The sequence below is a fragment of the Candidatus Tectomicrobia bacterium genome (genome assembly GCA_016192135.1).
Lineage (GTDB): Bacteria > UBA8248 > UBA8248 > UBA8248 > UBA8248 > 2-12-FULL-69-37.
Map to the genome: position 1 here is coordinate 1 of JACPUR010000034.1, position 53,830 is coordinate 53,830.

General features: G+C 69.2%; 59 protein-coding genes, 1 tRNA gene and 1 riboswitch (1 of these 61 cut by a window edge). Of the genes, 31 read left to right on the plus strand and 29 right to left on the minus strand.

All coding sequences use genetic code 11. The features are described 5' to 3' along the window. Positions 1 to 60 precede the first annotated feature (60 nt). From HYZ11_13460 to cofC, 3 genes are all read right to left on the minus strand, one after another. Entirely contained in the window at positions 61 to 816 is a 756-nt protein-coding gene (locus HYZ11_13460; GenBank protein ID MBI3128606.1) for a hypothetical protein, read from the minus strand. A gap of 168 nt (positions 817 to 984) precedes the next feature. Beyond that, on the minus strand, positions 985 to 1,770 hold the full coding sequence (cofE, locus tag HYZ11_13465; GenBank protein ID MBI3128607.1) for a coenzyme F420-0:L-glutamate ligase: 786 nt from the start codon (positions 1,768 to 1,770) through the stop codon (positions 985 to 987). Continuing rightward, positions 1,767 to 2,477, minus strand: coding sequence for a 2-phospho-L-lactate guanylyltransferase (cofC, locus tag HYZ11_13470; GenBank protein MBI3128608.1), 711 nt, complete (start codon positions 2,475 to 2,477; stop codon positions 1,767 to 1,769). The genes cofE and cofC overlap by 4 nt, the downstream gene beginning before the upstream one ends. Before the next feature lie 339 nt (positions 2,478 to 2,816). Between cofC and HYZ11_13475 the strand changes: the two genes are divergently transcribed. Further along, positions 2,817 to 4,085: a GNAT family N-acetyltransferase gene (locus HYZ11_13475; GenBank protein MBI3128609.1), complete on the plus strand. Its 1,269-nt coding sequence runs from the start codon at positions 2,817 to 2,819 to the stop codon at positions 4,083 to 4,085. Between the two features lie 144 nt (positions 4,086 to 4,229). Next, positions 4,230 to 5,912 (plus strand): amidase, encoded by a 1,683-nt coding sequence (locus HYZ11_13480; GenBank protein MBI3128610.1) that lies wholly within the window; start codon positions 4,230 to 4,232, stop codon positions 5,910 to 5,912. 5 nt (positions 5,913 to 5,917) lie between these two features. Here the strand turns inward: HYZ11_13480 and HYZ11_13485 are convergent, their stop codons facing one another. The 3 genes from HYZ11_13485 to HYZ11_13495 are packed head-to-tail and all read right to left on the minus strand — an operon-like array spanning position 5,918 to position 7,451. After that, a complete protein-coding gene (locus tag HYZ11_13485; GenBank protein MBI3128611.1) occupies positions 5,918 to 6,097 on the minus strand; it encodes a hypothetical protein in 180 nt (59 codons plus the stop codon). A gap of 29 nt (positions 6,098 to 6,126) precedes the next feature. Beyond that, positions 6,127 to 6,306: a hypothetical protein gene (locus tag HYZ11_13490; GenBank protein ID MBI3128612.1), complete on the minus strand. Its 180-nt coding sequence runs from the start codon at positions 6,304 to 6,306 to the stop codon at positions 6,127 to 6,129. Between the two features lie 23 nt (positions 6,307 to 6,329). Then, positions 6,330 to 7,451 (minus strand): zinc-binding dehydrogenase, encoded by a 1,122-nt coding sequence (locus HYZ11_13495; GenBank protein MBI3128613.1) that lies wholly within the window; start codon positions 7,449 to 7,451, stop codon positions 6,330 to 6,332. A 132-nt stretch (positions 7,452 to 7,583) separates the two neighbouring features. Here HYZ11_13495 and aroE point away from each other — a divergent pair, with 132 nt between their 5' ends. From aroE to HYZ11_13535, 8 genes are all read left to right on the plus strand, one after another. After that, a complete protein-coding gene (gene aroE / locus HYZ11_13500; GenBank protein ID MBI3128614.1) occupies positions 7,584 to 8,447 on the plus strand; it encodes a shikimate dehydrogenase in 864 nt (287 codons plus the stop codon). A gap of 95 nt (positions 8,448 to 8,542) precedes the next feature. After that, positions 8,543 to 9,733 (plus strand): CoA transferase, encoded by a 1,191-nt coding sequence (locus tag HYZ11_13505; protein ID MBI3128615.1) that lies wholly within the window; start codon positions 8,543 to 8,545, stop codon positions 9,731 to 9,733. 161 nt (positions 9,734 to 9,894) lie between these two features. Next, complete coding sequence (cofG, locus tag HYZ11_13510) at positions 9,895 to 10,986, plus strand: 7,8-didemethyl-8-hydroxy-5-deazariboflavin synthase subunit CofG (protein ID MBI3128616.1); 1,092 nt, start codon at positions 9,895 to 9,897, stop codon at positions 10,984 to 10,986. Beyond that, the gene (cofH, locus tag HYZ11_13515) at positions 10,983 to 12,218 is read left to right on the plus strand and encodes a 5-amino-6-(D-ribitylamino)uracil--L-tyrosine 4-hydroxyphenyl transferase CofH (GenBank protein MBI3128617.1); all 1,236 of its coding nucleotides are present in this window, start codon (positions 10,983 to 10,985) and stop codon (positions 12,216 to 12,218) included. Before cofG ends, cofH begins: the two co-directional genes overlap by 4 nt. A gap of 105 nt (positions 12,219 to 12,323) precedes the next feature. Beyond that, positions 12,324 to 13,781: a Coenzyme F420 hydrogenase/dehydrogenase, beta subunit C-terminal domain gene (locus HYZ11_13520; protein ID MBI3128618.1), complete on the plus strand. Its 1,458-nt coding sequence runs from the start codon at positions 12,324 to 12,326 to the stop codon at positions 13,779 to 13,781. After that, positions 13,778 to 14,407: a nitroreductase family protein gene (locus HYZ11_13525; protein MBI3128619.1), complete on the plus strand. Its 630-nt coding sequence runs from the start codon at positions 13,778 to 13,780 to the stop codon at positions 14,405 to 14,407. Before HYZ11_13520 ends, HYZ11_13525 begins: the two co-directional genes overlap by 4 nt. Then, positions 14,379 to 15,368 carry a 2-phospho-L-lactate transferase gene (locus tag HYZ11_13530; protein MBI3128620.1) on the plus strand — a complete coding sequence of 330 codons (990 nt, stop codon included), beginning with the start codon at positions 14,379 to 14,381 and terminating at the stop codon, positions 15,366 to 15,368. Before HYZ11_13525 ends, HYZ11_13530 begins: the two co-directional genes overlap by 29 nt. A gap of 188 nt (positions 15,369 to 15,556) precedes the next feature. Continuing rightward, on the plus strand, positions 15,557 to 16,006 hold the full coding sequence (locus tag HYZ11_13535; GenBank protein ID MBI3128621.1) for a c-type cytochrome: 450 nt from the start codon (positions 15,557 to 15,559) through the stop codon (positions 16,004 to 16,006). A 154-nt stretch (positions 16,007 to 16,160) separates the two neighbouring features. Here HYZ11_13535 and HYZ11_13540 read toward each other — a convergent pair whose 3' ends face one another. Beyond that, positions 16,161 to 17,045 (minus strand): cupredoxin domain-containing protein, encoded by an 885-nt coding sequence (locus HYZ11_13540; GenBank protein MBI3128622.1) that lies wholly within the window; start codon positions 17,043 to 17,045, stop codon positions 16,161 to 16,163. Between the two features lie 465 nt (positions 17,046 to 17,510). Further along, the gene (locus HYZ11_13545) at positions 17,511 to 19,586 is read right to left on the minus strand and encodes an APC family permease (GenBank protein MBI3128623.1); all 2,076 of its coding nucleotides are present in this window, start codon (positions 19,584 to 19,586) and stop codon (positions 17,511 to 17,513) included. 410 nt (positions 19,587 to 19,996) lie between these two features. Here HYZ11_13545 and HYZ11_13550 point away from each other — a divergent pair, with 410 nt between their 5' ends. Together HYZ11_13550 and HYZ11_13555 are read left to right on the plus strand one after the other, a co-directional pair. Next, positions 19,997 to 20,461 (plus strand): cupredoxin domain-containing protein, encoded by a 465-nt coding sequence (locus HYZ11_13550; GenBank protein ID MBI3128624.1) that lies wholly within the window; start codon positions 19,997 to 19,999, stop codon positions 20,459 to 20,461. A 434-nt stretch (positions 20,462 to 20,895) separates the two neighbouring features. Further along, complete coding sequence (locus HYZ11_13555; GenBank protein MBI3128625.1) at positions 20,896 to 21,375, plus strand: universal stress protein; 480 nt, start codon at positions 20,896 to 20,898, stop codon at positions 21,373 to 21,375. 106 nt (positions 21,376 to 21,481) lie between these two features. On the opposite strand, the gene HYZ11_13560 is transcribed toward HYZ11_13555, so the two are convergent. The 3 genes from HYZ11_13560 to HYZ11_13570 all read right to left on the minus strand — a co-directional run bounded on the left by HYZ11_13560 (position 21,482) and on the right by HYZ11_13570 (position 22,875). After that, entirely contained in the window at positions 21,482 to 21,709 is a 228-nt protein-coding gene (locus HYZ11_13560) for a hypothetical protein (GenBank protein ID MBI3128626.1), read from the minus strand. A gap of 244 nt (positions 21,710 to 21,953) precedes the next feature. Then, entirely contained in the window at positions 21,954 to 22,739 is a 786-nt protein-coding gene (locus HYZ11_13565) for a VacJ family lipoprotein (GenBank protein MBI3128627.1), read from the minus strand. Positions 22,740 to 22,801: 62 nt separating this feature from the next. Beyond that, a tRNA-Cys gene (locus tag HYZ11_13570) sits at positions 22,802 to 22,875 on the minus strand. A 167-nt stretch (positions 22,876 to 23,042) separates the two neighbouring features. Between HYZ11_13570 and hemE the strand changes: the two genes are divergently transcribed. From hemE to hemG, 3 genes are read left to right on the plus strand one after another with little or no spacing between them, the layout of a single operon-like run. Then, positions 23,043 to 24,104 carry a uroporphyrinogen decarboxylase gene (gene hemE, locus HYZ11_13575; GenBank protein MBI3128628.1) on the plus strand — a complete coding sequence of 354 codons (1,062 nt, stop codon included), beginning with the start codon at positions 23,043 to 23,045 and terminating at the stop codon, positions 24,102 to 24,104. After that, positions 24,101 to 25,069: a ferrochelatase gene (hemH, locus tag HYZ11_13580; GenBank protein MBI3128629.1), complete on the plus strand. Its 969-nt coding sequence runs from the start codon at positions 24,101 to 24,103 to the stop codon at positions 25,067 to 25,069. Before hemE ends, hemH begins: the two co-directional genes overlap by 4 nt. 23 nt (positions 25,070 to 25,092) lie before the next feature. After that, the gene (hemG, locus tag HYZ11_13585) at positions 25,093 to 26,508 is read left to right on the plus strand and encodes a protoporphyrinogen oxidase (protein ID MBI3128630.1); all 1,416 of its coding nucleotides are present in this window, start codon (positions 25,093 to 25,095) and stop codon (positions 26,506 to 26,508) included. Positions 26,509 to 26,512: 4 nt separating this feature from the next. Here hemG and HYZ11_13590 read toward each other — a convergent pair whose 3' ends face one another. Further along, positions 26,513 to 26,695 (minus strand): hypothetical protein, encoded by a 183-nt coding sequence (locus HYZ11_13590; protein MBI3128631.1) that lies wholly within the window; start codon positions 26,693 to 26,695, stop codon positions 26,513 to 26,515. A gap of 283 nt (positions 26,696 to 26,978) precedes the next feature. Between HYZ11_13590 and HYZ11_13595 the strand changes: the two genes are divergently transcribed. From HYZ11_13595 to HYZ11_13615, 5 genes are all read left to right on the plus strand, one after another. After that, positions 26,979 to 27,479: a hypothetical protein gene (locus tag HYZ11_13595; protein MBI3128632.1), complete on the plus strand. Its 501-nt coding sequence runs from the start codon at positions 26,979 to 26,981 to the stop codon at positions 27,477 to 27,479. 116 nt (positions 27,480 to 27,595) lie between these two features. After that, on the plus strand, positions 27,596 to 27,796 hold the full coding sequence (locus HYZ11_13600; protein ID MBI3128633.1) for a hypothetical protein: 201 nt from the start codon (positions 27,596 to 27,598) through the stop codon (positions 27,794 to 27,796). A 165-nt stretch (positions 27,797 to 27,961) separates the two neighbouring features. Then, positions 27,962 to 28,399 (plus strand): pilus assembly protein, encoded by a 438-nt coding sequence (locus tag HYZ11_13605; protein ID MBI3128634.1) that lies wholly within the window; start codon positions 27,962 to 27,964, stop codon positions 28,397 to 28,399. A 23-nt stretch (positions 28,400 to 28,422) separates the two neighbouring features. Further along, positions 28,423 to 29,436 carry a hypothetical protein gene (locus HYZ11_13610; protein ID MBI3128635.1) on the plus strand — a complete coding sequence of 338 codons (1,014 nt, stop codon included), beginning with the start codon at positions 28,423 to 28,425 and terminating at the stop codon, positions 29,434 to 29,436. 82 nt (positions 29,437 to 29,518) lie between these two features. Next, on the plus strand, positions 29,519 to 30,523 hold the full coding sequence (locus HYZ11_13615; protein ID MBI3128636.1) for a hypothetical protein: 1,005 nt from the start codon (positions 29,519 to 29,521) through the stop codon (positions 30,521 to 30,523). Positions 30,524 to 30,654: 131 nt separating this feature from the next. On the opposite strand, the gene HYZ11_13620 is transcribed toward HYZ11_13615, so the two are convergent. The 4 genes from HYZ11_13620 to HYZ11_13635 form a co-directional block, all read right to left on the minus strand. Then, on the minus strand, positions 30,655 to 31,026 hold the full coding sequence (locus HYZ11_13620) for a DUF393 domain-containing protein (GenBank protein MBI3128637.1): 372 nt from the start codon (positions 31,024 to 31,026) through the stop codon (positions 30,655 to 30,657). Beyond that, complete coding sequence (locus tag HYZ11_13625) at positions 31,026 to 31,637, minus strand: 4Fe-4S dicluster domain-containing protein (protein MBI3128638.1); 612 nt, start codon at positions 31,635 to 31,637, stop codon at positions 31,026 to 31,028. Before HYZ11_13625 ends, HYZ11_13620 begins: the two co-directional genes overlap by 1 nt. Positions 31,638 to 31,711: 74 nt before the next feature. Beyond that, the gene (locus tag HYZ11_13630) at positions 31,712 to 32,560 is read right to left on the minus strand and encodes a fumarylacetoacetate hydrolase family protein (GenBank protein MBI3128639.1); all 849 of its coding nucleotides are present in this window, start codon (positions 32,558 to 32,560) and stop codon (positions 31,712 to 31,714) included. Positions 32,561 to 32,681: 121 nt separating this feature from the next. Further along, positions 32,682 to 33,395 (minus strand): aldolase, encoded by a 714-nt coding sequence (locus HYZ11_13635; GenBank protein MBI3128640.1) that lies wholly within the window; start codon positions 33,393 to 33,395, stop codon positions 32,682 to 32,684. Between the two features lie 268 nt (positions 33,396 to 33,663). On the opposite strand from HYZ11_13635, the gene HYZ11_13640 reads away from it, so the two are divergent. The 3 genes from HYZ11_13640 (at position 33,664) to HYZ11_13650 (ending at position 36,442) form a co-directional block, all read left to right on the plus strand. Further along, positions 33,664 to 34,200 (plus strand): metal-dependent hydrolase, encoded by a 537-nt coding sequence (locus HYZ11_13640; protein MBI3128641.1) that lies wholly within the window; start codon positions 33,664 to 33,666, stop codon positions 34,198 to 34,200. Then, positions 34,181 to 35,164 (plus strand): NADPH:quinone reductase, encoded by a 984-nt coding sequence (locus HYZ11_13645; protein MBI3128642.1) that lies wholly within the window; start codon positions 34,181 to 34,183, stop codon positions 35,162 to 35,164. Before HYZ11_13640 ends, HYZ11_13645 begins: the two co-directional genes overlap by 20 nt. 78 nt (positions 35,165 to 35,242) lie before the next feature. Next, positions 35,243 to 36,442 (plus strand): hypothetical protein, encoded by a 1,200-nt coding sequence (locus HYZ11_13650; protein ID MBI3128643.1) that lies wholly within the window; start codon positions 35,243 to 35,245, stop codon positions 36,440 to 36,442. Here the strand turns inward: HYZ11_13650 and HYZ11_13655 are convergent. The 7 genes from HYZ11_13655 to HYZ11_13685 all read right to left on the minus strand — a co-directional run bounded on the left by HYZ11_13655 (position 36,400) and on the right by HYZ11_13685 (position 39,777). Further along, positions 36,400 to 36,636, minus strand: coding sequence for a hypothetical protein (locus HYZ11_13655; protein MBI3128644.1), 237 nt, complete (start codon positions 36,634 to 36,636; stop codon positions 36,400 to 36,402). The two genes, HYZ11_13650 and HYZ11_13655, sit on opposite strands and share 43 nt — an antisense overlap. 148 nt (positions 36,637 to 36,784) lie before the next feature. Continuing rightward, positions 36,785 to 38,113: a DEAD/DEAH box helicase gene (locus HYZ11_13660; GenBank protein MBI3128645.1), complete on the minus strand. Its 1,329-nt coding sequence runs from the start codon at positions 38,111 to 38,113 to the stop codon at positions 36,785 to 36,787. Positions 38,114 to 38,333: 220 nt separating this feature from the next. Then, entirely contained in the window at positions 38,334 to 38,636 is a 303-nt protein-coding gene (locus tag HYZ11_13665) for a type II toxin-antitoxin system RelE/ParE family toxin (protein MBI3128646.1), read from the minus strand. Beyond that, positions 38,636 to 38,860, minus strand: coding sequence for an addiction module protein (locus HYZ11_13670; protein ID MBI3128647.1), 225 nt, complete (start codon positions 38,858 to 38,860; stop codon positions 38,636 to 38,638). The genes HYZ11_13665 and HYZ11_13670 overlap by 1 nt, the downstream gene beginning before the upstream one ends. A gap of 32 nt (positions 38,861 to 38,892) precedes the next feature. Then, positions 38,893 to 39,156: a type II toxin-antitoxin system HicB family antitoxin gene (locus HYZ11_13675; protein ID MBI3128648.1), complete on the minus strand. Its 264-nt coding sequence runs from the start codon at positions 39,154 to 39,156 to the stop codon at positions 38,893 to 38,895. Continuing rightward, positions 39,153 to 39,350: a type II toxin-antitoxin system HicA family toxin gene (locus tag HYZ11_13680; protein MBI3128649.1), complete on the minus strand. Its 198-nt coding sequence runs from the start codon at positions 39,348 to 39,350 to the stop codon at positions 39,153 to 39,155. The genes HYZ11_13675 and HYZ11_13680 overlap by 4 nt, the downstream gene beginning before the upstream one ends. Positions 39,351 to 39,450: 100 nt before the next feature. After that, positions 39,451 to 39,777 (minus strand): sulfurtransferase, encoded by a 327-nt coding sequence (locus tag HYZ11_13685; protein ID MBI3128650.1) that lies wholly within the window; start codon positions 39,775 to 39,777, stop codon positions 39,451 to 39,453. A 451-nt stretch (positions 39,778 to 40,228) separates the two neighbouring features. Between HYZ11_13685 and HYZ11_13690 the strand changes: the two genes are divergently transcribed. From HYZ11_13690 to HYZ11_13715, 6 genes are all read left to right on the plus strand, one after another. After that, positions 40,229 to 41,383, plus strand: a complete 1,155-nt coding sequence (locus HYZ11_13690; protein ID MBI3128651.1) for a reductive dehalogenase — start codon at positions 40,229 to 40,231, stop codon at positions 41,381 to 41,383. Positions 41,384 to 41,618: 235 nt separating this feature from the next. Continuing rightward, on the plus strand, positions 41,619 to 43,136 hold the full coding sequence (locus HYZ11_13695; protein MBI3128652.1) for a hypothetical protein: 1,518 nt from the start codon (positions 41,619 to 41,621) through the stop codon (positions 43,134 to 43,136). A gap of 142 nt (positions 43,137 to 43,278) precedes the next feature. Continuing rightward, a complete protein-coding gene (locus HYZ11_13700; protein MBI3128653.1) occupies positions 43,279 to 43,734 on the plus strand; it encodes a DUF192 domain-containing protein in 456 nt (151 codons plus the stop codon). 299 nt (positions 43,735 to 44,033) lie between these two features. Then, positions 44,034 to 44,666, plus strand: a complete 633-nt coding sequence (locus HYZ11_13705) for a YqgE/AlgH family protein (protein MBI3128654.1) — start codon at positions 44,034 to 44,036, stop codon at positions 44,664 to 44,666. A gap of 286 nt (positions 44,667 to 44,952) precedes the next feature. Next, on the plus strand, positions 44,953 to 45,225 hold the full coding sequence (locus HYZ11_13710) for a hypothetical protein (protein MBI3128655.1): 273 nt from the start codon (positions 44,953 to 44,955) through the stop codon (positions 45,223 to 45,225). Continuing rightward, positions 45,226 to 45,555 (plus strand): hypothetical protein, encoded by a 330-nt coding sequence (locus tag HYZ11_13715; protein MBI3128656.1) that lies wholly within the window; start codon positions 45,226 to 45,228, stop codon positions 45,553 to 45,555. Here HYZ11_13715 and HYZ11_13720 read toward each other — a convergent pair whose 3' ends face one another. From HYZ11_13720 to thiC, 6 genes are all read right to left on the minus strand, one after another. Further along, positions 45,556 to 46,017 (minus strand): ferritin-like domain-containing protein, encoded by a 462-nt coding sequence (locus HYZ11_13720; protein ID MBI3128657.1) that lies wholly within the window; start codon positions 46,015 to 46,017, stop codon positions 45,556 to 45,558. Positions 46,018 to 46,632: 615 nt separating this feature from the next. Then, on the minus strand, positions 46,633 to 47,427 hold the full coding sequence (locus tag HYZ11_13725) for a hypothetical protein (protein MBI3128658.1): 795 nt from the start codon (positions 47,425 to 47,427) through the stop codon (positions 46,633 to 46,635). Positions 47,428 to 47,627: 200 nt separating this feature from the next. Then, positions 47,628 to 48,074: a hypothetical protein gene (locus HYZ11_13730; GenBank protein ID MBI3128659.1), complete on the minus strand. Its 447-nt coding sequence runs from the start codon at positions 48,072 to 48,074 to the stop codon at positions 47,628 to 47,630. A gap of 282 nt (positions 48,075 to 48,356) precedes the next feature. Continuing rightward, a complete protein-coding gene (locus HYZ11_13735; GenBank protein ID MBI3128660.1) occupies positions 48,357 to 48,509 on the minus strand; it encodes a DUF3309 domain-containing protein in 153 nt (50 codons plus the stop codon). A gap of 73 nt (positions 48,510 to 48,582) precedes the next feature. Continuing rightward, positions 48,583 to 48,801: a DUF3185 family protein gene (locus HYZ11_13740; protein MBI3128661.1), complete on the minus strand. Its 219-nt coding sequence runs from the start codon at positions 48,799 to 48,801 to the stop codon at positions 48,583 to 48,585. A gap of 198 nt (positions 48,802 to 48,999) precedes the next feature. After that, positions 49,000 to 50,763 (minus strand): phosphomethylpyrimidine synthase ThiC, encoded by a 1,764-nt coding sequence (thiC, locus tag HYZ11_13745; GenBank protein MBI3128662.1) that lies wholly within the window; start codon positions 50,761 to 50,763, stop codon positions 49,000 to 49,002. Between the two features lie 103 nt (positions 50,764 to 50,866). Then, a riboswitch (TPP riboswitch) is annotated at positions 50,867 to 50,956 on the minus strand. Between the two features lie 140 nt (positions 50,957 to 51,096). Here thiC and HYZ11_13750 point away from each other — a divergent pair. Together HYZ11_13750 and HYZ11_13755 are read left to right on the plus strand one after the other, a co-directional pair. Beyond that, entirely contained in the window at positions 51,097 to 53,034 is a 1,938-nt protein-coding gene (locus HYZ11_13750) for a tetratricopeptide repeat protein (protein MBI3128663.1), read from the plus strand. Between the two features lie 102 nt (positions 53,035 to 53,136). After that, positions 53,137 to 53,830, plus strand: the 5' end (the start) of a protein-coding gene (locus tag HYZ11_13755) for an RDD family protein (protein ID MBI3128664.1). The gene runs 1,493 nt beyond the window's last position; the window shows 694 of its 2,187 coding nt (coding positions 1–694); it begins with the start codon at positions 53,137 to 53,139; its stop codon lies off the right edge, out of view.

Genomic DNA, 53,830 nt, shown 5'->3' on the forward strand with positions numbered 1-53,830 from the left:
AAACAAAAGCCGGAGGGATCATCCCCTCCGGCCTCTTTCTTTTCCCTTTTCGCTTCCGCCCTACCGGCCCATCATGGCCTTGTACTTCTCCTTCAGCTTCTGCTTGTCCGCCTCGGAGAGGTTTTTGAACTGGGAGGAGTTCTTGAGCTTGTCCTTCTGCGCGGCGGAGAGGTTCTGCATGGCCTTCAGGTTGCCGCCGGTGACGACGCCGCCCGTCTGGGAGGGGTCGGCGCCCTTGTCGGCGAGGCCCATGGACTTGATGTCCTGGAGGGCGATGTAGTCGAAGACGAAGGCGAACATGCGCCCGGGCTCGGCCGAGATGACGGCCGAGATGATGAAGGCGAGGAGGGCGGTCGCCAGGCCGAGGCCGGCGTACTGGAGGAGGGCGCGGGTGCGCTTGCTCATGGGGGCGCGGCCCGAGGAGCGGCGCTTCTTGTGCTTGAGGGGATGTGCCGCGGGCGCCGGGGCGGCCTGGGCGGGCCGGGGCGCGGGATGGGCCTCCCCGTCTTTCGAGGCCCTTTGGTGGTAAGGGCACTGGTTGAAGGCCGCGAAGCAGGTTTCCGCCTGCCGTTCCTTGGTCAGCCGGCTGTAGGGGATGGTGATGCGCCGGAGGCCCCGCCACTCCTTCCGGGGGTGGGCGTGGCAGACGTTCATGCGCGAGGGGGAGTTGTTGGCCAGGCCCGGGCCGTCCTGGGAGCCCAGGAAAGGGCAGGGCCGGCCGGCGGCGAGGACGGTGCGGCCGCGCGGAGAGGACGTGACGGGAGCGTCCAGCGACGACGGGGAGCGGTCGGGAGACCCGGAAAGCTGGATGCTCATGGCGCGTCCACCCCGATTCGAGCCGGCACGTCATGAACATGCGCGAATGAATGACGGCTCTTGGTGAACGCAATCTAAGCAAAAAAACAAATCATTCTCAAGTGGAGAATCGGCGGCCCCGGGGCCCCCGCCGGGCGGGATGGCTGCAATGGATTAATTTTAAACGGTTTAAGGATTTTCCGCGGGAGCCCGTGGAGGCCGGAACAGATCCTCATGCTTGGGGCGGAAGAGGGTGCGGGCCGGCTCCTCCCCGGGGAGGTAGCGGGCCCCCCGGATGAGGACGGCCGGGACCCCCTCGGCCGCCTGGCCCATCACCGCGCTCGCGGCGGCGGCCAGCTCGTCCGCCTGCGCCACCTGGGTGATCTCGAGGGGGCGCCCCGCGCGGTCCTTCGTCCCCCGGAGGTCCGCCACGGGCTGCACCCCGGCGCAGCCGATGGCCACTCCCACCACCCCCCGGCGGAAGGCCCGCCCCTGGGTGTCGGCGACGATGACCGCCGGACGCGCCCCCGCCGCCCGGGCGATGGACTCGCGCAGCGCGCGGGCCGAGGCGTCCGCGTCCCGGGGGAGGAGGAGCGCCGCCTCCTCCCCGCCCGGCAGGTTCGAGCGGTCCACGCCCGCGTGGGCGCACACCGCGCCCGAGCGGTGCTCGACGATGAGCGCCCGCTCCGAGGCCACGACGACCTCGTTCGACTCGCGAAGCACCACCTCGACCAGCCGCGCGTCGCGCCCGTCGCGCTCGGCGATGCGGCGCGCCTCGGGAGAGGGCGTCACGCTGGCGAGGCGCACGAAGCGCCCCTCCGCCTTGCTCACGATCTTCTGGGCGAGGACGAGGATGTCTCCCTCCTGGACCTCGAGGCCCGCGCGGCCGAGGGCTTCGAGGAGAAGGGCGGCCAGGTCGTCCCCGGTCTTCACCTCGGGGATGCCGGGGAGGGGGAATATTTGAAGGGGCGTCACGTGCGAGGGCCCCAAGCGGCAAGCCGCTCGGGATCCCCAAGCAGCGGGCTGCTTGGGGTGCCCCGTTCGGGGGGTCCCGTGCGCGCGGCCCCGGCGAGGCCGGCGGGGAGGGGAGCCCCGGCCTCGGCCAGGGCGGCCAGATCGGCGGGGAGGTCCACGTCCAGGACGAAGCCCGGGCTGTCGAGGCGCAGGGCGCGCAGGCCGCGGGCCTCGGCGAGGGCGAGGTGGCGGGCGAAGCTCCCCGGCCCGAAGGCGAAGGGCATGGCGTCCGCCGGGCGCAGGAGGAGGGCGTTCGTGCCTCCGTCGGGCGAGGGGGCCAGCACGGCGCAGCCCTCCTCACGGTCCGCCGCGAGGAGGCGCTCGGCGTCCGCCGCCTGGAGGAAGGGGAGATCGGCCGGCACCACGAAGACAGTCCCCGCCCCCTGCGCGATCGCCCAGGCGCGGCCCCGCTCAAGGTCGGCGTTCAGGTCGAGGGCGGGGCAGCGAAGGCCCGCCGCCCCGCGCGCCCCGGCCAGGGCGAGCACCTCGGGAGAGTCGCTCAGCACCGCCACCCGCTCCACCCCCGCCGCGCCCTCGAGCGCGTCGAGAACCCGCCCCAGCATCCAGCGCCCCAGGCCGTCCCGCGCCTCCGCGCTCAGGACCGCGGCCAGGCGGCGCTTGGCCGTGCGGAAGTCTCTCGCCGGGATGAGGGCGGTGCAGGGCGCCATGAGATCCTCGGGTTCCTCGAAAGGGGGTCCAGGGGAGGACACTATCGCATCCGGCGCGGATCGGGAAGGCGGGCCCGGCCGGACCGCCGCCAGGACGAATGCGAAGCCCGGCGGGGCTTCCCGATGCGGGCGCAGGGCAGATCAGCCATACGCGGCTTTGCCCACGTGGAACAAGTTTTCATCCAGGTCCGGGGTACATGAATTCCCTCCCGGAAAGGGAGGGTTTTCCCCCATCCCTCTCTCGGGCAGGATTCCCTATGCTGGCCGCGGCAGAATGGGCCTCCGCCCCCGGACGCGGGGGGAGGATGGGCCCGCGTGCAATGAAGAGCGGGGAACCCTATGCCGCCATTTCCAACGCCTTTCGAGGACATTCGCGCGAAGCCGTCGCCGGACGCCGGGGCGAACGGCCCGGCAACGCGGCCGCCCGCCGGGAGGCCGGGTGCGGCGGCCCAGGAAGTCATCCCCTCGTCCGGCATCCCCGCGTACAGGGTCGAAACTGTCACGGACTACGACGAGCTGGTCCGCTTGGGGCCATGGTGGGACAGGATGGTCGAGGAAGCGGGGATAGACCATCCCTTCCTCAGCCACGACTGGATATGCACGTGGTGGGAGTGCTTCGGCGAGGGGAAGGAGATCCATATCCTGCTCGTGAAGGAAGGAGGGGAGCTGAAGGGCATCGCCCCCATGATGCTGAGCCGGGAGAGGATGTACGGCCTGCCCGTGCGGCGCCTTGGCTTCGCCTATCACGCGCATGGCTTGCGGTGCGATTTCATCGTGGCGCGGGAGGCCGAAGGCGTGCACCTGGCGATTTGGAACCACATCCTCGGAAACATGGACAAGTGGGATGTGCTGGAATTCGGCCAGCTTCCGGCGGAGTCGAGGACGTTCAAGGAGCTCGCGGAGGCGGCGGGCGGCGAGGGCGTCCTCGCGGAGACGTGGGAGTCCACCCGCTCGCCCTACATCCGCATCGGGGATTGGGAGAGCTACTTCAGGGGGCTGCCCAGGAAGCACCGCGCGAACCTGAGGAACAGGCGCAAGCGGCTCGCCAGGCTGGGGCCGCTGCGGTTCGAGGAGATTGTCTCCGGCGAGGACATCGGGAAGGCCCTGGAGGACGGCTTCCGTCTCGAGGCGGCCGCCTGGAAGGGAGAGGCCGGGACGGCCATGATCTGCCGGCCCGAGGTCCGCCGGCTGTATGCCAAGTTCGCCGAGCGGACGGCGCGGCGGGGATGGCTGTGCCTTCATTTCATGTCCGTGGGCCAGCGCCGGATCGCGTTCGGATACTCCCTCTATTACAAGAACAGGCTCTATTGGCTCAAGTCCGGATACGATCCGGCGTTCGCCGCATACTCCCCCTCCAACCTGCTCTTCTCGACGGTCCTGCGGAACGCCTTCGAGCGGGGCCTGGTCGAATGCGACCTGCTCGGTTTCGATGAGGACTGGAAGCTCAGGTGGACGAGGGAATTGAGGTCCCATCGATGGCTGTTCGTACTTCCGAAGACGCGGCACGGCAGGCTTCTCCATGCGGTCAAGTTCCAGCTGGTGTCGAGGCTGAAGAAATGGCGGAAACCGGTTTCGGCCATGCCGGACTTGGACGCGGAATGGACATGAGCCGGGAGCCCCCGGGTCTTCCTGGGATGTAAGCCTCTCGTCCGATGATCTCCCGGGCGCGCCCGCCCGCCTTGCCTCCCCATCCCATCCCGGCTACAAGGGCTCCGGATCGTTCGCCTCGCCCCTTCCGCAAGGAGCCCCCGCGTGAGCGCGGACAGCCTCGCCTTCTCCTCCATCGCCGGGCTCGTCCCCCGCATCGCCAATGGTGAGGTGCGCCCCACGGAGGTGCTGGAGGCCTGCATCGCGCGGATCGAGGCCCACGACCCCCTGATCAACGCCTTCATCACCCGCACCTTCGATCTCGCCCGCCGCCAGGCGCGCGAGCGCGAGGGGGAGCTGGCTCGGGGCTTCTGCCGGGGCCCGCTCCACGGCGTGCCCGTCGCCCTCAAGGATCTGCTCGACCTTGAGGGTTTCCCCACGACGGCGGGGAGCCGCATCCTGAAGGACCACGTCCCCCGCTCCACCGCCCCGGCGGTGCGGCGGCTCATCGAGGCGGGGGCGGTCATCCTCGGGAAGACGAACCTCCAGGAGTTCGCCCGCGGGGGCACCGGGGCGGACAGCTTCTTCGGCCCCTCGCGCAACCCCTGGGACACGAACCGTACCACCGGCGGGAGCAGCAGCGGCTCGGGGGCGGCGGTGGCGGCGGGGTTCGCCCTTGGGGCGCTCGGCTCGGACACGGGGGGCTCGGTACGGCTCCCCGCTGCCTTCTGCGGCCTGGCCGGCATCCGGGGGACCTACGGGCGTGTGAGCCGCTCGGGGGCGGTGCCGCTCGGCCGGAGCTTCGACGCCGTGGGCCCCCTGGCCCGGACCGTGGAGGACGCGGCCATCCTCCTCCAGGCCATCGCGGGCCCCGACCCGGCCGACCCCTCCACAGGCCGCGCGGAGCCTCCCGATTTCCGGGCGGAGATCGGGCGGGGCGTGGAGGGCCTCACGCTTGGAGTGCCCTCGAACTACTTCTGGCCCGGCTACGACAGGGAGGTGGAGGGGCTCGCCCGCGCGGCCGTCTCGGAGCTGGAGCGGCAGGGCGCGCGCCTCGTCGAAGTCGAGGTGCCCTGGGCGGTGCTGGGCCAAGTGGCCTACGCCGCCGTGGTGGGGCCCGAGAGCGCGGAGTACCACCTGCCCTTCCTGCGGGAGCGGCGGGAGGAGTACGTCTCCCCGGGCGCCGACTTCTTTGAGCAGAGCCTTTTCATCCCGGGCTGGCGCTACGTGCAGGCCCAGCGGGCCCGGACGCTGTTCATCCGCCAGGCGGCGGCCCTCTTCCGCCGGGTGGACGCCATCCTGACCCCCACCATCCCCATCCAGCCCCCCGCCATCGCGGACTGCCTGGACGGGATGAAGACCTGGGCCCCCATCAGCCACGCCACAGCGCCCTTCAGCACGGTGGGCGTCCCGGCCGTCCAGGTGCCCTGCGGCTTCACGCGCCTGGGCCTGCCCGCCGGGCTCCAGATCGCCGGGCGGTGGGGGGAGGAGGCGCTCCTCGTCCGGATCGCGGCGGCCTACGAGCGCGCGCATCCCTGGTGGAAGCGCAGGCCCCCGGTGGCGCCCGGCGCCCCGCCCCCCGCACCGTGGGATATCCCTTCACCCACATCCCAAAGTGGCGTAGGGGCGACCGGCCGGTCGCCCCTACAGACGGAGGAGCAAATTAAAGCGTTTGCAGAAGCGATGAACCACCGCGTCGCGCCGGAGCGACTCGACGCGCTCACGGCGGGGGTGAACCGGCTGAACGCCTCCCTCGCCGCCCTGGACGCGCTGGATTTGAAAGACTGCGAGCGCGCCGAGACGCTAGACGTGCTGACGCTGAAAGTGGAGAACGTGCCGGAGGCCTAGCCGCGCTAGGCGCGGAACCGCCGGATCGCGTAAGCGACCCCCAGGAAGATGAAACCCACCACGAGAAAGGTCGGCCCGATCGCGGTGAAGAGACGGGCGTCCTTCTCCTCGTAGAACCACGGCATGAAGAGGAGGACGGCGCCGAGCCCCGCGGCCAGATAGCCCGTGAACCACAGCCGGAACACGCGCATCCCTCCTTCGCGGGCGGCCCGACTTACCCGCTCCGGCCCTTGAGGTAGTGGTGGGCCAGGAAGCATCCCGCGCCGATGAAGAGGAAGAGGGCGCCCACCTGATTATCCATGGCGGGATCCTTCGCGCCGGCGGAGAGCGCCCGGACGAAGAGGCCCAGCCCCCCGCCGATGAAGGCGATGCCGATGTATTGCAGGAGCTTCATTCGCGGGCTCTCCCGAAGCGCCCCTAGGGCTTCAAGAGCACCTTGAGGCAGTCCCCCGTGCCGGTGATCTCGATCCCGGCCTGCACCTGGGCGAGCCCCATCCGGTGGGTGAACATCTCGTCCAGCGGCAGCGGCGAGCGCAGGAGCATGTCCAGGGCGGGCTCGAACTGCACCTGGGGGTAGGCCCAGGAGCCGAGGATGTCCACGTCCTTGTGGCAGACCCGGTGGGGGTGAATCTCGACTCCACCCGGGTCCCCGTAGTGCCCCACCTCGACGAGCCGCCCGCCGCGCCGCACGAGCTCCAGCCCCTCGGCGAAGGCGGCGGGGACGCCCGCGGCCTCGATCACCACGTCGGGCCCCACCCCGTCCGTCCAGCCCAGCACCTGCTCCTTGCGCTGCGCCTCGGAGAGCTTGCCGATGTTCACGATGCGCGTCGCCCCGAACTTCCGGGAGAACGCCAGGCGCTCCTCCGACATGTCGAGGGCGATGATCTCCCCCGCCCCCATCGTCCGGAGGGCCGCCACCGCGAGGAGGCCGATGGGGCCCACCCCCATCACCGCGCAGCGCGAGCCGACGCCAAAGCCCTCGCCCGCCCAGGGCAGGCCCGGCGCCATCGCCCGGGCGGCGGCGCGCATGGCCACGGCCAGGGGCTCGGCCAGGGCCGCGCGCTCCAAGGAAAGCCCCTGGGGGAGCTTGAGCACGAAGGAGCTCCCGGGGACGTAGACGTACTCCGAGAAGGCCCCGTAGAGGTGGGGCGGCTCGGCCGAGGAGCGGAAGCCGAAGACGGTTCGGTTGGGGCAGAGCTGGGGCCGGTGGGGCACGTGGACGCAGTACCAGCACTTGCCGCAGGCCTGGCTGCCGGGGACGACGGTCACGGCGTCCCCCTCCCTGAGGGGCCCGCCCACGATCTTCATCGCGGCGTTCGCCCGGGGGCCGATGGCCTCGACCACCCCGCTGAACTCGTGGCCCGGGATGACGGGCCAGGCGAGGGTCATCCGGCCGTGGAACATGTGCTTGTCCGAGCCGCACACCCCGACGGCGGCCACCTTGAGGAGCAGCGCGTCCTCGGCGACCTCGGGCTTGGGGTACTCCCGGAGGGCGATCTCGCCGGGCTGGAGCATGGTGGCGGCCTGGACGGTGGGCATCTTGCCTTCTCCTCTCCCGGCGCGGCCGGGCACGAATGCGCATGAATGGATTTCGGCCTTGCGGCTCCTCGGCTTCCGGCCTACTCTAGCGCAACCCGCGGGCAGGGGCACGGCCCCCAGGAGAGCTTGCGCATGGCCCTCGAGAAGACCCTCGCCATCTTCGGCTACCCGCTCGGCCACACCATGTCGCCCACCATGCACAACACGGCGGCGGCGGTCCTGGGGGTGCCCTACCATTTCCTGGCCTACGAGGTGGCGCCGGAGAGGTTCGAGGCGGCGGTGCGGGGCGCCCAGGCCATGGGCTTCGCGGGGCTCTGCATCACCATCCCGCACAAGGTGACGATCGGCCGGATGGTGGACGAGCTCTCGGAGGACGCCCGCCTCATGGGGGCGGTGAACGTTGTCACCTTCGAGCCCGGGGGCCGCATGAAGGGCCACAACACGGACGGGATCGGCTGGCTGCGCTCCCTGGAGGAGGAGATGGGGACGACGCCCAAGGGGATGCGCTGCCTCCTCCTGGGCGCCGGGGGCGCGGCGCGCGCCATCGCCGTCAAGCTCGCCCAGTCGGGCGCCGCCCACCTGGAGATCCGCAACCGCACGGCCGAGAAGGCCGCCGCCCTCGCGGAGTCGGTGCGGAAGGCCTTCCCCGGCCTCCCGGTCGCGGGCGGGGGACTCGGCGGCCTGGAGGACGCTGCCCGGGACGCCCAGCTCATCGTGAACACCACGAGCCAGGGCATGACGGGGGACGCGGCCCGCATGGCGGCCCTGCCGGTGCCCGAGGCGGCCATCCCGCCTGGCGCGATCTGCTCGGACGCCGTCTACAACCCGGCCGAGACGGCCTTCCTGAAGGCGGCCCGGCGCCGCGGGGCGCGGGGGCTCTCGGGGGTGGGCTGGCTCGTCCACCAGGGCGCCGCCGCCTGGGAGATGTGGACGGGGACGAAGATGCCCGTCCCCCGGGTGCGCGAGGCGGTCCTCAAGGCGCTCGGGGCGGGGTGACCATCGAGGCGATATCTTTTGTAGGGGCGAGGCATACTTCGCCCCTACGGACGCAAAGAGCACGGCATCATCCGTCATCCATGGGAGCCTCTCGCATGACCCTGCCGCTCGAAGGCCTGCGGGTCGTGGACCTCTCCCGCGTCCTGGCCGGGCCCTTCTGCACCATGATGCTCGGGGACATGGGGGCCGAGATCCTCAAGGTCGAGAACCCGGACGGGGGGGACGACACCCGGCTCTGGCCCCCCTTCTACGAGGGGGGCGAGAGCAGCTACTTCCAGGCCGTGAACCGCAACAAGCGGAGCCTCACCCTCAACATGAAGGCGGAGGAGGGGAAGGCCATCCTCCGCGACCTCGTGAAGGGGGCGGACATCCTGGTGCAGAACTTCCGCCCGGGGGCGGTGGAGCGGCTGGGCTTCGGGTGGGAGGACTGCCAAAAGCTCAACCCCAGGCTCGTCTACTGCTCCATCTCGGGCTACGGCCAGACGGGGCCCTACCGCGAGCGGCCCGCCTACGACATCCTCCTCCAGGCCGAGGGGGGCTTCATGAGCGTCACCGGCACGGCGGACGGCCCCCCCTGCAAGGGCGGCATCGCCATCGCGGACCTCACGACCGCGCTGTTCGCCATCCAGGGCATCCTCCTCGCCGTCCTCGCGCGCGGGAAGACGGGCCGGGGCCAGCACGTGGACGTCGCCATCCAGGACGGCCAGGCCGCCCTCTTGAGCCACATGGCGGGCAACTTCTTCGCCACGGGTAAGCCCCCCACCCGCAACGGCAACCGCCACCCGAGCATCTCGCCCTACCGGGAGTTCCGCTGCGCGGACGGGGAGATCATCGTCGCCGCCGCGAACGACAGCCTGTGGGACCGCTTCGCCCGCGCCATCGGGCGCGGGGACCTGGCCGACAGCCCGCGCTGGAAGAAGAACCCGGACCGCGTGGCCGGGCGGGAGGAGATCGAGCGCGAGATCGAGGGGACCCTCATCAAGGACAAGCGCGCCCACTGGATCGAGCGCATCCAGAAGGGGGGCGTCCCCTGCGGCCCGGTCAAGACCATCGCCGAGGTGACCCAGGACCCGCAGGTGCGCCACCGCGAGATGGTGGTCGAGGTGGAGCACGCCCGCACCGGCACGCTGCGGATGATGGGCATCCCCATCAAGCTCTCGGACACCCCGGGCCGGGTCCAGCTCCCCCCGCCGCTGCTGGGGGAGCACACCGAGGAGATCCTCTGCGGCCTCCTCGGGCGACCCAAGGCCTCGCTGGCGGGGCTCAGGGAGAAGGGGGTGATATAGCGGCGCAGTCCGTTCGCGCCGTCCTCTCGGGTGGACGAGGCCACTCTCCCTCTCCCTCCGGGAGAGGGGCGCCGGGCCAGGCGGGGCACACGGGTGACGGGTGATTCCCGATCGCAATCGGCCGGCGCGTGAAACACCGCGGGAGGCCGCCGCCCCGCCCCTTGCCATCCCCCCGGCGGGCCGATAGGATCGGGCCGCCGTTCCTCTCGCTCACGAGCGCACGGGAGCCTGCCCTGAGAGCCGTCACCTACTCCTTCAACTTCACCCTGCCGGTCACCACCTGGTGCCTGAACCGCTGCGGCTACTGCAGCTTCAGGAGCGACGCGCCGGCCCTGCTCGCGCCCGGGGAGTGCGCCCGGCGCGCCCGCGCGGCCTCCGCCCAGGGGGTGATCGAGGCGCTGGTGATGACGGGGGAGGGCATCGACCGCCACGCGGGCCTGCGGAGGCAATTGAAGGAGTGGGGCTTCGGCTCCTACGCGGCCTACTGCGCCGAGGTCTGCCGCATGTGCCTGGCGGAGGGGATGCTCCCCCACACCAACATCGGCACCCTCGAGGCGTGGGAGCTCGAGCTCCTCAAGCCCTATAACGTGAGCCTGGGGATGATGGCCGAGACGGTGAGCCCGGAAGCCACGAGAGGGGTGGCCCACCGCCACGCCCCCACCAAGGCGCCGGAGCTCCGCCTGGCGACCGTGGAGGCGGCGGGGAGGCTCGGGATCGCCTTCACCACGGGCATCCTCATCGGCATCGGGGAAAAACCCGAAGAGAGGATCGAGACCCTGGAGGCCATCGCGGCGCTCCATAAGAGGTACGGCCACATCCAGGAGGTCATCCTCCAGCCCCTGAACCCCCAGCCGGGGACGGCGATGGCGCGGTGGATGAAGCCCCCGGACGAGGAGGTGGCCGCCCTTATCCCCCACGTGCAGCGGCTCATGCCGGGGGTGCACATCCAGGTCCCCCCCAACCTGGTGGACGACCTGCCCGCCCTCCTGCGCGCCGGGGCGGACGACCTGGGCGGCATCGCCCCCGAGGCGGACCACATCAACCCCAACCGGCCCTGGCCCGAGCTCGAGGCCCTGGACCGGCGCCTGCGCCCGGAGGGGATGCGCTTGAAGCTCCGGATGCCCGTCTACGACGAGTTCATCGCGGCGGGCTGGTGCCCCGCGCCCACGCTCCCGGCCCTGGAGAAGATGCTGGAGCGGCGGGACCAGGCCGACGGACTCTTGGCGCCCGCCGCGGCGGGAGGGTCTTCATGACGCGATCCTTCACCCTCGACATCCTGGACGCCTGGGAGGCGGGCGAGGAGCTCTCCACGGAGCACGCCACGGCACTCCTGGAGGATTCCTCCCCCGAGACGGCCGAGCGGCTCCACGGGCTCGCCGACGCCGAGCGGCGGCGAGCCGCCGGGGACGAGGTCAGCTACATCATCAATGCGAACGTCAACTTCACCAACGTCTGCTACACCGACTGCAAGTACTGCGGCTTCTACCGCCGGCCCAAGGACGAGGACGCCTACACCCACGGCGACGGCGCCCTGCGCGTGCGCTTCGAGCGCGCCCGGGAATTCGGGGTGCGCGAGATCTGCATGCAGGGGGGCCTCAACCCCAAGATCTCGCTCGACCGCTACGAGGAGGTGCTGCGCCTCGCGCGGGAGGTCATCCCCGGCGTCCACATGCACGCCTACTCGCCGGCCGAGATCGACCACATCCAGCGCAAGACGCGCCTCCCGCTCGAGGTCATCCTCGTCCGGCTCAAGGAGGCGGGGCTGGGCTCCATCCCCGGGACCGCCGCCGAGGTGCTGGTCGAGCGGGTGAAGAAGCTCATCAGCCCGGGGCGCATCCCGGTGGCGCGCTGGCTCGAGATCATCCGCGCCGCCCACGCCGTGGGCATCCCCACGACCTCCACGGTCATGTACGGCCACATCGAGAAGCCCTCGGAACTGGCCGAGCACATGGGCATCCTGCGCGACCTCCAGAAGGAGTCCGCGCGCACCGCCCGGGCGCGCTTCACCGAGTTCGTGCCGCTGCCCTTCGTCCCCTACGACAACAAGATGGGGGAGGAGTTCAACATCAAGGAGATGGCCCCGTTGGGCTACATCTTGAGGCTCCATGCCGTGGCGCGGCTCTTCTTCCGGGGGTGGATACCGAACCTTCAGGTGGCCTGGCCCAAGATCGGCATCGGGGCGGCCAAGCGGGCGCTCTCCCTGGGCGTCAACGACCTGGGCGGCACCCTGATCGAGGAGAACATCTCGCGCACCTCGGGCTCCGAGTACGGCCAGAGCCTCACGCCCGCCCAGTTCAACGCGGCCATCCGGGAGGCGGGGCGGGCGCCCGTCCAGCGCACCACGACCTACGACATCATCCGGGAGGGCGACCCGCGCTGGCGCCATCCCCGGCCGGACGACGAGGCGCTCCTCGGCGGGGGGGCCCAGGGCGGACAGAAGAAGGAGGGCCTCCTCCCCCTCCTGAACGCCGGCGGGTGCCGGTGACCGAAAGCCGCATTCCCATGTAGGGGCGTTCAATTGAACGCCCGTGCGAAACCATCGCCCCGATTTCCGTAGAGGCAGTCACCGTTCGCCCTGCGAAGGCCCCCCATGACCCTCCACCACCCCAGCCTCAAGGACATGATGAACGACGTGGTGGCGGCGGGGACCTGCTGCGAGTGCGGGAGTTGCGTCCTCGTCTGCCCCCACAACGTCATCGAGTACATCGGGGGCAAGCCCAAGCAGACGGCCAAGGCGAGCGCGCCCTTCGACTACTGCGGGGTGAGCGAGGGCATCGGCTGCGACGTCTGCGCCCAGGCCTGCCCCAGGCTCTGGCCGCGCGAGATCCACCTGCGGGACGCCGTCTTCCGGGACCGCCGGCCCTGGGAGGACATCTTCGGGGCCTACCGCCACATCTTCGCGGCGCGCACGAAGGACGCGGGCATCATGGAGCGCGCCCAGGACGGCGGCATCGTCACCGCGCTCCTCTCGTGGGCGCTGGAGGCGGGCGAGATCGACGGCGCCGTGGTCGCGGCGGTGGGGGAGGATGACCCCCCCTGCGCCCCCAGCCCCAAGGTGGTCACGACGCAGGAGGGGATCCGCGCCAGCGCGGGGAGCTGGTATACCTACTGCCCGAACAACCTGGCGCTCAAGGAGGCGGCGGAGCGCGATTTGAAGAAGGTGGCCTTCGTGGGGGTGCCCTGCCAGATCACCCCCATCCGGAAGATGGAGCTCATCGACCCCTCCTTCCTCCTCTCGCCCAAGAAGCGCCCCCAGCACATCGAGAAGCAGCGGGGCTTCCTGCGGGGGTTCGCCGGGCGGGTAGCCCTCCAGATCGGGCTCTTCTGCACCGAGGTCTTCACCTTCGGCCTGATGACCGAGAAGATCGAGAAGGGCCTGGGCATCCCGCTCGCGGACGTGGCCAAGTTCAACGTGAAGGGGGAAGTCCTCGTCCACAAGAAGGACGGCGAGCTTGTCACCTTCCCGCTGGAGGAGGCCATGCGGGATTACCAGCGCCCCGAGTGCCGCCACTGCGCCGACTTCTCCGCCGAGCTGGCCGACATCGCCTGCGGGGGCGTCGGCACCCGGGGCTGGACCATCGTGATGATCCGCACCGAGCGCGGGGAGCGCGCCTGGCGGGCCTTCGAAGCGGCGGGCCGGGCCGAGACCATGCCCATCCGCGAGAACCGCCGCGCCTGGAACATCCTCCAGATCCTCGCGCGGCGGCAGCGCGGCCGGGTGCCCGCCGTGGGCGGGAAGAGCGGCACCGGGCCGGGCCTTCCCCAGTACAGCCCCAAGGAGGGCGCGGATCACGCCCTGGCCCGCATGGCGGGGAGCGGGAAGAGCGCCGCCGAGATCGAGGCCGGCCTCGCCGCGGCCTACGGCGGGGAGGATCGGCCCGTCCGCGTCACCGGCTACATGGCGGGCCAGCCCATCCCGGGCGACCCGGGGGAGCCTCCCCCGGGCGAGAAGCGCAAGCTTCCCCCCCCGCCCTCGCCCGAGCAGGGCGGGGCGCCCCCCGGCTGGCGCCCTCCGGAAATCCCCCCGGGGCAGGAGGGCGCCGGGTGAGCGGCGAGAACCTCCAGACCGCCTTCGGCGGGGTGACGCTGGCGGACGCCCTCTTCTACCGGCGCTCGGTCCGGAAGTTCGCGGCCGAGCCCCTCCACCCCGACCGCCTGCGCGCCGCCCTCGAGGCGGCCTCCCTGGCCCCGAGCCCGCACGGGAGCGCCCCCTGGCGCTTCTGCATCGTGGCCACCCCGGAGGCGCGGCTCAGGCTCGCGACGGAGATGGGAAGGGATTTCCTGCGCGACATGGAGCGGGAGGGCGTGCCCGAGGAGGAGCGCAGGCGCCGCCACGCGGGGAGCCTCCGCCTCATCACCGGGGCGCCCGCCCTCATCCTCGCCGCGCTCTCCTACAAGGACCTGGACCGCTACGAGGACCCCGCGAAGCAGGCGAACGAGCGCATGATGGCCGAGCACAGCCTGGGCGCGGCGCTCCAGAACCTGATGCTCGCCCTGGCCGCCCAGGGCATCGGCTCGGTGTGGCGCTGCGCGCCCCTCTTCTGCCCCGAGACGGCGCGGAAGGCGCTCTCGCTCCCCGAGGACTGGGTGCCCCGCGCCTACGTGGCGGCGGGCCGGGCGGCCGTCCCGCCTCCCGCCAGGCCGGATGCGCGCCCCGGCGTCCTCGTCCGGTGAGCTTCGTCCCGTGAGCTTCCGCGGTCCGGTGGCCGCCCTGGCCGGAGGGGTGGGGGGCGCCAAGCTCGCCGTGGGCCTGGCCCTCGCCCTGCCGGAGGGGGCGCTCTCCGTCATCGTGAACACGGCGGACGACCTGACCCTCCACGGCCTCCACATCAGCCCCGATCTCGACACGGTGATGTACAACTTGGCGGGCCTCGCCGATCCCCAGGCCGGCTGGGGCATCGCCGGGGACACGGCGGGGGCGCTCGGGCTCCTGGGCCGCTACGGCGGGCCCACTTGGTTCCGCCTGGGGGACAAGGACCTCGCCACCCACATCCGCCGCACCCAGCGCCTGGCCGAGGGCGCCCGGCTCACCGAGGCGACGGCCGAGCTCTGCAGGGCGCTGGGGGTGCGGGCGCGCGTCCTCCCCATGACGGACAGCCCGGTGGCGACCCGGGTCCAGACGCCCGAGGGGGAGCTCGAGTTCCAGGACTACTTCGTGGCGCGCGGCACCCGGCCCTGGGTGCTCGGAGTGCGCTTCCAGGGGGCGGAGGAGGCGCGGCCCTCGCCCGAGGCGGCGCGCGCGCTGGAAGAGGCGCGGGCCATCGTCTTCTGCCCGTCGAACCCCATCGTGAGCGTCGGGCCCATCCTGGCCGTGGCGGGCATCCGCGAGCGCATCCTTGCGGCCCGCGTCCCCCGGATCGCGGTGAGCCCGATCGTCGGCGGCGTGGCCCTCAAGGGGCCGGCGGCCGAGATGCTCCGAAGCCTGGGGCACGAGGTCTCGGCCGCGGGGGTGGCCGCCATCCTGCGGGAGCACCTCGACGGGTTCGTGCTGGACGAGCGGGACGCGGCCCTCCTCCCCCAGGTGGAGGGCCTGGGCCTCAAGGCCAAGGCGCTGCCCACGGTGATGACGGATGGGGCGTCCAAGCAGAGGCTCGCCGAGGGGGTGCTCGCCTTCGCGGCGGAGCTGGCCCGCTGAGGAATGGCCCTCGGAAAGCAAGGCGCGCTAACGTAAATCCAACCTGAACCCAACCTGAATCCTGCGTAACTCAAAAGTTTTTCCCACCGGTTCTCCCGGATCTAGCCGATATGCCCCTCTCCACGAAGCCTCTATACATGGGACGCGGACCGGCCCGCCTCCCGGCGGGGCCCCCGGAGCGCCGTCGCGTGAAAGGAAGCGATGTGGACAAGATGATGCCCCTCGATCTTCTTCTTTTCATCTTGATGGCCCTGGGGCCCGCGCCTCCCGCCGCCCAAGCTGCCGATCCGAAGGCCCGCCGGGGGGAATATCTCGTCCATCACGTGGCGATGTGCGTGCAGTGCCACTCCCCGAGGGATGAGCGGGGGAGGCTCATCCCGGAGCAGCTCCTCCAGGGCGGGCGGATTCCCGTGGAAGGGCCCGCGCACCCGAAGACCGAATGGGCGCTCAAGCCCCCCCGCCTGGCGGGGCTCCCGGGCGGCTACAGCGAGGCGGACTTCATCCGGCTGCTCATGACGGGGAAGAAGCCGCGTGGCGGCTCCCCCCGCCCCCCCATGCCTCCCTTCCGGATGCAACGGGAGGACGCCGAGGCCGTCGCGGCCTATCTCAGGACGGTGAAGCCTCAGGGCGGCCGCTGAGCCGTGCTCCGGGGCCTGGACCTATTGAACATCCGGCCTGAAGGCCCAGCCAGCGATGGCCCAACTTTGATCTCCGCCGCCTTTAGATCGAATCGCGAGCCGGAGCGAAAGCGCAGCTTCAGCAGGCTCCGGTGGACCGAGGCGCCACCCGGTCTCAGTCCAGCACGATCAGCTTCCCGTACATCGCGGGTTGAGCCCCCTGGCACCTGATGCGGAATTCCCCCGCCCGGTCCGCCCTGAACCGGAGCGTCTCCATGCTTCCACGCCCCAGCTTCATCGCTTGATCCTGGTAATGCTCCACCGAGATGCCCTGGACCGCCCCGTCGGCGCCCATGAAATTGAGCGTCACGTTCTCCCCCTTGTTGACGATGATCTGGGACGGCAGGACGCAACTCGATACCTGCCAGGTCTCCTTGGGGTCCGGATCTTTGCTTGGCGGGGTCTTGGCCGAGAGAGAGGGGTCCTCCTCCTCCGGGAGGAAGGCTTCCTCCTCCGCCGGGGCAGCGCCATTCGGCGGCGCCGCCAGCACGTCGAACGCCCGATAGCTCCACCCGCCCGCGACGAGCCCCGGCCGGCCGAGGGCTCCCCCCCCGCCGTCCCCTCCGCCGCCTTCGGGCATGCCGGGGACGGGCGCTCCCATGGCGGTCAGATCTCCTGGCGGATTGGAGGCCCCGGCCAGGGTCTCACCGCCTCCTTGGAAGACGGGGCCGCCGCCCGGGGAGGATGCACCTCCGTCCGGGGCGGGCGGGCCCGCCGCCTGGAGGGCACCTGCCACGGCGCCGCCCGCCTCGCCCGGGAGTCCCTCGCCCGCCGAAGCCTGGAGTTCTCCTTCGCCGGCCTCACCGGCGCCGCCTGGAGAAGCCTGCGGCCCAAATCCCGCGAGCCCCGCCACGGTTTCGAAGACCTGCCGCACGCCCGCCAGGTGCCATCCGTGGGAGCTGCCGCCAGCCGCAGCGCTGCAGGCCAGTGCAGGGGCAAAGAGCCCCGCGAGAGCGATGATCGCGATCTGCATCGCGACAAACGAGAACAGGGCTTTCATGATGTCCTCCTTCCTTCCATCCATGCAGAAGGGGGGCGCCTTGGCGCTTTTTTGCGCCCGCCCCGGGCACCGCCGAATCTCAGGGTCAGCATGAAAGCCCGGGCAGGTGCTGGCCATGCGGGAAACCCCTCGAACCGTCAGGGCAAATCATGTAAATTCAACATCAATGAAACATAATATTCAAATAAATCAAAAATGAACCAAAAATGAATTTAAAATTATTTACGGGTGTAACGAAGCCACACTTTCATCACGGAATCTCTCCGCGGATGCCAGGGAGCGAAGTCCTCGGTCACCCGGGGCTCCCCTTCCGGCTCTCCGCGAGGACGCCCAAGCCGTCGCGGCCTACTCAGGACGCTGAAGCCAGAGGGCGGCCGCTGAGCGGCCTCCCGGCCGATTTGCGAACACGGCATTCCGATTCCATTTGTCGTAATGGTGAATTCCGTATATCGCCGGGCGCGCCTCTCACTTCACGACAATGGGCAATACCACCATGGTCTGACCGGCCCACTGCAGGCGGCGCTCGATGGTGAACGCGGTCTGGTTGTGCAGGAAGGCGTGGTACCAGCGCTCGCGCTCGAATATGAGTTTTCCCGAAAAGAACGTGACGTGCGGAAACTCCCGGGCCACGTTCATGCAGAGCCTCTCCGCCGCCTCGACCACATCGATGCCCAGGCCGACCCGGTAGCCCGAGGAGAAGCCGAGGCGGCTCGCCAAGGCGGCGTACTTCTTCACGGTCCCCTCCGCCTGCTCTCGAAGCGACGCCAAGGCGTTTTCTCCTCCCTTGAAGGCGCCGGAATCGACGACGCCGACCGTGAGGAACACCATATTGGCAAAGTGCCCGGGGAACTGCTCGGAAATGTTCTTGACGGTCTTGACCCCCAGCTTCCCATAATCGGAAACCAAGACGGCGGCGGTCGGCTTGTTGGGGTCGATCTCCTCCGCCGGAGACGGCGCGGCGGGAAGCCCAACCGCCTTCCCTTCCGGCAGTTTCGCGATCTTTATCGAGACGGCGCGGTAGTGGCCGCGGATGAGAAAGCACAGGAGGATCACGCAACCCGTGACCACGAGCGTGACCCATCCGCCCTCCAGGAATTTCTCGAAGACGGTCACCGCAAGTATCGTCAGGCACATGGCCAGTCCGATGACGTGGATCGAAATCTTCCGTTTCCAGTCCGGGTGCCGCTCGCGGTGACTGACCCAGAAGCGGCACATCGACGTCTCGGTCATCGAGAAGGTGAGAAAGACGTTGATGCTGTACATGACGACGAGGTGACGGACTTCCCCCATCGTATAGAAGAGCGCGACCAGGGACATCAGCCCCATGAGGAGGATTCCGTTCTGAATGGTCAGGCGGTCCGAGAGGGACGCGAACCGCCGCGGCAGCCACGAGTCCACGGCCATGTTCGCCATTACCCGCGGGCCGTCGACGAACCCGGCCTGCGCCGCGACGACGAGGATCGCGCCTTCCGAGGCCATCGTCAGGATCACGAATAGGTTTCCGAGCGGCACGGTCTGCACGAACTTTTCCGCGAAGACCGCGTTCATCGTCTTGCCTTCGACGGCGGTCACGTTCCATAGGAGATAGCAAAAGAGAAGGCCCGACGCGGTGAAGGCCAGGGATACCGCCATGTAAAGCATGGTCCGCTTGCCGGTCTGCACCCGGGGCTCCCGCATGATCTGGATGCCGTTCGAGACGGCCTCGATCCCCGTGTAGGTTCCCCCTCCGAGCGAGTAGGCGTGGATGAACAGAAGAAACATCCCTCCCATCCCGAGGGTGGCGAGCCCGCCGGAAAAGCCCGCCTTGGCCGTCTGAAGCGTCTTGGGGAACTCCGACGAGTGCATGATGATCCCGCCCATGATGAGAATCACGTGCGTCGCGATGAAAAGAAGGAAGACCGGCGACAGCGTGAGCACCGACTCCCGCACCCCCCGGAGGTTGAGCACGATGAGAAAGGCGGTCATGAGAACCTCGGCGGGCAGCTTCCAGGCATGCCACGCCATCGGCAGGAAGCTGAACATGGCGTCCCCCGCCGCCGCGATCGAAATCGTAATGGTGAGGATGTAGTCCACCAGCAGGGCGCTGCCCGACACCACGCCGGCCTGTTCCCCGAGAAGCTGCGTGGCCACCACGTATCCGCCTCCGCCGTGGGGGAAGTGCTCGATCACCCGGCTGTAGGCGATCGCGATGACGGAGATGGTCGACGCCATCACGAGGGCCAGCCCGATCGCCAGGTAGGTATGCTCCCCCAGTGTCCGGAACGCCTCTTCCGGCCCATAGGCGGAGGAGGACAAGCCGTCGGCGCCCAATCCGACCCAGGCCAGAAAGGGGATCAGCGACAACTTGTGGAACAACGATTCGTCGGCCAGGCTGCGCGGGGCGCCGATCAGCGCCCGCCGCAGGCGCTTCCAGGGGGAGGGTTTCTCCTCCGAGGGCGCAAGGCCTTCCCCCGGGGATGGAGGCGGGGGAGAGTCCTGCGAAGCCGATGGGTCCTTCGGGACGGAGGTATCCCCGGGGTCGCCGGGACTGTCGGCGGGCATGGGCACTTCTCCCCCCTCGCCGTGCCCGGACGGATCGAGGGCGCACGGCGAGGATGCACGGCAGACATCGCGGGAGGAAGTTTCGGAAGCATCTCCCAGAGAACGCTTGCGAGGTTAGCTGACGGGTTAGGACGTCCGAGTCGCCCCTGCCGGCAGGTTCGCCGGCATTCACCCCTGAAGCTTGGGTCCCCCGCCCCTTCCGGCCGGAAGGGTTCAGCGGCTGAGGGGAATTTTACTCTCGGATGGGGGAAGGGCAAGAGCCATTTGCGCGCGCCGCCGAAGCGCTCAGGCGGATTTGGTGAAAAATTCTGGCCACAAGGCCGGCTCCACGCCGATTAACCGTGCTTGCAAAAAAGTTTAGACTTGCCTAAAAATATAATTAACGGCATTTGCCTGGATCTATGGAGGGTCTGTCTATGCGGTGGTTCGTGGCGGTTGCGTTCGTTGTCATGCTGGCGGGGCTGGCGGGGCTCCCCGAGGCGCGGGGGGCGGAGCGCGTGTTCTATGTGCTGGGGGCGGAGCCCAAGGGGACGGCGGCGGCGGCGAAGGAGCCTTTCCCCCAGGCCAAGCTCCCTGCGGGGCCCGGGATGGTGCTCAAGGCGCCCGACGCCAAGGGGGACTGGCAGGTCTCGGCCTACGTGTTCCTGCCGGCCCAGATCGTGGTCCGGAAAGGAGACGATGTGACGCTCCACTTCGTGGGGATCCACGGCTCGCTGCACACCCTCGCGGTGGAGCACTACCAGACCCAGGGGGTGAAGCTGCGGCGGGGCCACGTGGAGACGATGCGCTTCAAGGCGGACCGGGCGGGGGTCTTCCGCATCATTTGCGCGGAGCATCAGCCCACGATGAACGGAGAGCTGATCGTGCAGGACTGAGCGGCGCGGGGGAAAGGGGAATAGGGCTTCTTTTTTCCTCTATTTCCGGGCGAAAAGGGGCCGGGCGAGCTTCTTTCCATGGGGCATTTTCCGCACAGTTGCGCACTTGAGCGGGACAAGTTGCCCCATGTTTAAGGATTGGACGAGGCACCTCCTTTTCGGCTAATTAACCTTAAGAGACCTGAAAATCTTTCACTTGAACGCTTAAGGGAAGGTTCCGGCTAGGATGGCCCGTCGCTTGCAAATCATGCCGGACGTGGAGGCGAGAGCCTCCCGGACAACCAAATAGAGAGCCCGGAAATGGCGGGCGATGCGAAGAGCGGGCTGCCGGAGACGGTGCCCACGGGAGGGCCGACCCAACTCACTGCATCGCCCGCCATGCATTTTTTCGTTAGATTGAAGGGGCCGCCCTTTCCGCCTGAGGAGGGGGAGCGATGGCCGCTTCCCGGATCGTGCTGGCCGTGGCGCTCCAGCGCTACGTGGACTTCCCGCCCGTCGCCCTGCGGGCGCGCGAGGTCGCGGCGGCACTCGCACGGGCGGGCCGGGCCGTCATCGATGTGGTGACGGTGGAGGCGCCGGCCTCCCTGCTGCCGGACGTGGAAAGCACCGAGGAGAAGCTCAACCGCTTCGTCCGGGCCCTGCGCGGCATGGGACTCGAGGTGGAGGGCCATCTCCTGGCCGGAAAGCCCTCCGAGCGCATCCCGTCCTTCGTCGTCCACAGCGGCGCGGAATTCCTGGTCATCGGCTCGCACAGCAAGCGCAGCCCGCTGGACGTGGGCCTCGGCTCGACGGCCAACGCCCTCGTGGGCGAATGCCCATGCCCGATCGTCATGGTCTGGCCCACCCGCGAGGAGAGCGCCCGCGCGCGGGAACTGATGATTCCCGGATATCCCTTCGTCTTCCCTTACGGATGAGGTTCTCGCATCCGGCGCCGAAGGGGCGTTCCCTGGAGTGCGCTCTTGCGGGCTCGGGTGCGGGAAAATGGACCGGCGCGCGGGTCCGCCGGGGAGGGTGGAGCGGCTAGACGAGGGCGTCCAGGGAGGCGCCCTTGCCCGTCACCTGAGCGGCCTGCTGGGCCGCCGAGGTGGCGGCGAGCAGGATCCCCAGCGCCACGTTGATGCCTTTATTGGCGCTGATGCCCCCCGCCGATGCGTCGGCGGCGGCAGCGGCCGCTGCGGCGGAGACGGTGGCCTGGGCGGTGTTCACGGCTTCCATGGTGCTGTCCCCTTCGACCCCACTGGGGGTCATCCATGTCTCCTAACGGAATGCCGCGGGGATTACTTTAGCGATTTTTTCCTGAAGAAATGGCTCCAACCGGCCTTGCTCCGGATTTCCAGCCGGAAAATCAGGCGATTTTGGGGATTCTTTGGGCAGATTTGGCCCAGGCCCCATCCGGCAGGGAGGCCCCGGGGGCGCCTTTGCCTGGGGGATGAGGCTCTTCCCGGGGCCAGCCAGGGAGGCAGGGCCGGAAGCTTTCGGCGCGGGGAGGGGCTTACTGGGTCTGCAGCTTGCCCCCGGGGCCGCCCGCGGGGGCCTTTCCGTCCTGAATCTCGTTCTCGCGGATTTGGAGGTAGATGCTGCGGATGAGGGTGTAGTAGTCCAGTGCCTCGGCCTTGAGCTGATCGAGAAGCTCAAGGTTGCGCTCGCGCAGGTCCACCGCCCCCACCCCGTAAAAGACGTAGGGCAGGTAGTCGAGGTCGTTGTGCGCGTAGACGTAGTTGAACGGGTTCATGAAGACGTCGGCCACGCGCCCGGCGGCGTCCCGCGTGGTGGAGGGCCCCAGGATGGGCAGCACGAGATAGATTCCCGGCTTGGCGCCCCACACCGCGAGGGTCTGGCCGAAGTCCTCGGAGTGGTAGGGGGCGCCCATCCCGTCCGCGACATCGAAGAGCCCGACGACGCCGAACGTGGTATTCACCATGAACCGGCCCAGGGTGATCTGGGCCCGCTCCCCCTTCCCCTGCAGGACATCGTTGAAGAAGGTGACCGGGGCGCCCAGGTTGCGCAAGAAGTTGCGGACCGAGTCGCGCACCGGCTGGGGCAGGACCGCGCGGTAGCCCAGGGCGAGCGGCCGAAGGATGTAGATGTCCAGGTAATCGTTGAACTCGAAGACGGCGCGGTTCAGCTCTTCGAGCGGGTCGGGGACCTCGTCCTCCATGCCCGGAGGAGCGTCGGCCGACTGCTGCGCGGCGCAGCCGGCCAGCCCGGCGGAGGAGACGGCGAGCCAGGCGGCCAGGCAGACGCGGGCCAGGCACGACGCCTTGCGGCTCAACTCCATCGGGAGGCCTCCCAGGGACACCGCGCAAAAAAGCGGGGGCCGCCGACCCCCGCCGGACATCGTGGAGGCGCCACCCGGATTTGAACCGGGGATCGAGGATTTGCAGTCCTCTGCCTTACCGCTTGGCTATGGCGCCCCGAAACCTAAGGCGCACCTGCACATAAGGATTTCTAACTCAAAGCCCGATCGGGTGTCTACTCAGGGGGTTACCCCACCCTCGTGTGCTTCCGGGATGGGTTTCGATTACACTCCCCCTCGGCCCTTCCGGGCCGACTCCGTTTCACCGGCTGGAGGCATGTGCGTATGAATCCGCGTCCGGAGGGGCCCGCGGCCCAGGATGCCTCTCCTTTCCTGCGGGCCTGCCGGCGCGAGCCGGGCGCCCCCACCCCCATCTGGCTCATGCGCCAGGCCGGACGCTACATGAAGGAGTACCGCGACCTGCGCGAGCGCGTGCCCTTCAAGGATCTTTGCCGCGACCCCGCCCTCGCCGCCGAGGTGACGGTGACGGCCGCCCGGGCCATCGGGGCGGACGCCGCCATTCTCTTCTCGGACATCCTCCTCATCCTCGAGCCGATGGGGATGGAACTGGAATACTCCAAGGGGAACGGCCCCGTGCTGGCCAACCCCGTCCGCGAAGGGCGGGACGCCGAGCGCCTGCGCGAGGCGGAGCCGGGATGCCTCCCGTTCGTGTTCGAGGCCGTCCGGCAGATCCGCTCCGCGCTCCCGGCGGGCATGCCTCTCATCGGCTTCTCGGGCGCGCCCTTCACCCTGGCGTCCTACATGATCGAGGGGGGCGGCTCGCGCGAGTTCACCCTCACCAAGGGTTTCATGTACCGCGACCCCGGGGCATGGCGCTCCCTGATGGAGCGCCTCGTGCGCGCGCTGGTGCCCTACCTGAACGGCCAGATCGAGGCGGGCGCGCAGGCCGTCCAGATCTTCGACTCCTGGGTCGGGGCCCTCGGGCCGGCGGACTACCGCGAGTTCGTGCTCCCCCACACCCGCGCCCTCATCGAGGGGCTGCGGCCCGGCGTCCCGGTCATCCACTTCGGCACGGGGACGGCTTCGCTGCTCGAGGCCATGCGCGAGGCGGGGGGCGACGTGATCGGCCTCGACTTCCGGGTGGAGCTCGGCGAGGCCTGGATGCGCCTGGGCGAGGTCGCGGTGCAAGGCAACCTCGACCCGGCCGTCCTGCTGGGGGACCGGGACCTCATCCGCCGGCGGGCCGAGGCCATCCTCCGCCAGGCGGGCGGAAGGCCCGGCCACATCTTCAACCTGGGCCACGGCGTGCTGCCCTCGACGCCGGTGGACAACGTCCGCTTCCTGGTGGATCTGGTGCACACGTGGGAGCGGGGGAGCCGGCCATGACCTCAGCCTTCGATTCCGTCCTTCTCGTCGGGTTCGGCGGCCCCACTCCCGGCTGCTGCCGGCGCCACGCGGACTGCCCGGGCGAGGCCTACTGCTACGTCGAGAACGTCGTCGGGGGCCGCGCGGGGAGCGCCGACCGCATCCGCGAGGTGGCCGCCCACTACGCCCACTTCGGGGGCTTCTCCCCCTTCAGCTACTTCTCCCAGAAGCAGGCGGGCGCGCTCGAAACCGCCCTCGACGCCGCCGGGAAGCCGCTTCCCGTCTATGTGGGCTTCCGCTTCTGGACTCCCTACGTGCGCGAGGCGCTCGCCGAGATGGCCCGCCGGGGCCTGCGCCGGGCGCTCGCCATCGTGCTCGCCCCGCACCGGGCGAAGGTGAGCTGGGAGGCCTACCAGGGCGCCGCGCGCGCCGCGCGGGAGGATATAGGCGCCGGCGCGCCCGAGGTCGAGTTCCTTGACGCCCCCTGGTTCGATCACCCCGCCTTCATCGAGGCGGTGGCGGACTGCGTGCGCCGCGCGGCGGGCCGCATGGGGACCGGCCGCTTCGAGAGGGCGCGCCTCATCTTCACCGCTCACTCCATCCCGGTGCCGATGGCCAAGGTTTCCCCCTACGAGCGCGAGTTCTCCCGCACCGCCGTCCTGGCCGCGGAGGCCCTTGGGGTGAAGCGCTTCGAGATCGGCTACCAGAGCAGCGCCAGCGATGTCCCCGGCACGTGGCTCGAGCCCGACGTGACGGACGTCGTGCGGAAGGCGGCGGGGGAAGGGGCGAGGGACGTGGTCCTGGCCCCCATCGGCTTCATCTGCGACCACGTCGAGGTCCTCTACGATCTCGATGAAGAGGCCCGCGAGGCGGCCGAGGAGGCGGGCCTCGGCTACTTCCGGGCGCCCACGGTGGGGACCCACCCGGCCTTCATCCGGATGCTGCGCGACCTCGTGCTGGCGAGGGCGGCGGGAGGGGCCGCTTGACCCCCGTGCCCCGGCGGGCGGTGGTGCTGGGCGGCGGCGTCACGGGCCTGGCGGCCTGCCTCCGCCTCAGCCAGGGCGCCCGGGAGCGGGGGTTGCCGCTCGAAGTGACCTTGCTCGAGGCCTCCCCGCGGGTGGGCGGCGCCATCGAGACGGCCCGGGCGGGCGGCTGCCTCCTCGAGAAGGGCCCCGACTGCTTCCTCTCCATCAAGCCGGAGGGCTTGGCCCTCTGCCGGGAGCTGGGCCTCGAGGGCCGGCTCACGGGCACGCGCCCGGAGTGCCGCCGGAGCTTCATCCTGCGGGGCGGCAGGCTGCACCCCGTGCCGCAGGGCTTCTACCTGCTGGCGCCTTCCTCCCTCTGGCCCCTGGCCGCGACCTCCATCTTCAGCCCCCTGGGGAAGCTCCGCATGGGGCTCGACCTCGTGCTGCCGCGCCGCCGCGGGACGGGGGACGAGTCCCTCGCCTCCTTCGTCCGCCGCCGCCTCGGGCGCGAGGCGCTCGAGCGGATGGCCCAGCCGATGGTGGCGGGCATCTATGCCGCCGATCCGGAGGAGCTGAGCCTCGAGGCGACCATGCCCCAGTTCATCGAGATGGAGCGCCGCCACCGCAGCGTCATCCTCGCCCTGCGCAGGCGCATGGCGGAGGCCCGGGGGACGGCGGGGGCGAGCGGGCCGCGCTATGCGCTCTTCGTCGCGCTCGACGAGGGGATGGGCCTGCTGGTCGAGGCGCTGCGGGAGCGGCTCGCCCGCGAAGGCGTTTCGCTTCGCTGCGGAGCCCGGGTTTCGGGCCTCCGCCGGGAGGGGGGCCGCTGGCGGGTGGGATTGGAGGAGGGAGGGGAGATGGAGGCCGACGCCGTGTGCTCCGCCCTGCCCGCGCACGCGGGGAGCCGGCTCCTGGCGGGCCTCTCGCCCCGCCTGGGCGCGCTGCTGGGGCAGATTCCCTACGGCTCGGTGGTCACCCTCAACCTGGTCTTCCGGCGGGAGCAGCTGGCCCACCCGCTCGACGGGATGGGTTTCGTCGTGCCGGCCTCCGAGGGGCTGTCCCTGATGGCGTGCTCGTTCTCGAGTTCGAAGTTCCCGGGCCGGGCCCCGGAGGGGAAGGTGCTGCTGCGCGCGTTCGCCGGGGGGGCGCGGGGCGGGACGGCGTTGGGGCTCCCGGACGCGGAGCTCCTCCGGCGGCTGATCGGGGAGCTGAGGCCCGTGCTGGGACTTTCCGGAGAACCCGAGGGAGTCCTGCTCCAGCGCTACGCGCGAGCCATGCCGCACTACACGGTGGGGCACCTGGAGCGGGTGGGGGAGATGGAGCGGCTGGCCGGGGAGCTGCCCGGGCTGGCCCTGGCCGGGAGCGCCTACCGCGGGGTGGGCATTCCCGACTGCGCCGCCAGCGCCCAGGCGGCGGCGGGCCGGCTGCTGGGCTTTCTGGCGAGCGCGCCGCCAGCGTGAAAGCCTAGGCGTGGACTCGCTTGATTTTTTGCATCTGGTAAAACGGGCAGGCGGTGAAGTCGCCCTGGCAGAAGTCCCGCACGAAATGGGGTCCGCGCGAAACGCTCCGCACGAACCAAGGGTCGAAGCAGAGGATTTCCCCGTTCTCCAGGCAGATGCGGAACGGGCAGGTGACTGGGGGCGCCATGTCCATCTCCTTGAGGGGGGAGGCCCCCTATCTTGGATAGCTTAATCCGAAATTCGGCGCTTGCCAAGGGGGGTGGAAGTCGGCAGGGAGTCGGTTTGGCGATTCTGCCGTCCCTCCCATTTCCTCACCCCCGGGGGAGAGAGCCGGGGCGAGGGGGGGTGCCGGCGGCGGGGGCCTCGCCATGCAAACGGGCCTGCTACCGAAAAATCCCTTGATACCCTGCCAATTGACCCTCCCCGAGGGGTCTGTTATGTAAGCACTCCCATCGGAGGGGGAAAAGCCGATGTTCGACGAGCAGGGCCTCAGGGACGACCACCGCCGAATCCTCAAGGAAATCCAGATCGTCCGCCGGCCCTACCTGGGCATCGTCGCGGGCTACCACGAGCTGGGCTACCGGGTGCTGGGCCCCGAGGCGAAGCGGGACTCCGGCTCGGTCCAGATCTCGGGCCGGCTGATGGTTTCCCCAAAGCTCATCTGGACACCCGCCCAGGCCCAGAAGACCTTCGGCGATCTGTTCGAGGAGCGGGAGATCATGGACGCCAACCTGGTGGGGCGGGTCTTCGCCTTCCCGGCGGTGGCGGCGGGATCGTTCAACCTCCAGAGCGAGCACCTCACGATCACGCGCCACGAGTGGAGCCCCGAGGTGCTGATGGAGAAGGTCCTCGAAGAGCTCCTCCGCCAGGAGGAGACGCGCACGGCCGTCCTCCGCACCCCCGACATCCGCTTCTATCCCCTGGCCGTCCAGCGCTTCATTCACGAGATACTGGGCGAGGAGTTCGCCTGAACCGGCGCGCGAAATATGTGACATGGTTCATGGCCCGTGGTAAAACCTTGTATAATAATGACAATTGATCCACGGAATGGGAGCGGAGAGGCGGGAGGAGCGCCTCGGAGGGGTCTATGACGGGACCTGCCGGGAACTGGGGCTGCGGAGCGGCGGGCCGGGAGGGTCCCGCGAAATGGTGGCGGGACGACCGGGGACAGGGGCTGGTGGAGTACGCCCTCATCCTCATGTTCGTCGGCCTGGTCCTGGCGGGCGCCCTCCTGACGTTCGGCGTTTCGGTCGGAAACCTCCTCCAGCCCGTCATCGCGGCGCTGTAAGAGAGCGCCCCCTGGCGGTGTGACCTCCGCCACGAATCTCCCAAAACCCCCCGTTCCCGCGTGTCCGGCTTCACGCGTTCGCCGATTTGGAGCGCGCTCGTGTGAACGCCCTTACTGCCACGGCCCGTGCGGGACCGCATGGTATACCGCAGGAAGGGAGGAGGAATGAAAGGCGACGTCGGGGGGCGGAGTTCGGGGCGGGGCCGGCTCTTCCGGCCGCTGCGGAGCGGCCGCGGGCAGTCGATGGTCGAGTTCGCCCTGATCCTCCCGATGCTGATCCTGCTCGTGATGGGCGTGATCGACTTCGCGCGCGCCTTCAATGTCATGCAGGTGGTGACGAACGCCGCCCGCGAGGGCGCCCGCGTGGGCATCATCCCATCGAGCACCAACGGCGACGTCACCGGCACGGTGACCACCTACCTGTCCTCGGCGGGCCAGGGGGGGTGCAACACGGCCGGGGCCAACTGGGGGGGAGGCGGGAACGCGGGGGACTCCGTCACGGTGACGGTGACCTGCCCCTTCCAGACCCTGACGGGCACCCTCATCCCGGGCTGGACGGGCACCATCAACCTCTCCCAGACCGCCACCATGCGGCACGAGTAGCCGGAGGCGGAGGAGGCGTCATCATGCTCAGGCGGCTGCGGGCGGCGCGCTGGCTCCGGCGGGACGAGCGCGGCGTCTCCATGGCGATCGCGGCGCTCGCCCTCCCGGCGATCATCGGCATGGGCGCCCTGGCCGTGGACGTGGGCTACCTCTACACCGCCCGGAACGCCCTGCAGAACGCGGCCGACGCGGGCGCGATGGCGGGCGCGAACGTCCTGGCCGGGAGCAACAGCCAGAGCAACGCCTCCCAGCAGGCCGCGTCTTTCGCCAACCAGAACATCGCGGGCATCGGCTACCTGAGCGGGGCCGCCCCCGTCGTGAGCTTCCCCACGGCCACCACCATCCGCGTCCAGATCAACCACAGCGTGGGCCTGTTCTTCGCCCCCGTCATCGGCGTCCCGGCCGCGAGCATCCAGGTGAGCGCCACCGCGGGCTTCTCCGCCGTGAACGGCCTGCCGCCGAACGGCATCGTGCCGATCGGCATCTACTGCAACAATCCCGGCGCCTGCAACGGCCAGCTCGCCCTCAACCAGCTCCTCTCGGACATCAAGCGCCACTGCGGGAACTTCTTCGGCTCGGGCGGCTCCACCTGCAACTACAGCCCCGAGAACCCGGCCGACGGCGAAATCTTCCTCACCGGCATGACGCTCGAGGACGCCTCCGACGTGAGCAACGCCCAGTTCCGCAACGAGGTTTACGGCGGCTCGCCCGCCTCCGTCTCGATCGGCCAGCATTCCCGGGCGCTGCCGGGGACGCGGGAGGGCTGGTCCTCGGGCATGACGGACCGGCTCGCCGAGGGCCGCAACGAGATGACCTTCGTGGTAATCGAGCGCCTAGAGCCCCCCGTCGGCAACTACAACATCCGGGTGGTGGACTTCGTGCAGGTGCGCGTCAACAGTTTCAAGGTCGGGCACGGCAACAAGCAGGACAGCTTCGACATCGAGATCATCCGCGGCCCCGTCTCCTCGCAGAGCTTCGCCGGCCAGAACGAGGGACTCGGACTCAACTCGGTGGTGGCGGTGCGGCTCACCCAGTAAAAGGGCGAGTCTGCGGGGCGCCCCCGGGAAGAGGGTGGAGCGGGTATAATCGGGCGCTGACGCCCATCATGGGGGATTCCAGATGACGACCCAGAGCTGGCGCCGCGGGTTCCCGCGCCGCATCCGGAGCGCGCGGGGGCAAGTGCTGGCGATCGTCGCCCTCATGCTCCCGGTGCTCATGGGCATGGGAGCCCTCTCGGTGGACGTCGGCTACATGTACGTGGCGCGCTCGGCCATGCAGACGGCGGCCGACGCCGGCGCCCGGGCGGGGGCGGGCGTGCTGGCCACCGGAGGGAACCAGTCCGCCGCGAACGCCGAGGCGCTCAACTTCACGAACCAGAACCTCGGCCGGCTCGCCTACCTCACGGGGGCCACACCCACGGTTAGCTTCCCGACGTCCACCTCGATCCAGGTGAACATCGTCCACAACCTGCCGCTCTTCTTCGCGCCCGTCATCGGCTTCAACACCGCGGGCGTCAACGCCAACGCCGGGGCCTCCATCTCGCCGGCCTCCTCGGTGCCGCCGGGCAGCATGGTCCCCCTCGGGATCCACTGCAACAACCCCAGCGGCTGCTCCGGGGTGCTCCAGGTGGGGCAGACCTTCAGCCTGCGGCGCTACTGCGGCAACTTCTTCGCGGACGGCGCCGGCGGCAACGGCTGCGGGAACGCCATCGCCAACGGAGAGAACTTCCTGGTGGGCTTCACCCTGGACGACCACTCGAACAGCAACAGCCTGTTCCGGTCGCGGGTCTACGACGGCTACGACGTCGAGGTGAACTACGGCGACCCGGCCCGCGCGCTGCCCGGCAACCGGAACGGCTGGCGCTCCGGGATGGAGGATCGCCTCGCCGAGGGCCGCAACGAGATGACCTTCGCCGTCATCCGGGGGCGCGACCCGGCGAGCCAGGCCTACAACATCGAGATCGTGGACTTCGTCCAGGTGCGCGTCTCGAGCTTCGCGCAGTCCGGCAACACCGACACGACCACCTTCGAGATCATCCGCACCGCCGTCTCCACCAACAGCTTCGCCCAGGCGGGGGAGGGGTACGGCATCAACTCCATCGTGGGGGTGAGGCTGACCAACTAGCCCCGCGGAATCCCGCCGCCTTGCCCATCCGCGGGCGGGGCCGGCATCTTCCCCCTCTCCGGGGGAAGAGGGGTTGAGGCTCCATCGCCTTCCCGATCACTTGCCATGAGCGGCCCATCCGGATTTTACGGCTAGAGAAACCCCAGCCGCCGCCCCAGCCGGCCCCGGTTTTCCGACACCAGCCAGTAGCCCGCTTCGACGAGCCACACGAAGGGCGGGAGGGAGAGGAGCGCCGCCGAGCGCTCCCAGCCCAGGAGGGCGAGCACGCCCAGGGCCGCGCGGCCGGCGCGCAGCACGCGCCCGTCCGGCAGGATGAGGTGGACCCACCGGGCGCAGGCCCGGCGCAGCTCGTCCGTCATGGGGGGCGAGGAGGCCTGCTGATAGGGAACGGAACGGATGCGCCCGGCGCGGTCGCGGGCCTCGACCCAGGCCACGCTGCGGCGGCAGAAGCCGCAATCGCCGTCCCAGAGGAGGAGGGCGCGCCCGTCCCCGGGGGCGGCCATCAGCCCTCCGCCAGCTCGCGGATGCGGACGGCGGCGGGATAGACGGGACAGTAGAACTCGCACACCCCGCAGCCCGTGCAGCCGGCCTCCCGCACCACGGGGCCCTTGGCCCCGTCCCTCTCCTCGATGGCGATGGCGGCCGCCCCGATCGGGCAGCGGTCGGCGCAGGCGGAGCAGGAGGGTTCCTCGCCCGACCAGGCGAAGCACTTCTCCGGGTACACCACGGCCAGGCCGATGCGGATCTCTTCGCGGGGGAGCAGGGTGAGGGCACCCGTCGGGCAGGCCTTCATGCAGGAGAGGTCCTCGCAGAGGACGCAGGCCGCCTCGCTGGGGCGGATGAGGGGGGCGATGAGGCCGGGGTCGTCGCGGCGCGGCACCATGCGGATGGCGTTGGCCGGGCAGGCGATGGAGCAGGCGGAGCTCCCGAGGCAGACCTCGAGGAAGCGCGCCTCGGGCCGGGCCGCCCCGGGCGGGCGGATGAGGAGGTCCTCCGCCGGGGGGCGGTAGCCCTTCGTCTCCCCCTCGTTCGCCCCCTGGAAGAAGGCGCGGATGAGGTGGAGGGGGCCCTCCTTCAGGAAGGTCTTGCGGTCCATCCGGCGCTCGGCGCCCATGCGTGCTTCCCGTTCGGCGGCGGGGGGCGGCCCGATAGCCGCCCCCGCATGCTACGCCGCCCGCCCCCCGAAGGCTAGCCCTTCGGGGCCACGACGCGGTTCCGCAGGACGCCGATCTTCTCGATCTCGCACTCGATGACGTCGCCCGGCTTCATGAGGCCCGGCGGGTCCATGGCGAAGCCCACGCCCTCGGGGGTGCCGGTGGCGATCATGTCGCCGGGCACGAGGGTGAAGCCTTCCGAGAGGACGGAAACCACGGTGGCGATGTTGAAGATCATGTCGTTCGTGTTCGACTTCTGGCGAACCTGGCCGTTCAGCCGGCTCTGTACGGCGAGGTTATCGGCGTCGCCGACCTCGTCGGCGGTCACGATCCAGGGGCCGAGGGGGCCGAAGGAGTCCAGGGCCTTCCCCTTGAACCACTGGAGGTGCCGCACCTGGATGTCGCGGGCCGACACTTCGTTCATGATGGTGTAGCCGTAGACGTAATCGAGCGCCTTCTCCTTGGGGATGTTGATCCCCTTCCTGCCGATGACGATGACGAGCTCGCACTCGTAGTCGAGTTCCTTCGTGATGGGGTGGTAGAGGATGTCCCCCTCCGGGCCGTTGTGCGAGCCGATCCACTTGGTGAAGTAGACCGGGATCTCCGGGTACACCCCCACCGGCCGCCCGCGCTTCCGGGCGCCCTCGTCGGCGTGCTTCTTGTAGTTGAGCCCCACCGCGATGACGGGGCGCTTGAGCTCCGCGATGGGCGCGAGGAGCTTGACCGACGAGAGGGGCTTGGGCTTGCCGTTCGTCTTGGGCGCGCCCCCCGCCGCGATGACGGCGCAGGCGTCCCCCGTCTCGGGCACCACGTCCTCCACCCCCGCGGCGGTCAGCACCGCCACGCGGGGGCCGTTCCCGGCCTGGTAGGTGAGCAGCTTCATCGTTCCTCCTGGATGCGTACCGATGGGGCCGATGCACCCATAGGGGCGGCCCCCTGTGGCCGCCCCTGTGTCAGGGATGGGGCGGGCGCGGGGGCCCGCCCCTACGGAGAAGCGGCAACCCTCAGCCCGCCGCCTTCCGGATGGTCTCGGCCATGCTCTTGGCGCCCGCCATCATGAAGTTGAGGTCGCTGCCGGCCAGGATGAAGCGGATGCCCTCCTTCACCCGCCGCTCGATCATCGCCGGCTGGTAGGAGCCGCCCATGCCGGCCGTCTTGCCGTGCCGCTTGCAGGCCGCGATGACCTGCTCGTAGACCTTGTTCACCCTGGGGTGGTCGTGCTGGCCCACGATGCCCATCCCGGTGCTCAGGTCGTTCGTCCCGATGAGCAGCACGTCGACGCCCGGCACCGCCGCGATTTCGTCCGCGTTCTCCCCCGCCCCGGGCGTCTCGATCATGGCGACGAGGAGCATCTCGCGGTTCACGTCGGCCAGGAGCTTCCCCGGGTCCATCCCCTCGAAGCGGGCGTGGGCCAGCCCCCCGCCCGAGCTGCGCCCGCCCTCGGGGGGGAACTTGCAGACGTGCACGAGCTCCCGCGCCTCCTCCGCCGAGTCGACGTGGGGAAGCACGATGCCCTGCGCGCCCGCGTCCAGGATGCGGGTGCTGAGGTGGGGCGAGAGGTCCGCCACCCGCACCAGCGGGGTGATGCCCTGGGTCAGCGCCGCGATGGAGAGCTGCTGGGCCGTCTCGAGGTCGAAGGGGCCGTGCTCGAGGTCGATGAAGAGCCAGTCGTAGCCCGCGGCCCGCATGGCGAGGCCCACCTCGACCGTGCGGGCCATGCGCACCCCCGTCCCCAGGGTGATCTTTCCCTCCCGGCACTTCCGCTTCGTCTCGTTCGCGATGACGGGCAAGGCGGCCTCCTTCGCGCACACCGGTCCAGTGAAAGGCGGCGGGGCCGCCAGCGTTCGGATGGAATCCCGGAGGCCCCGATTCTTACCCCGAAACCCGGGGAGGGGCAAGGCGCACCCCGTGCCTTCCCGCCGCCCGGCCGTTGGTTTAGGATGGATGACCCGGCGCGTTCATCCGTCTTCCCCCAGGAGACCCTCCATGACCCCCGCGGGCCACGCCGCCGTCTCGGTGCTCGCCGCCCAGGCGGACCGCCGGCTGCCTCCCTGGGCGCTGGTGATGGGGGGCGTCCTCCCCGACGCGGATTATGTGTTCGCGGGCTTCGATTTCTTCGTCTCCATCCACCGGGTGGCGACCCACAACCTGGCCTTCGCCTTCCTCGCCGCCGGGCTCGCGTGGGGAATCGCCCGGGAGGAGAAGGGCTGGGCCGCCCTGGCCGCCTTGGCCGGGGTGCTACTGCACTGCCTCGCGGACTCGGTCATGGATACGAATTCGGCCAACGGCATCGGGGTCGTGATCTTCTGGCCCTTCTCGGACTGGATGTTCTCTCCCTTCAACCTCGCCCCCGAAGTGAGGTACGCGACCCAGCTGCCCGGCCTCGGGACGATGATCGAGCGCTCGGCCTGGGCCGTGAAATGGGAGGCCCCCTTCTGGCTGCTGGCGGCCGTCATCTGGCTCAGGCGGCGCAAGGACACCCTCGCCGGACAAGGAGAATCGCATGCGCGCGGGATGGTATGAGAAGTACGGCCCGGCCCGGGAGGTGATCCAGGTCGGGGAGCTCGAGACGCCCCAGGCGGGGCCGGGCGAGGTGCGCGTGAGACTGCGCGCCTCGGGGGTGAACCCCTCGGACGTGAAGAGCCGCGCGGGCTCGCGCGGCCCCTGGCGCTGGGAGCGCATCATCCCCCACAGCGACGGGGCGGGGGAGATCGACCAGGTCGGGCCCGGAGTGCCGGCCTCCCGCGTGGGGGAGCGGGTGTGGGTGTTCAACGGCCAGTGGCAGCGCACCCACGGCACGGCCGCCCAGTACATCGCGCTCCCGGCCCTCTACGCCGTCCCCCTCCCGGCCGGCGTCTCCTTCGAGGAGGGCGCCTGCCTGGGCATCCCGGCCATGACGGCCCACCGGGCGCTTTTCACGGACGGCCCCATCCGGGGCAAGACGGTGCTCGTCACGGGGGGCGCCGGGGCGGTGGGCTTCTACGCCGTCCAGCTCGCCAGGTGGGGCGGGGCCCGGGTCATCGCCACCGTGAGCGGGGAGCAGAAGGCCGCCCGCGCCCGCGAGGCTGGGGCGGACGAGATCGTGAACTACCGCTCGGAGGACGTGGCCCAGCGCGTCAGGGCCCTGACCGGGGGCGAGGGGGTGGACCACGTGGTGGACGTGGACTTCGGGGAGAACCTCCCCATCACCAGCCAGGTCGTGAAGGAGAACGGGGTGGCCGCGGCCTACGCCTCCATGCGCGTCCGGGAGCCCGTGCTGCCCTGGTACGCCTTCATGCAGAAGGGCGTCCTCATCCGCCCCGTCTTCGTCTACACCATCCCCGACGAGGCCAAGCGCGCCGCCTGCCGGGACATCAACCGGGCCATCGAGGAAGGGAAGATCCGCCACGCCGTGGCCCAGCGCTACCCCCTGGCCGACCTGGCCTCCGCCCACGAGGCCCAGGAGAGCGGCGAGGTCGTGGGGAACATCGTGGTGGAGGTGGGGTAGGGTTTGATTGTAAATATAGTAATTTGATATATGGGGATTATCTCCGGCAAGAAGTTTAGCTCCTTCGGTGAGGGCGAAATGACGATTTTCCTAATCGTGTCGGCGATTTTCCTTATTTTGGTTGTGGTTGCCATATCCAACAGGCCGCGAAAAGCCAAATCCACAAAACATCTCTCAGAGATGCCTGCCGTATCCGTAACGGTAACAGGTTCACTTGACAGGGTTTCGGATGGCATTGATACAGGCAGACTTCAAAAAGTGGGTTCAAATGATTGGGTGATTAATCCGAAGACAACATTTCCACTGACGATCTGCGGAGTGAGCCAATCTATAGCGAAGGAAATTAAGGATATCTTGGATTCAAATTTAAACCGTGGAATACACGAACAGATAAAATCCTTGGCTCCCATAATTGCGCGATCCAATCTTCGGTGCCGCGAGATTGACGAATATGTGAACGAGATTAAACCAAAGTATTTGCGGATAATCGAGGAGCAAAAGCGAGCGTCATCGGAATGGCCGGATGCATCAGAAAAGGACAGGGAAGACCTTTTGGAGACTTTCAAACAAAAGGCGATGGAATCAATTGAAATCAGGCCACGAGCCGACCTTGGGACAATACTCGAAGGTGAACCTACGGATGCCACTTTCGATGATGACTTGATTGACCATTTCGGTTTTGAAGCTCTCCGGTTGTATTTCCGCTATTCCGATAACCTTGCAAAGGTCAGAGTGGTCCCCGCGAATCATAGAGATCGGGATGGATTTGAAGCCTTGGTTCAGAAGGGACTGGCCATCCGCGGGACGGAAATCCCTCTCGCATCTATCCTGGATTCACTTAAACTTAAAGAGATGAATGAGATGGCGTCAGAATTAGGTGCTCCTGCATTTAAAAGGAAGGCGCAGGCTATCGAGTATTTGGAATCAATCAAGAACATTCAGGAGACGTTAGGCAAAAAGATTGCTTTCCGCGAATTGTTTCAACTGAAGCCACTGCCTGGTGAATTTTCTGGCATCAGGGTGGAAGAAGTTTCTCGTAGTTGGAAATATTACGAAGAAGTCGCCGAACTGCTTGCCCATACCTACTCGATGGCAGCATATGCCTCACGTTGGAAGGAATCCGATGCCTCGTATGTGTCCGGATGGGAAATTGCTGGGGCAGAATATTGCTGCCCGCATTGCCAAAAATTGGCAGCGAAAACCTATTCCAGAAAAAACTTCCCTCAGGTCCCCTGTCACATAGGGTGTTCTTGTTCAGTCCATCCTGTGGTTTCTTGATGTAAGTTGCCCTGTCTAAATCGCGCGATGCGCCGCGCCATCTCCTCGTTCGAGATGACGCGCTTCGCGTCCGAGTCCGCCAGGCCGCGCTCCACCATGACGTGGAAGGCAAGCTCGCGCACGATTTCCTCGCGCGAGCTGTCCTCGGGCTGCTCCTGGATGAGGCGGGTGAGTTCTTCCTTCGCCGTCGACATCGCCTGAGCCTCCGCCTTCCCTTCAATCCCGCCAAGGCGCCCATCGATCGTAGCCGCCCCGGAACCCGGCGCATCCGGCCAAGCGAAATTCATCATATCGATCCCCCCGATCCCTCCGCAACCGGTGCGAATCCGCCGGCAGGCGGCCTCACCCCGCCCTTCTCGCGGCGGCGCGCCAGGAGCGGAAGCGGCGCTTCCGGCTGCTGGAGGGGGCGGCGGCGGCCGGGGGGCGGTCCTGAGCCTGAGCCTGGGCCTGCGGGCGGGCGTGGGGGCGCGCCTTGGGGCGGGCGCCGCGCGCCGGGCGCTGGGGGCGGGCCTTGGGGGCGGCCGCCGGGACGGCGCGGGAGGGCTGGCCGCCCGCGACGGCGAGGGGGCGCTTGGTCAGCCGCTCGATGTCGCGGAGGAAGGCCTGCTCCTGCGGATCGCAGAAGGAGAGGGCGATGCCCGAGGCGCCCGCGCGCGCGGTGCGCCCCACGCGGTGGACGTAGATCTCGGGCACGTTCGGCAGCTCGAAGTTGATGACGTGGGTCACGTCCGTGATGTCGATGCCCCGCGAGGCGACGTCGGTGGCGACGAGCACCCGGAGGCGGCCCGCGCGGAACATATCGAGGGCCCGCTGGCGGGCGCCCTGGGACTTGTTGCCGTGCAGGGCCTCGGCGGCGATGCCGTCATCCGCCAGATGGCCGGTGACGCGGTTGGCGCCGTGCTTGGTGCGCGTGAAGACGAGCACCCGGCCCATCTCCGGCTCCTTCAGGAGCCGGGAGAGGAGGGCGCGCTTCTCCTGGGCGCCCACGAAGAAGACGCGCTGCTCCACCTGGTCCACCATGATGGCCGAGGGCGAGACCTGGACGCGCGCGGGCTCCCGGAGGATCTCCGCGGCCAGGCCCGCGACGCTCTCGGGCATGGTGGCCGAGAAGAGCATGGTCTGGCGCCGCCCGGGCATCGCCGAGATGATCTTCCGCACGCTGCGGATGAAGCCCATGTCGAGCATCTGGTCGGCCTCGTCCAGGACGAGGATGGGCGTCCGGTCGAGGCGCAGCTTCCGCTGCTCCAGGAGGTCGAGTAGGCGGCCCGGGCAGGCGATGAGGACGTCCACCCCCCGGGCGAGCGCCTGGATCTGCTTCTCGTAGCCCACCCCGCCGTAGACGGCGGCCTGGCGCAGCCCCGTGTGGCGGCCATAGGTCCGGAAGCTCTCCGAGATCTGGAGGGCGAGCTCGCGGGTGGGCGCCAGGACGAGCGCGCTCGCCGAGCGGGGCCCGGCCGGCTCCCGGCCCGCCGCGAGCCGCTGGAGGATGGGCAGGGCGAAGGCGGCCGTCTTGCCGGTGCCCGTCTGGGCGATGCCGAGGAGGTCCCGGCCCTCGAGGAGCAGCGGGATGGCCTGGGCCTGGATGGGGGTGGGGCGGGCGTAGCCCTCGGCCTCGAGGGCGCGGCGGAGCGGCTCGGCCACGCCGAGTTCGGTGAAATTCGGTTCGGTCACGTAGAGATATCCTTCTGTGCCTGGACGGCCGTCACCCGGCGGGTGCCGGACGCGTCGCGGCGCTTGTTCGCCGGGTCCAGGCGCATCTGGAGCAGACGGGGGGTTTGCCGGAATTGTCTCGGGATTGGGTGCTTCGGGCTACCTTGAGGAAGCACATTGCGCTATCGCGAGCAATCACGGCGCGGACTATGGACCTCTTCCGGGCCGGTTGTCAAGGGGGTCAGGCTTGTCTTGCCTTCCAGTACCCGGGGCGACGCCGTCCGTGAGCGACGGCTACGACTTGGATGACCCCGTGAATCTCGCGATAGACCAGCGCGAAAGGGAACCGCCGGAAAAGATACCGGCGCGTTCCCGCGATATGAAGGGGCCATCTGGCGGGAGCCTGGGCGACCTGAAGAACCGCATGGTCAACCTCGGCTAAGAATGCGTCCCCCGCTCGTTCTCCCCGTTCCCGGTACCAAGCCTCGGCGGCGGCTGTCTCCGCGGCGGCTTCCGAATGGAACTCGACAGGAAGCGGCGCCATCACCGCTCCGTGATGCGCCGCCTGACCTCCGCCCAGGGAACTGTCGCCGCTTGACCGCTATCCAGTGCTTTCAACCGCGCTGAGATTTCGGCTTCCCAGGCCGCTTCCGCTCCTTCGTCAACCGTTTCATCAAGGCTGTCCAGCAACGAACCCGCCAGCGCCGCACGCGCCTCGGGAGGCAAGCTAAGGGCCTCTTTGAGAATTTCAGCGGGGTTCGGTGTCATGGCTGGTTCCTTCTCGCTTAGGACCATCCGCCTCAGGCCGCGATCTCGACCGTGGCGTAGAAATCCACTTGCCGCTTCGTCCGCCCCGGGCGGATGGCCCGCTGGCGCGGGCGGGGGACGGGCAGTCCATCTTCCCGCAGCCCCTCGATGTGCAGGGCGATCGCGGACTGGATGCGCCGGAGGGCGGCGTCAATCGTCTTTCCGGTGGCAACGCACCCCGGCAGATCAGGGACCGAGGCCCCCCAATCGCTTTCGGGATCTTTGTTGATCCGCACCAGGTACTGGAGCTTTCTCATATCTGGCCTCTTTTCAGTCCCGCCTGCCGGAAAACCGAGCCGAGCGTGCCTTTGGGCATGTCATCGCCCGGATGACCATTCACGGTGACGCGGCCCGGCTTCGTGGGGTGCTTGAACTGCCGGTGGCTTCCCCGTGTCACCACCAAAACCCAGCCCTCGCGCTCCAAGAGACGAATCGCGTCGCGGACTTTCAAGGGCCTCTCCCGGCATCTTTCCCTCTTGCCTGCATTCTACTTGTTGTTTTCCTTGAGGGCTAGTTTCCGCCATGGAGGCAAACCGGCGCCGGACCCCCCCTCAATACCTCCCCGCTCCCGGGTCCGCCTCGCGCGCCCAGGCGTCGATGCCGCCGCGGAGGCTCTGGACGCGCTCGAAGTCGCGTCCGCGGAGGAACTGCGCGACCATGGCGCTGCGCTGGCCGAGGTGGCAGAGGACGACGATGCGGGCCTCGGGGTCGAGCTCGATCGAGCGGGAGGGGACGTCCCCCATCGGGATGTGGAGGGAGCCTTCGATGCGCGCGAGCGGAAGCTCCCCCGGCTCGCGCACGTCGAGGAGAAGGATATCCTCCTCCCCGCTCTCGATGAGGCGCTTGAGCTCGGCCGGCGCGATCTCGAAGGGAAGCATGGTTCCTCCCCGGGATGAGAGATGGCGGGCGAGTTCCATTGTTCTTTAAGAATACCACCCCCCCAACACCTCCCCCCCCTGAGGGGGGAAGGAGTTGTCTACCCAGAACCACCCCCCGACACCTCCCCCCCTGAGGGGGGAAGGAAGCTCTCCTACCCAAAACCACCCCCCCAACCCCTCCCCCCCTTGGGGGGAGGGTCGGGTCCGCACGGACCCGACGATGGCCCGATGGGGGGGTGGCGAATCCCCCCGCCGGCCGCGCGTCAACGGCTCGCCCGCGCACCCGGGGCCGGGATCGGCCCTCCCCGTGCGCTCGACCGTTCGCCCAATTTTATCAATGATTTTTTGGAAGGGCGGCGGAAATTTCCCGCATATAAGAGCAAACATTCCGAAAATGCGCTATCTTTAAAATCGGAATGAGCCCCGCAAGGGCAATGGAGGAAGACATCTTATGGCGGCGAACTACGAGGTTCTTCCCGGCTACCGGCGCTTCAACCAGAAGCACAACGCCATCATGCGCTCCTCGTGGGACCCCAAGCTCGCGAGCTACGACCCGCGCAACGTCCGCTCGATCAAGGAGCACATCCAGCGCGAGGACGCCGGTTTCGATCACCTGGACTTCGCCCTCTCGAACGGCGCCACCACCGTCGCCTCCTCGCTGGGGACCGCCATCAACCGGCCCAACTCGGGCATCACCTCCTGGGAGTCCCTGGCCAAGCAGTGGGGCCGCACCTTCCCGATCGAGGCGGACCGCCTGGAGCCCGGGGATCCGGATCGGATGCGGGAGGCGCTCGGGAAGGTCGCCCGCTTCTACGGGGCCGACCTCGTGGGCTTCACCCCGCTCGACATGCGCTGGGTCTACTCCCATCACTACGACCCGAGGACGGGCCGGAACGACCCGGTGGAGATCCCCGAGGGGTGCGACCAGGTCATCGTCATGGGCGTGTCCATGGACCGCGACATGTTCGCCACCGCCCCCACGGCCATCATGATGGCCGAGACGCAGCGCAACTACTCGATCCTGGCCTCGCTGGCGGGCTCGATGGCGGAGTTCATCCGCACCCTGGGCTACCGCGCCGTGCCGTGCATGAACGACACCGCCCTCTCCGTCCCCCTCGCCGTGGACGCGGGCCTCGCCCAGCCCTCGCGGCTCGGCCCGGCCATCACGCCCCAATTCGGCCCCCGGGTGCGCTTCTGCAAGGTGATCACCGATCTCCCCCTCAACGCCGTGAAGAAGAGCGCCGACTTCGGCGTCATCGAGTTCTGCGAGGCGTGCGAGCGGTGCGCCCAGGCCTGCCCGGCCAAGTCGCTGCCGCTCGGCCCGCGCACCACCGAGGCCAACAACATCTCGAACAACCCGGGCGTCCTCAAGTGGTACGGCAACTACGAGTCGTGCCGCCTCTACTGGTCCCACCTGGGCACCAACTGCGGCATCTGCATCCGGGTGTGCCCCTTCAACCACGGCAAGGGCTTCCACCACGCCATCGCCAAGCGCCTCATCCGGCTCAAGTGGCGCTGGGTGAACCGCCTCCTCGTCCGGCTCCACGGCTGGCTGGGCTACGGCAGGCAGAAGGACCCGCGCCGCTTCTGGAACGGGGCGGGGTAGGGGATGTTCCCGCTGGCGGGATCCGCCGCCCGGGGAGATTTTTCATGTCAAGAATGGCGGGAATCGCGGAAGGGATCGGCCCTCCCTGTTTCTTTTCCGTTTTTTCGTGCAATGGCCGGCGGCCCGGCGCCATGGGCGAATGGCCATCCAAGCGCGTCCCCGCGCCTCGGGGAGGGAAGCGAAGGTTCCATTCAAGGAGAAGCCGGTTTCCGCTTCACATCATGGAGAAAATGAGATGAAACGCGAAAGGAGATGGCTGGAGGGAAAGAAAGGAAAATGTCTGACCCTTGCGTTGCTCCTGGTGGCTCTCTGGGCGGGGTCTCCTTACGCGGCGGAGCGAAGCGAGGTCAAGCCCACGTTCCCCACGTTCCAGCCGAAGGACGTCCCCGTGAAATGGGACGATATCCCGGCGAAGACCATCCGCCTCTTCTATCCCGGCCAGACCTCTTGGGATCGCCTGGTGAATCCCCAGAAGGACTTCACTCATGCGGCCGGCCCGGTGGTCAAGATGGGCGTCGCCTGCCGGACCTGCCACGTGACGGGAGGGGCGGCGCCGGACGAGGAGGCCCTCGGCAAGAAGCTCGTCCCCAAGGGTCCCGCCGAGGACAAGCCCATCCCCGGCAAGCGCCCGACCGTCGACCTCGCCGTCAAGGCCGCCTACGACGCCCAGAACATGTACTTTCAGTTCCAGTGGGAGAGCGAGGAGCCCGGCGTTTACCACAACGCGATGCGCTTCGACGGCAAGAAATGGGTGGGCTACGGGGGCAACAAGCCGGATAAGTCGCCGGGGCTCTACGAGGACCGCCTCACCCTTCTCCTCGGCTACAAGCAGGGAACCCCAGGTTACGTCGCGGCGGACGCGGGCACTCCCGCCGGCTTCCAGGCGGCCGGCTGCTTCATCACCTGCCACAACAGCATGCGGGACATGCCCCTCGACGCGCTCAACAACAAGGGCGTGAAGTCGGTCTTCCCGAAGGAGAGCGACATCCGGAAGTACCTCCTCATCACCCGCAAGCCCGCCCAGGCCGGCGACCCGAAGGAAAAGAAGGGGACGACCGAGGCCGAGGGCCGCTGGTCGCTCCTGAAGAGCAAGGAGGAGCTGGCCGAGATGCAGAAGAAGGGCCAGTTCCTCGACATGTGGATGTGGCGGGCCGCGCGCTCGGGCCACATCGGCTATGCCGACGACATCTGGGTCTTCGACTACCGGAATAGCGACAAGGGGAAGGGGCCCTGGCAGATGCAGCGGCCCAATGACCTGAACGCGAATCCTCCCAAGGGCTTCATGTTCAATCCGCAGGCGGTCCCCTCCAGCCGCCTGGGCGGGGGCAAGTACGCCATCCAGGGCGGAAGCAACCCCTTGCCGGTGATCAAGAATCAGGAGACGATCGCCTTCCTCGCGACCCTGGGCAAGAATGCGGTTCCCTATGATCCCAAGGCGTATCAGCCGAAGGAGGGGGACATCCTCTTCCAGCGCGTCCTCCGGGCGCCGGACCAGAGCCGGGGCGACATCCAGGCCTACGGCGTCTACCTGAAGAAGGCCGGCGAGAAGATGGGCAAGTACACTCTCGTGATGAAGCGCAAGCTCGACACCGGCCATCCCGAGGACGACGTGATCCTGAAGGACGGGGAGACGTATCCCATCGCCTTCGCCGTCCACGACGACCACGTCACCACCCGGCGCCACCACGTCTCGTTCGAGTACACCCTGGGGCTGGGGACGAAGGCGGACATCGAGGCGAAGAAGATCAAGTAACCGGAGCCTGTCCGGGCCTCCCCGGCCCGGATGGGTCCAACGCCAGCGCATGAACCGCCGCCCGGGAAACCCCTCCCGGGCGGCGGGGCGTTTCTGCGCCCGCGCGTGATAGGATGCCCCCGTTCGCTCCGGGAGGCTCCGCATGCGGCGCGTGGCGGCGGCTGTGGCCGTTCTCATCTTCCTGGCGTCGGCCCTGGCCTCGGCCCAGGCGAGGCGGGCGCCGCTCGTCATCGAGCAGGGCATCCGCCGGGCGACCGTCCAGGCCGAGCTCGCCGAGACCGCCCGCCAGCGTGAGATCGGCCTCATGCACCGGGAGAGCCTGCCCGAGGACGCGGGCATGCTCTTCATCTACCCCGAGGCGGCCCGGCTCACCTTCTGGATGAAGGACACGCGCATCCCCCTCTCCATCGCCTTCATCTCCGCCCAGGGCGTCATCACCGAGATCCTCGACATGGACCCGCCCCGGCCCGGGCAGCCGCCCCGCATCTACACCTCCCGCGAGAGGAACCGCTACGCCCTCGAGGTGAACCAGGGCTGGTTCCGGAAGAAGGGCATCGAGCCCGGGGCGCGGGTGCGCCTCGAGGCGCTGGGGAAATAGGTGGTGAAGCCGGAACATGCGGTTCAAGGGACGAAGGTCCGGGCAACCGCACCACTTGGACGACACCCCCTCCCTCCGGGCCTTCGCCCGCCGGAGCCAGGGTCGTGAAGGCGGGAGGGCTTCGGCCCGCGGAGGCGGGAGGGGGTGAGGGGGAGGGAAGGCCCAGAGCGCTCCCCCTCCCCGACCCTCCCCCACGCCCCAAGCGGCTGAGCCGCTTGGGGATCCCCAAAAAATCGGGGGAGGGAGAGTGGCTCTCGCCTTCGCGGTGCGAACAACGTGCTTGGATTTCACAGCTACGGGTGAGGGGAGCTTCCCTTCTCCTCGCCGCCGCGCTCCTCCTGCCGGGCCCCCTGCCGGGGCCGGGGCTCCGCGCCCAGGAGCCGGGAGTCTCCCCCGCCCTGCCCCCGCCCGGCTCCCACCAGGGGGAGCTGCTCATCGCCTCGCCCGAGATGCGGGACCCGCGCTTCCGGGAGGCCGTCATCCTCCTCGTCCGCCATAACGCCGATGGGGCCCTGGGGCTCATCCTGAACCGCCCGCTGGAGGAGGTGCCGCTGGCCGGGCTCATGCAAGGCCTGGGCGTCGAGGGGCCCGGGACGGAGGAGGGGGTGCTCCTCCACTACGGGGGGCCGGTGCGGCCCGGCGCGGGCTTCGTCCTCCACACGGCGGAGGAGGGCTTCGCGCCCAAGGAGCCCCTCGCCCCCGGCTACGGCGTCAGCCCCTTCGCCGAGGTCCTCCGCGCCATGGCCGGAGGAAAGCGCCCCCGGCGGGCCGTCTTCATCCTGGGCTACGCCGGCTGGGGGCCGGGCCAGCTCGAGGCGGAGATGCGCCGCGGAGGGTGGGAGACCGCCCCCGCGGACGAGGACCTCCTCTTCGACGCGGACCACCGCACCAAGTGGGAGCGGGCGATGGAGCGGAGGACCCGGACGCTGTAGGCATTTCCCCTTTTTTCTTCGGAATTTTGGCCCTCCACGCCAAAAAATATTGACAAAGAAGCAAAGTTAAGTTAGATTAACTTTGTTGTTGAGGATTAACAGGCAAGCGCCATCGGTGCCGTCAAGGGAACAGGGACGACCGGTCAGCCAGCCAGGGACAGAGCTTCTGCCTGCCGTGGCTTTTTTTGTGGCGGGACCTCCCGGCACATCAAGCGCCGCGGCCCGGCGGGGAGGGCGGGCGATGGTTTGGGCTGGAACGTCCCGGAGGAATCTCGCGGCGGCGAGGATGGCGAGGGCGCGCGAGATGGCGGGCGATGTGGCTGCCGGCGTGGCCGTATTCTTGCTGGTGCTGAGCATGGCGCTCAGCATGATCGGCTTGTATTACAAGGTGCCCCGGATGCGGGGCGGGTTATTTGTGGCGGCGGCCGGCGCGGCCGAGCGCGCGGCTGGAATCTCTGCCAGAGGCGATTGCCCGGGGCAGGCCCTCCCACGGGAGCCGGGCCGCCGCCCGGGGACGGGCGGCGGCCCCGCCATCCACCAGACGAGAGGAGAATTCTAGTTGGAAACGGAATTCCAGTTGGGCGGCCAGGCCAACCAAGAGGGGACGGAGCGGGTGGACGTGGTGGTGGTCTCCGGCCGGGGGGAGAGGGCGCTCGAGCTCCGGCTCATGGGCTGGGGCCAGGGCCTCGGCTGGTACGTCCAGAAGAGCATCCGCCTCGACCGCCGGCAGGCGGCGGCCCTGCGGGAGCTTTTGGGGGTGGCGGGGGCGTTGGTGCCGTCCCCGCGCCGGGCGGGCCGCTCGGCTTCCCGTGCCGGCCAGTCCGCGGCGCAAGGCGATGCCGGGATCGCGGGCAATGTCGTGCCCCTGATGGAAAGGCGCGCCGGCTGATCAGGCGCTCTTCGTCAGGCGCACCACCTTGGCCGAAATCACCGGCTTCTTTTGGGCGAGCAGCATCTCCAGCTGCTCGATCTCTTCCTGCTCGTCCCGGATCATCTCCTCCAGCATGACGCGGAGGGGGACGTCGTCCTGGACCTTGGCCAGGAGCTCTTTCTGGGCTTCCTGGGCGGCGCGCTCGGCCTCGAGCGCCTGCTGGAGCATCTCGGTGACGTCCGCCGACTGGCGGATGGGGGCGGGCTCGACTGTAGGGAGCCCGCCCAAGGCCACGATCTTCTCCCCCACCTGCTTGGTGTGCCCCTTGAAACTCCCCTCGGCCATCCCGCGGAAGAAGCCGCGCAGGTAGGCCCTCTCCTTGCCCTGGACCAGGTAGCTGTGCTGGAGATGCTGGAGCATGGCGGAGTATTCGAGCGAGAGTATCTTGTTCAGTCCTGCGATCGCGGTCTGGGCATCCATGATGGCGCCTCCGATGGGGGAAGGCGGCGATCCCGGCTCCCTCTGGGATGCAAGGTATTTTATCACGTGCAGGGGGTGTGGTCTTATTTTTTGGGAAGCGACCCGGCGAAGCCATCGCCCGGTTTTTTGCGCTTTGACCATGAACGTGCGCGAAAATGGACGAGATTGCGGTAGCGGGTTTTCCCGGCCCGGGGCGTATCTTGCCCTTGGCGGCCCTGCCGGCCTCGGGGGCGGGCCGGTTGGTCCGCAGGGGCGATGCTCGTCAGCGCCCCTTCCAATGGGGGTAGGGGCGAACACGAGGTTCACCCCTGCCGACAAGAGGGGCGCCGGATACGGGAGGAAACACGCTTGTCGCGCGAATTGAAGGGAATTGAGGGGAAAAGCCCCCCAAACCCGCCCCTGGTCAGACCGCGAGGGGGAGAAAAGGAGGGGAGCCGGAGGAGGCGGCCGGAGGCAGTTGTCGCGGATATTGGCGGATATTGAGGGATAAAAGGTGCTTATTGATGGGGGAGGGCCATTTCTTCCTCGGCGGGGCCGGCGGGGGGCAATTGACGGCTAATGACGGATAGTGACGGATAAAGACCCCATAAAGACGGGCGGCCGGGCGCGCGCGGCCTAGGTGGTGGTCAGCTCGGTGGGGAGGGGGTTCCGGAAGGCGTCAGCGTACTTTTTCATGAAGTGCTCGGTCGAGTCGATGAACTCCTGGACGATGAGGGAGGAGGCGCGCGTCATCTGGTCGAAGGAGCGGTGGTCGGCGGCCCGGCGCATGGCCTCGCCGAGCCGGGTGTAGGCGCCCGTGCTGAAGGGCACCTGGTCGAGGCGCGCCTTCTGCTCGGCGACCACCTCGCGGTAGCGGGCCTGGAAGTCCTCGTCCTGGTCCTCCTCGTTCACGAAGGCGGCGAGGAAGCCCAGCGCCAGCGAGGACTGCTTGAAGAGCGCCATCGCCACGCGGCCCCGGCCGTCCCAGCGGCTCTCGAGCACCTTCTCCTTCGGGCTCTCGTCCTTTGTTTTCTCGCTCTCGTCGACGTGCCGCTTGATGAACTCGAGGAAGGGCGTGTAGAGCTGGCGGAGCCCGGTGTCCACCGTCAGGAATATCTTGAGCGCGTTCTGGCAGATCTCCTTCTCCTTGGCCTTCTCGATCTCGACCTGGGCGGCCAGCATGTTCTTGCGGGCGGTGTACTTCTTCCAGCGGTCGTGCGCCTCCTCGAGCACCCCGTAGCCCTCCCCGAGGGCGCGGTGAAACCGCGTCACGTCCGCGAGGAAGGAGGCGGGGTCGCGGTGCCGGGCGGCGCCCGGGTTGCGGCGGTCGGACCGGCCGCCGGGGCGGACGGAGGCCTCCTCCGGCGAGCGGCGGCGTCCGCCGGTCATCAGGTCCGGGTGCGCGATCTTTTCTTCCGCCGGCTCGGCCATCCGGCCTCCTTTCCTGGGCGCTGCCCCCGCCGGAACGGGGGCGAATTCCGTCCCATTCTATCGCAGACCCTACGGATCGGGCGGAACGAAGTGCGAACCGGGCCACATGCCGAGGCGATCCGGCGCGGGTCCGGAATGGAAAGCCGCCCAGGATCGCCCCGGGCGGCTTGCGTTCCGCGGGACAGGCCCGAGGATCCAGGCTACTTCAGGTTCTGGATGATCTGCTTGGAGGTTTCATGCTGTGCCTTTAAGAGGTTGCTCAGCATCTGGAACATCCGCTGCTGCCTCTGCATGGCCTCCTGTAATTCCAGCTGGGCCTTCTGGGCGTCCTGTGGGGTGAACTTCTTCACGGGAGCCTGGTTGATCTTCTGCTGGGCGGCGGCGTTCTGGGTCTTGAGATCGGCCAGGAGCTTATGGAGGGACTGGTTCGCGGCGAGCACCTTCTGGCACGACTGCACGGAAGGCTGAAGCTGCTGAATCTTGGCCGCGGTCTCGCGGTACTGCTTCTCGGTCTGCGCCTTCTGCTTGGCCAGCGCGTTGAGGGCCTGCTTCTCCTGCGGGGTGGGCGCCTTCTGGACCGGCTGCTGGGCCTGGGCGGCGGCGGCGAGCGCGAAGGCGGCTGCGGCGGCGAGCAAGATGGCTTTCATCGAATGCCCCCAAGGACGATGGAAAGTGAAAGAACATCTCCTCTCCCTCCACACCGAGGGGAGTGGAAGAAAACGATATTTAATCATATTTCAGAAAACGAGATAGTCAAATAAGAAAATAGAGGCCCCAATCGGCTCCCCGGCCCGGCGCCGGACTGGATTCCCTGGACTTGGCCGCCCGGCGCAACGCCCCAGCGCAGAAAAACCGCCCGGGGGCTGCCAGGCGGTTTTTCCTCCGTCAGTGGAGCGCGGCGGACCGGGGCGGGATTGGGCGGCGCCTCCCTATATCCTTCCCAGGAGGGCGAGGATCAGGAGCACGATGAGGACGGTCCCGAGGGTGCCGCTCGGGTAGTAGCCCCACCCGGAGCTGTAGGGCCAGGTGGGCAGGGCGCCGACGAGTAAGAGGATGAGGATGACGAGGAGGACGGTAGTCATGGGCCGATCTCCAAAATGGGGCCGTTCCCGGGCCCGTTCGGTGAGGAGGCGGCGGGAAGGAATCCGGCGGGCGTCAGTCGAACCGGCGGCGGCTCCCGAAGGCCGCGAGCAGGAAGCCGCCGATGGCGGCCGCCGTGCCCGTGACGAGGAACCACATGGTGCGGTCGGTGTACTGGCCGGTCAGGGCCTCGGAGGCCCGGTTGACGGTGGAATCGGTGGCGTTGAACCCGAAGACCAGGAGCAGCACCCCGACGGCGACGAGGACGAAGCCAAGGATTCGCTGCGGGCTCATGGGAATTTCCTCCGCTCCCGGAGTTGGGGGAGGAGGGAGGGGCCCGGCCTCCGGGCGCGCGCGGGCCTCCGGTGATTCGAGGCGGCACGTGTCAGGCGGCGGATGCTGCGAGGGCGGCGCTGCGGAAGGCGGCGCCCCGGAAGCCGGGAGGCTTCCGGGGACCGAAGCAGCGGCGGTGCTGCGATCGGGCGGGGCGGGCTAGCCCTTCGGCGCCTCTCCGGCGACGTAGAGGGCCCCTCCCGCCCGCTTGAATTCCTGGGCCTTCTCCTGGAGGCCGGCCGAGAGGGCCTCCGCCTCCTTCATGCCCTGCCGGGCGGCGTACTCCCTCACCTCCTGCGTGATCTTCATCGAGCAGAACTTGGGGCCGCACATGGAGCAGAAGTGGGCCACCTGGGCGCCCTCGGCGGGCAGGGTCTCGGCGTGGTACTCCAGCGCCCGCTCGGGGTCGAGGGAGAGGTTGAACTGGTCGCGCCAGCGGAACTCGAAGCGGGCCTTGCTCAGGGCGTCGTCGCGGGCCTGGGCGCCCGGGTGGCCCTTGGCCAGGTCGGCGGCGTGGGCGGCGATCTTGTAGGCGATGACGCCCTCGCGCACGTCGTTCTTGTCCGGGAGGCCGAGGTGCTCCTTCGGGGTGACGTAGCAGAGCATGGCGGTGCCGAACCAGCCGATCATGGCCGCCCCGATGGCGCTGGTGATGTGGTCGTAGCCGGGGGCGATGTCGGTGGTCAGGGGGCCCAGGGTGTAGAAGGGAGCCTCGTGGCAGATGGCGAGCTGCTTGTCCATGTTCTCCTTGATGAGGTGCATGGGCACGTGGCCCGGCCCCTCGATCATCACCTGCACGTCGTGCTTCCAGGCGATCTGCGTGAGCTCGCCCAACGTATCGAGCTCGGCGAACTGGGCCTCGTCGTTGGCGTCCGCGATGGCGCCCGGCCTGAGGCCGTCCCCCAGGGAGAAGGAGACGTCGTAGGCCTTCATGATCTCGCAGATCTCCTCGAAGCGCGTGTAGAGGAAGCTCTCCTGGTGGTGGGCCAGACACCACTTGGCCATGATGGAGCCGCCGCGCGAGACGATGCCCGTCACGCGCTTGGCCGTGAGCGGGATGTAGCGCAGCAGCACCCCGGCGTGGACGGTGAAGTAGTCCACCCCCTGCTCGGCCTGTTCGATGAGGGTGTCGCGGTAGACTTCCCAGGTGAGGTCCTCGGCGACCCCATTCACCTTCTCCAGGGCCTGGTAGATGGGGACGGTGCCGATGGGCACGGGGGAGTTGCGGAGAATCCACTCGCGCGTCTCGTGGATGTTCTTCCCGGTCGAGAGGTCCATCACCGTGTCGGCGCCCCAGCGGGTGGACCAGCGCATCTTCTCGACCTCTTCCTCGATCGAGCTGGCGACGGCCGAGTTGCCGATGTTGGCGTTGATCTTCACCAGGAAGTTGCGGCCGATGATCATCGGCTCGCTCTCGGGATGGTTGATGTTGGCCGGGATGATGGCGCGGCCCCGGGCCACCTCGGAGCGGACGAACTCGGGGTCCATGTTCTCCCGGATGGAGATGAACTCCATCTCCGGGGTGACGGCGCCCTTGCGGGCGAAGTGCATCTGGGTGGCGTTGCCGCGCCCGCGCAGCACCTTGCGCCGGGGCGGCATGGGAAGGTCCGGATCGCTGTGGCCGGGCACCGGCTTGTAGGAGGCCTCGGCCTCGCCGTACGGCCCCCGGGAGCGGATCCAGGGCTCCCGCAGGCGGGGCAGCCCCTGCCGGACGTCCTGATTCTCGGGGCCGCTCGTGTCGTAGACGCGCACGGGCGGCTCGCCGCCCGAGAGGGCGATCTCCCGCATGGGAACGCGGATGCCCCGGCCGCCCTCGACGAAGACCCTGTGCGAGCCGGGGAAGGCTCCGGCCTTCTGGGAGCCGTTCTCCCCGAGGAGGGAGAGGCCGTTCTTCGTCCCGTTGGCCTTGCCGTTGTGTGCCATGTCTTTCGGCTCCTTTGACACCGCGCACCAAGGGCGCTCGGCCCTCGTCGCCAGTATCGCTTATGGGCGACAAATACGGCTATCGGGAAGGAACCGGATCGAACGATGACGGGATTCGCTTCCCTACGCCGGTCTAAACCGGATCAGGTTCGAAGGGTATCATCTCAGCCTTTCGGCACCCCCAGCGAACAGGCTCACAGCCTACCAGCCCCGGCGCATACGGTCAAAGAGGGTTTCGGACCTCAACCGCGGCGCGCGGCGGGGTGGCGACTTTCATCCCGAATGGGTGTAAGGTTTCTCCGCCCGCCCGCCCGCTTTATGGATTCCGAGCCCATGCGACCCGGTTCCTCCCCCGGACCCTCCTCCCGGGCCCTGTGGCTGTGGGCGGCGGCCGTCTTCCTGGCGGCCTGCCTCCCCTACGCCGGTACGCTCTCCCATCCCTTCGTCCACGACGATCTCACCCTCATCGGCACCAACCCGGTTGTCCAGGAGCGGGGGCGCGCCCTCGATGCCTTCCGCACGGACTACTGGGCCATGCGCAAGGGAGACGAGAAGCGCGACCGCCTCTACCGGCCCCTCACCGTCCTCACTCTGGCGCTCAACCACGCCTTGGGCGGGGAGGGGCCGGCGGGCTACCGGCTTCTCAACGTCCTCCTCCACGCCCTGGCCAGCCTGCTGCTCCTCTGGGCGGCGCTGCGGTCCGGGCTGGGGCCGCACGCGGCGGGAGCGGTGGCCCTGCTCTTCGCCCTGCACCCCATCCACACCGAGGCGGTGAACGCCGTGGTGGCCCGGGCGGACCTCATGGCCGCGGCGGGCGTCTTCGCCGGGATGGCCCTCCTCCTGGGCCGGGCGCTGCCCCCGCCCGGCGAGACGGGGGAGGGCGCCGCCCCCGGGAGGAAAGGGAAAAAAAGCGAGGCCCCGGCGCCCCCTCCGGCGCGGGCCGCGGCCCTGGGCGCGGGGGCCGGGGGCGTGTTTCTCCTCGCCCTCCTCTCGAAGGAGGCGGGCGCGGCCCTGCTTCTGTGGGCGGGGGGATGGTGGCTCTGGTGCCGCCTCGCCGGGTGGAGACGGGGGAGCGGCGCGCCCGCCCTCGCCGCCTGGGCCGGGCTGGGCGCGGCCCTCCTTCTCTACCTCGCCATGCGCTATGCGGCGCTGGGGATGTGGGCGCGGCCCGTCCCGCCCTCGCGCCTCGACAATCCGCTCGCCCACGCGGGGCTTCTCGAACAGTGGTGGGGGGCGCTCGGGGTGCTAGGCCGCTTCCTCAATCTCCTCGCCTGGCCCTGGCCCCTGAGCCTGGACTACTCCTACGCCCAGGTCCTTCCGGGCGGGATGGAGACGGCCCTCTACGCGGCGGCGGGGCTTGCGGCGATGGCGGGGTGGGGCTGGCTGGCCTGGAGGCGGCGGGAGGAGGCCCCCTGGCTGGGCCTTGGCCTCGTTCTCTTCCTGGCGGGCTACCTCCCGGCGGCCAACCTCCTGGTCCCCATCGGCACCGTCATGGCCGAGCGGACGATGTACCTGCCCTCCGCCGGTTTCCTCCTCGCCGCCGTGCCCTCGATGGCGCTGGGGCTCGCGCGCCTGGCGCGGGGGGACTGGCGCCTTCCGGCGGGGGCGCTCGCGGCGGCGGCGCTTCTCCTCGGGGGCCTCGCCTGGGCGCGCAACCGGGATTGGGCCGATCCCCTCCGCCTGTGGGGGCGCGCGGCCGAGGTTTCCCCCCGGAGCGCGCGGGCGCTGGCCACCTACGGCCAGTATCTCAACCGCAAGGGCCGCTTCGCGGAGGCCATCCCCCCCTTGCGCGAGGCGGCGCGCATCTACCCCCTCTACGACCCCGCCTGGATCGACCTGGGCATCGCCCAGATGCAGACCCGCCACGAGAAGGAGGCGGAGGTCTCGCTCAAGGAGGCCCTGCGGCTCCGCTCCGACTCCCCCGAGGCCCACCTCGCGCTGGGGGCGCTCTACAGCGGGACGGGCCGGCTCGAGGAGGCTCAGGGCCACCTGGAGCGCGCGGTGGCCCTCGCCCCCCATTTCGCGGAGTCGCGCTTCAACCTCGGCACGCTCTACCTGAAGCTGGGCCAGCGGAAGCTCGCCATCGCCCAGCTCACCGCGGCTCTCTCGCTCGAGCCGGGGCGGGGGGACGCCCACCACAACCTGGCCATCGCCCTCTACCTGGAGAGGGACGAGGCCGGAGCGCGCCGGCACGCCCGGGAGGCCTCCCGCCTGGGGGTGCGCCTCCACCCGGCGATGGCCAAGGCCCTCGGGCTCGCCCCCGCGCCGTGAGGGTTTGCGGGCGCCAGCCAATTGAATTTTCTTTGGTTTTTCAGGTTCTCACCCTTGTGATAGACTGCGGCCGCGTCCGTCCTGGTGAAGAGGTCTAGAGCAGTGCGTTGCGCGAAATGCGGCTATGTGACCTTCGACCGGGCCGGTGAATGCCCCCGGTGCGGCAAGAGCCTTCCCGAACCCCTGGTCGCGACGGCCGTGCTCGCGCCGGCCGCTTCCCGAGCGGGCCGCCCGGCGTTCCTCTCCTCCCTCATGCTCGGCCCCATCCCCCGCTTCTACGGCGATCCGGGCGATCCGGCCGTCCCCTCCCTGCTCGATCCGGAGGAGGAGGGCCTTGCCGGCTCCGATCTCACGGACGGCGGGACCGAATCCCCTCCGGCCGTTGCCTCGCGCCCCGGTGGGGGTGAGGACGCGCCCGCCGCCTCGCGGGACGATCTGGCGCTCGAAGATGCGCTCGAGGGCATGGAGGAGCCGGCTGCTGGGGCGGAGGCGCTGGCCCCTCCGATCGCGGAACCTCCGGCCGCGCGCGCCCCGCGGCGCGCCGGGCCGCCCTCCGAGGAGGATGACCCGCTCGCCTCCCTGGACCTGGGGGCCTCGCTGGAGCTGACGGAAGCGCCCACGCCCGCCCGCAGCCAGGCGGGCGCCCGGAAGGCCGGCGACCCCGGCGACGCCTTGCCCGTCGGCCTGGATGCGGCTCTCCTCGATGATAATCTCAATGAGGAAGAGGCGCCCTCGGCCGCTCCCGCCCGGGCCGCGCAGGCCACGGGGGACGCGGGCGGGGCGTCCACGGAGGCGG

What these genes read in the sequence shown, in the direction of transcription:
- HYZ11_13460 (MBI3128606.1), bottom strand. Translation starts at nt 816, where the DNA reads ATGAGCATCCAGCTTTCCGGGTCTCCCGACCGCTCCCCGTCGTCGCTG.
- cofC (MBI3128608.1), bottom strand. Translation starts at nt 2,477, where the DNA reads ATGGCGCCCTGCACCGCCCTCATCCCGGCGAGAGACTTCCGCACGGCC.
- HYZ11_13475 (MBI3128609.1), top strand. Translation starts at nt 2,817, where the DNA reads ATGCCGCCATTTCCAACGCCTTTCGAGGACATTCGCGCGAAGCCGTCG.
- HYZ11_13490 (MBI3128612.1), bottom strand. Translation starts at nt 6,306, where the DNA reads ATGAAGCTCCTGCAATACATCGGCATCGCCTTCATCGGCGGGGGGCTG.
- HYZ11_13495 (MBI3128613.1), bottom strand. Translation starts at nt 7,451, where the DNA reads ATGCCCACCGTCCAGGCCGCCACCATGCTCCAGCCCGGCGAGATCGCC.
- aroE (MBI3128614.1), top strand. Translation starts at nt 7,584, where the DNA reads ATGGCCCTCGAGAAGACCCTCGCCATCTTCGGCTACCCGCTCGGCCAC.
- HYZ11_13505 (MBI3128615.1), top strand. Translation starts at nt 8,543, where the DNA reads ATGACCCTGCCGCTCGAAGGCCTGCGGGTCGTGGACCTCTCCCGCGTC.
- cofH (MBI3128617.1), top strand. Translation starts at nt 10,983, where the DNA reads ATGACGCGATCCTTCACCCTCGACATCCTGGACGCCTGGGAGGCGGGC.
- HYZ11_13520 (MBI3128618.1), top strand. Translation starts at nt 12,324, where the DNA reads ATGACCCTCCACCACCCCAGCCTCAAGGACATGATGAACGACGTGGTG.
- HYZ11_13530 (MBI3128620.1), top strand. Translation starts at nt 14,379, where the DNA reads ATGCGCGCCCCGGCGTCCTCGTCCGGTGAGCTTCGTCCCGTGAGCTTC.
- HYZ11_13540 (MBI3128622.1), bottom strand. Translation starts at nt 17,045, where the DNA reads ATGAAAGCCCTGTTCTCGTTTGTCGCGATGCAGATCGCGATCATCGCT.
- HYZ11_13545 (MBI3128623.1), bottom strand. Translation starts at nt 19,586, where the DNA reads ATGCCCGCCGACAGTCCCGGCGACCCCGGGGATACCTCCGTCCCGAAG.
- HYZ11_13555 (MBI3128625.1), top strand. Translation starts at nt 20,896, where the DNA reads ATGGCCGCTTCCCGGATCGTGCTGGCCGTGGCGCTCCAGCGCTACGTG.
- HYZ11_13560 (MBI3128626.1), bottom strand. Translation starts at nt 21,709, where the DNA reads ATGACCCCCAGTGGGGTCGAAGGGGACAGCACCATGGAAGCCGTGAAC.
- HYZ11_13565 (MBI3128627.1), bottom strand. Translation starts at nt 22,739, where the DNA reads ATGGAGTTGAGCCGCAAGGCGTCGTGCCTGGCCCGCGTCTGCCTGGCC.
- hemE (MBI3128628.1), top strand. Translation starts at nt 23,043, where the DNA reads ATGAATCCGCGTCCGGAGGGGCCCGCGGCCCAGGATGCCTCTCCTTTC.
- hemH (MBI3128629.1), top strand. Translation starts at nt 24,101, where the DNA reads ATGACCTCAGCCTTCGATTCCGTCCTTCTCGTCGGGTTCGGCGGCCCC.
- HYZ11_13590 (MBI3128631.1), bottom strand. Translation starts at nt 26,695, where the DNA reads ATGGCGCCCCCAGTCACCTGCCCGTTCCGCATCTGCCTGGAGAACGGG.
- HYZ11_13595 (MBI3128632.1), top strand. Translation starts at nt 26,979, where the DNA reads ATGTTCGACGAGCAGGGCCTCAGGGACGACCACCGCCGAATCCTCAAG.
- HYZ11_13600 (MBI3128633.1), top strand. Translation starts at nt 27,596, where the DNA reads ATGACGGGACCTGCCGGGAACTGGGGCTGCGGAGCGGCGGGCCGGGAG.
- HYZ11_13605 (MBI3128634.1), top strand. Translation starts at nt 27,962, where the DNA reads ATGAAAGGCGACGTCGGGGGGCGGAGTTCGGGGCGGGGCCGGCTCTTC.
- HYZ11_13610 (MBI3128635.1), top strand. Translation starts at nt 28,423, where the DNA reads ATGCTCAGGCGGCTGCGGGCGGCGCGCTGGCTCCGGCGGGACGAGCGC.
- HYZ11_13615 (MBI3128636.1), top strand. Translation starts at nt 29,519, where the DNA reads ATGACGACCCAGAGCTGGCGCCGCGGGTTCCCGCGCCGCATCCGGAGC.
- HYZ11_13620 (MBI3128637.1), bottom strand. Translation starts at nt 31,026, where the DNA reads ATGGCCGCCCCCGGGGACGGGCGCGCCCTCCTCCTCTGGGACGGCGAT.
- HYZ11_13625 (MBI3128638.1), bottom strand. Translation starts at nt 31,637, where the DNA reads ATGGGCGCCGAGCGCCGGATGGACCGCAAGACCTTCCTGAAGGAGGGC.
- HYZ11_13630 (MBI3128639.1), bottom strand. Translation starts at nt 32,560, where the DNA reads ATGAAGCTGCTCACCTACCAGGCCGGGAACGGCCCCCGCGTGGCGGTG.
- HYZ11_13635 (MBI3128640.1), bottom strand. Translation starts at nt 33,395, where the DNA reads ATGGCCCGCACGGTCGAGGTGGGCCTCGCCATGCGGGCCGCGGGCTAC.
- HYZ11_13640 (MBI3128641.1), top strand. Translation starts at nt 33,664, where the DNA reads ATGACCCCCGCGGGCCACGCCGCCGTCTCGGTGCTCGCCGCCCAGGCG.
- HYZ11_13645 (MBI3128642.1), top strand. Translation starts at nt 34,181, where the DNA reads ATGCGCGCGGGATGGTATGAGAAGTACGGCCCGGCCCGGGAGGTGATC.
- HYZ11_13650 (MBI3128643.1), top strand. Translation starts at nt 35,243, where the DNA reads ATGACGATTTTCCTAATCGTGTCGGCGATTTTCCTTATTTTGGTTGTG.
- HYZ11_13655 (MBI3128644.1), bottom strand. Translation starts at nt 36,636, where the DNA reads ATGTCGACGGCGAAGGAAGAACTCACCCGCCTCATCCAGGAGCAGCCC.
- HYZ11_13665 (MBI3128646.1), bottom strand. Translation starts at nt 38,636, where the DNA reads ATGGCGCCGCTTCCTGTCGAGTTCCATTCGGAAGCCGCCGCGGAGACA.
- HYZ11_13670 (MBI3128647.1), bottom strand. Translation starts at nt 38,860, where the DNA reads ATGACACCGAACCCCGCTGAAATTCTCAAAGAGGCCCTTAGCTTGCCT.
- HYZ11_13675 (MBI3128648.1), bottom strand. Translation starts at nt 39,156, where the DNA reads ATGAGAAAGCTCCAGTACCTGGTGCGGATCAACAAAGATCCCGAAAGC.
- HYZ11_13685 (MBI3128650.1), bottom strand. Translation starts at nt 39,777, where the DNA reads ATGCTTCCCTTCGAGATCGCGCCGGCCGAGCTCAAGCGCCTCATCGAG.
- HYZ11_13690 (MBI3128651.1), top strand. Translation starts at nt 40,229, where the DNA reads ATGGCGGCGAACTACGAGGTTCTTCCCGGCTACCGGCGCTTCAACCAG.
- HYZ11_13695 (MBI3128652.1), top strand. Translation starts at nt 41,619, where the DNA reads ATGAAACGCGAAAGGAGATGGCTGGAGGGAAAGAAAGGAAAATGTCTG.
- HYZ11_13700 (MBI3128653.1), top strand. Translation starts at nt 43,279, where the DNA reads ATGCGGCGCGTGGCGGCGGCTGTGGCCGTTCTCATCTTCCTGGCGTCG.
- HYZ11_13710 (MBI3128655.1), top strand. Translation starts at nt 44,953, where the DNA reads ATGGCGAGGGCGCGCGAGATGGCGGGCGATGTGGCTGCCGGCGTGGCC.
- HYZ11_13720 (MBI3128657.1), bottom strand. Translation starts at nt 46,017, where the DNA reads ATGGATGCCCAGACCGCGATCGCAGGACTGAACAAGATACTCTCGCTC.
- HYZ11_13725 (MBI3128658.1), bottom strand. Translation starts at nt 47,427, where the DNA reads ATGGCCGAGCCGGCGGAAGAAAAGATCGCGCACCCGGACCTGATGACC.
- HYZ11_13730 (MBI3128659.1), bottom strand. Translation starts at nt 48,074, where the DNA reads ATGAAAGCCATCTTGCTCGCCGCCGCAGCCGCCTTCGCGCTCGCCGCC.
- HYZ11_13735 (MBI3128660.1), bottom strand. Translation starts at nt 48,509, where the DNA reads ATGACTACCGTCCTCCTCGTCATCCTCATCCTCTTACTCGTCGGCGCC.
- HYZ11_13740 (MBI3128661.1), bottom strand. Translation starts at nt 48,801, where the DNA reads ATGAGCCCGCAGCGAATCCTTGGCTTCGTCCTCGTCGCCGTCGGGGTG.
- thiC (MBI3128662.1), bottom strand. Translation starts at nt 50,763, where the DNA reads ATGGCACACAACGGCAAGGCCAACGGGACGAAGAACGGCCTCTCCCTC.
- HYZ11_13750 (MBI3128663.1), top strand. Translation starts at nt 51,097, where the DNA reads ATGCGACCCGGTTCCTCCCCCGGACCCTCCTCCCGGGCCCTGTGGCTG.